Annotated in this window: 59 protein-coding genes and 1 riboswitch (1 of these 60 cut by a window edge); of the genes, 24 read left to right on the top strand and 35 right to left on the bottom strand. The window is 69.4% G+C overall.

Annotation, left to right across the window (positions count from 1 at the left end):
• Together O2L52_RS15460 and O2L52_RS15455 are read right to left on the bottom strand one after the other, a co-directional pair.
• Positions 1–195: the 5' end (the start) of a phosphotransferase family protein gene (locus O2L52_RS15460; RefSeq protein WP_270116581.1), read on the bottom strand. The gene continues 729 nt to the left of window position 1, outside the view; 195 of the gene's 924 nt are visible here — the first part of the coding sequence; the start codon lies at positions 193–195; its stop codon lies beyond the left edge, outside the window.
• Between the two features lie 56 nt (positions 196–251).
• Complete coding sequence (locus O2L52_RS15455; protein WP_270116580.1) at positions 252–851, bottom strand: TetR/AcrR family transcriptional regulator; 600 nt, start codon at positions 849–851, stop codon at positions 252–254.
• A gap of 108 nt (positions 852–959) precedes the next feature.
• On the opposite strand from O2L52_RS15455, the gene O2L52_RS15450 reads away from it, so the two are divergent.
• Together O2L52_RS15450 and O2L52_RS15445 are read left to right on the top strand one after the other, a co-directional pair.
• Positions 960–1,355, top strand: a complete 396-nt coding sequence (locus O2L52_RS15450; protein ID WP_270116578.1) for a hypothetical protein — start codon at positions 960–962, stop codon at positions 1,353–1,355.
• Positions 1,352–2,266: an NAD-dependent epimerase/dehydratase family protein gene (locus O2L52_RS15445; RefSeq protein WP_270116577.1), complete on the top strand. Its 915-nt coding sequence runs from the start codon at positions 1,352–1,354 to the stop codon at positions 2,264–2,266. Before O2L52_RS15450 ends, O2L52_RS15445 begins: the two co-directional genes overlap by 4 nt.
• Before the next feature lie 22 nt (positions 2,267–2,288).
• On the opposite strand, the gene O2L52_RS15440 is transcribed toward O2L52_RS15445, so the two are convergent.
• Positions 2,289–2,795: a hypothetical protein gene (locus O2L52_RS15440; protein ID WP_270116575.1), complete on the bottom strand. Its 507-nt coding sequence runs from the start codon at positions 2,793–2,795 to the stop codon at positions 2,289–2,291.
• Between the two features lie 154 nt (positions 2,796–2,949).
• On the opposite strand from O2L52_RS15440, the gene O2L52_RS15435 reads away from it, so the two are divergent.
• The gene (locus O2L52_RS15435; protein WP_270116573.1) at positions 2,950–3,105 is read left to right on the top strand and encodes a hypothetical protein; all 156 of its coding nucleotides are present in this window, start codon (positions 2,950–2,952) and stop codon (positions 3,103–3,105) included.
• 171 nt (positions 3,106–3,276) lie between these two features.
• Positions 3,277–4,128 carry a phosphotransferase family protein gene (locus O2L52_RS15430; RefSeq protein WP_270116571.1) on the top strand — a complete coding sequence of 284 codons (852 nt, stop codon included), beginning with the start codon at positions 3,277–3,279 and terminating at the stop codon, positions 4,126–4,128.
• A 543-nt stretch (positions 4,129–4,671) separates the two neighbouring features.
• Here the strand turns inward: O2L52_RS15430 and O2L52_RS15425 are convergent.
• From O2L52_RS15425 to O2L52_RS15400, 6 genes are all read right to left on the bottom strand, one after another.
• A complete protein-coding gene (locus O2L52_RS15425) occupies positions 4,672–5,031 on the bottom strand; it encodes a hypothetical protein (protein WP_270116570.1) in 360 nt (119 codons plus the stop codon).
• A 268-nt stretch (positions 5,032–5,299) separates the two neighbouring features.
• Positions 5,300–5,953 carry a response regulator gene (locus O2L52_RS15420; protein WP_270116568.1) on the bottom strand — a complete coding sequence of 218 codons (654 nt, stop codon included), beginning with the start codon at positions 5,951–5,953 and terminating at the stop codon, positions 5,300–5,302.
• A complete protein-coding gene (locus O2L52_RS15415) occupies positions 5,950–6,936 on the bottom strand; it encodes a sensor histidine kinase (RefSeq protein WP_270116567.1) in 987 nt (328 codons plus the stop codon). The genes O2L52_RS15420 and O2L52_RS15415 overlap by 4 nt, the downstream gene beginning before the upstream one ends.
• Positions 6,933–8,396: a serine hydrolase domain-containing protein gene (locus O2L52_RS15410; protein WP_270116566.1), complete on the bottom strand. Its 1,464-nt coding sequence runs from the start codon at positions 8,394–8,396 to the stop codon at positions 6,933–6,935. The genes O2L52_RS15415 and O2L52_RS15410 overlap by 4 nt, the downstream gene beginning before the upstream one ends.
• Positions 8,397–8,474: 78 nt before the next feature.
• Positions 8,475–9,422 (bottom strand): phosphotransferase, encoded by a 948-nt coding sequence (locus O2L52_RS15405; RefSeq protein ID WP_270116564.1) that lies wholly within the window; start codon positions 9,420–9,422, stop codon positions 8,475–8,477.
• Positions 9,423–9,669: 247 nt separating this feature from the next.
• Positions 9,670–10,248, bottom strand: a complete 579-nt coding sequence (locus tag O2L52_RS15400; protein ID WP_270116562.1) for a mycothiol transferase — start codon at positions 10,246–10,248, stop codon at positions 9,670–9,672.
• A 213-nt stretch (positions 10,249–10,461) separates the two neighbouring features.
• Between O2L52_RS15400 and O2L52_RS15395 the strand changes: the two genes are divergently transcribed.
• Positions 10,462–11,601, top strand: a complete 1,140-nt coding sequence (locus O2L52_RS15395; RefSeq protein ID WP_270116561.1) for a Cmx/CmrA family chloramphenicol efflux MFS transporter — start codon at positions 10,462–10,464, stop codon at positions 11,599–11,601.
• Here O2L52_RS15395 and O2L52_RS15390 read toward each other — a convergent pair.
• The gene (locus O2L52_RS15390; RefSeq protein ID WP_270116559.1) at positions 11,594–12,184 is read right to left on the bottom strand and encodes a TetR/AcrR family transcriptional regulator; all 591 of its coding nucleotides are present in this window, start codon (positions 12,182–12,184) and stop codon (positions 11,594–11,596) included. The genes O2L52_RS15395 and O2L52_RS15390 overlap by 8 nt on opposite strands.
• A gap of 59 nt (positions 12,185–12,243) precedes the next feature.
• Here O2L52_RS15390 and O2L52_RS15385 point away from each other — a divergent pair, with 59 nt between their 5' ends.
• Positions 12,244–12,654 (top strand): DUF6463 family protein, encoded by a 411-nt coding sequence (locus tag O2L52_RS15385; RefSeq protein ID WP_270116558.1) that lies wholly within the window; start codon positions 12,244–12,246, stop codon positions 12,652–12,654.
• Here the strand turns inward: O2L52_RS15385 and tsaD are convergent.
• From tsaD to metE, 7 genes are all read right to left on the bottom strand, one after another.
• Positions 12,651–13,709 (bottom strand): tRNA (adenosine(37)-N6)-threonylcarbamoyltransferase complex transferase subunit TsaD, encoded by a 1,059-nt coding sequence (tsaD, locus tag O2L52_RS15380; RefSeq protein ID WP_270116557.1) that lies wholly within the window; start codon positions 13,707–13,709, stop codon positions 12,651–12,653. The genes O2L52_RS15385 and tsaD overlap by 4 nt on opposite strands.
• A complete protein-coding gene (gene rimI, locus O2L52_RS15375) occupies positions 13,706–14,149 on the bottom strand; it encodes a ribosomal protein S18-alanine N-acetyltransferase (protein ID WP_270116556.1) in 444 nt (147 codons plus the stop codon). The genes tsaD and rimI overlap by 4 nt, the downstream gene beginning before the upstream one ends.
• A gap of 27 nt (positions 14,150–14,176) precedes the next feature.
• The gene (tsaB, locus tag O2L52_RS15370; RefSeq protein WP_270116554.1) at positions 14,177–14,827 is read right to left on the bottom strand and encodes a tRNA (adenosine(37)-N6)-threonylcarbamoyltransferase complex dimerization subunit type 1 TsaB; all 651 of its coding nucleotides are present in this window, start codon (positions 14,825–14,827) and stop codon (positions 14,177–14,179) included.
• Positions 14,824–15,333 carry a tRNA (adenosine(37)-N6)-threonylcarbamoyltransferase complex ATPase subunit type 1 TsaE gene (tsaE, locus tag O2L52_RS15365; RefSeq protein WP_270116552.1) on the bottom strand — a complete coding sequence of 170 codons (510 nt, stop codon included), beginning with the start codon at positions 15,331–15,333 and terminating at the stop codon, positions 14,824–14,826. The genes tsaB and tsaE overlap by 4 nt, the downstream gene beginning before the upstream one ends.
• A gap of 73 nt (positions 15,334–15,406) precedes the next feature.
• Positions 15,407–16,609, bottom strand: a complete 1,203-nt coding sequence (locus O2L52_RS15360) for an alpha/beta fold hydrolase (RefSeq protein WP_270116551.1) — start codon at positions 16,607–16,609, stop codon at positions 15,407–15,409.
• Between the two features lie 170 nt (positions 16,610–16,779).
• Entirely contained in the window at positions 16,780–17,967 is a 1,188-nt protein-coding gene (alr, locus tag O2L52_RS15355; protein ID WP_270116549.1) for an alanine racemase, read from the bottom strand.
• A gap of 196 nt (positions 17,968–18,163) precedes the next feature.
• Entirely contained in the window at positions 18,164–20,407 is a 2,244-nt protein-coding gene (metE, locus tag O2L52_RS15350; RefSeq protein WP_270116547.1) for a 5-methyltetrahydropteroyltriglutamate--homocysteine S-methyltransferase, read from the bottom strand.
• Positions 20,408–20,448: 41 nt separating this feature from the next.
• Positions 20,449–20,649, bottom strand: a riboswitch (cobalamin riboswitch).
• Positions 20,650–20,740: 91 nt separating this feature from the next.
• Here metE and O2L52_RS15345 point away from each other — a divergent pair.
• Positions 20,741–21,496 (top strand): SDR family NAD(P)-dependent oxidoreductase, encoded by a 756-nt coding sequence (locus O2L52_RS15345; RefSeq protein ID WP_270116545.1) that lies wholly within the window; start codon positions 20,741–20,743, stop codon positions 21,494–21,496.
• Between the two features lie 110 nt (positions 21,497–21,606).
• On the opposite strand, the gene O2L52_RS15340 is transcribed toward O2L52_RS15345, so the two are convergent.
• From O2L52_RS15340 to O2L52_RS15330, 3 genes are all read right to left on the bottom strand, one after another.
• Entirely contained in the window at positions 21,607–22,131 is a 525-nt protein-coding gene (locus tag O2L52_RS15340; protein ID WP_270116543.1) for a hypothetical protein, read from the bottom strand.
• Positions 22,132–22,210: 79 nt separating this feature from the next.
• Positions 22,211–23,164 (bottom strand): hypothetical protein, encoded by a 954-nt coding sequence (locus O2L52_RS15335; protein ID WP_270116542.1) that lies wholly within the window; start codon positions 23,162–23,164, stop codon positions 22,211–22,213.
• 34 nt (positions 23,165–23,198) lie between these two features.
• Positions 23,199–23,774 (bottom strand): hypothetical protein, encoded by a 576-nt coding sequence (locus O2L52_RS15330; RefSeq protein WP_270116540.1) that lies wholly within the window; start codon positions 23,772–23,774, stop codon positions 23,199–23,201.
• Between the two features lie 405 nt (positions 23,775–24,179).
• On the opposite strand from O2L52_RS15330, the gene O2L52_RS15325 reads away from it, so the two are divergent.
• From O2L52_RS15325 to O2L52_RS15315, 3 genes are all read left to right on the top strand, one after another.
• Positions 24,180–24,554: a hypothetical protein gene (locus O2L52_RS15325; protein ID WP_270116539.1), complete on the top strand. Its 375-nt coding sequence runs from the start codon at positions 24,180–24,182 to the stop codon at positions 24,552–24,554.
• Between the two features lie 9 nt (positions 24,555–24,563).
• Positions 24,564–26,408 carry an alpha/beta hydrolase gene (locus O2L52_RS15320; protein ID WP_270116537.1) on the top strand — a complete coding sequence of 615 codons (1,845 nt, stop codon included), beginning with the start codon at positions 24,564–24,566 and terminating at the stop codon, positions 26,406–26,408.
• Between the two features lie 112 nt (positions 26,409–26,520).
• On the top strand, positions 26,521–27,135 hold the full coding sequence (locus O2L52_RS15315) for a hypothetical protein (protein WP_270116536.1): 615 nt from the start codon (positions 26,521–26,523) through the stop codon (positions 27,133–27,135).
• A gap of 193 nt (positions 27,136–27,328) precedes the next feature.
• On the opposite strand, the gene O2L52_RS15310 is transcribed toward O2L52_RS15315, so the two are convergent.
• From O2L52_RS15310 to O2L52_RS15295, 4 genes are all read right to left on the bottom strand, one after another.
• Entirely contained in the window at positions 27,329–27,799 is a 471-nt protein-coding gene (locus O2L52_RS15310) for a lamin tail domain-containing protein (protein WP_344471717.1), read from the bottom strand.
• An 834-nt stretch (positions 27,800–28,633) separates the two neighbouring features.
• Positions 28,634–31,168 (bottom strand): S8 family serine peptidase, encoded by a 2,535-nt coding sequence (locus O2L52_RS15305; RefSeq protein WP_270116533.1) that lies wholly within the window; start codon positions 31,166–31,168, stop codon positions 28,634–28,636.
• Positions 31,169–31,714: 546 nt separating this feature from the next.
• A complete protein-coding gene (locus tag O2L52_RS15300) occupies positions 31,715–32,077 on the bottom strand; it encodes a fluoride efflux transporter FluC (protein ID WP_270116532.1) in 363 nt (120 codons plus the stop codon).
• Between the two features lie 163 nt (positions 32,078–32,240).
• Positions 32,241–32,687, bottom strand: a complete 447-nt coding sequence (locus tag O2L52_RS15295; protein WP_270116531.1) for a fluoride efflux transporter FluC — start codon at positions 32,685–32,687, stop codon at positions 32,241–32,243.
• A 463-nt stretch (positions 32,688–33,150) separates the two neighbouring features.
• Here O2L52_RS15295 and O2L52_RS15290 point away from each other — a divergent pair, with 463 nt between their 5' ends.
• On the top strand, positions 33,151–34,518 hold the full coding sequence (locus tag O2L52_RS15290) for a dicarboxylate/amino acid:cation symporter (protein WP_270116530.1): 1,368 nt from the start codon (positions 33,151–33,153) through the stop codon (positions 34,516–34,518).
• Positions 34,519–34,691: 173 nt separating this feature from the next.
• Here the strand turns inward: O2L52_RS15290 and O2L52_RS15285 are convergent, their stop codons facing one another.
• Positions 34,692–35,381, bottom strand: coding sequence for a TetR/AcrR family transcriptional regulator (locus O2L52_RS15285; RefSeq protein ID WP_270116529.1), 690 nt, complete (start codon positions 35,379–35,381; stop codon positions 34,692–34,694).
• A gap of 144 nt (positions 35,382–35,525) precedes the next feature.
• Here O2L52_RS15285 and O2L52_RS15280 point away from each other — a divergent pair, with 144 nt between their 5' ends.
• Positions 35,526–36,299 carry a DUF2306 domain-containing protein gene (locus O2L52_RS15280; RefSeq protein WP_270116528.1) on the top strand — a complete coding sequence of 258 codons (774 nt, stop codon included), beginning with the start codon at positions 35,526–35,528 and terminating at the stop codon, positions 36,297–36,299.
• Positions 36,300–36,410: 111 nt separating this feature from the next.
• On the top strand, positions 36,411–37,574 hold the full coding sequence (locus O2L52_RS15275) for a DUF418 domain-containing protein (RefSeq protein ID WP_270116527.1): 1,164 nt from the start codon (positions 36,411–36,413) through the stop codon (positions 37,572–37,574).
• A 65-nt stretch (positions 37,575–37,639) separates the two neighbouring features.
• Here the strand turns inward: O2L52_RS15275 and O2L52_RS15270 are convergent, their stop codons facing one another.
• The 3 genes from O2L52_RS15270 to O2L52_RS15260 are packed head-to-tail and all read right to left on the bottom strand — an operon-like array spanning position 37,640 to position 40,767.
• Positions 37,640–39,148, bottom strand: a complete 1,509-nt coding sequence (locus tag O2L52_RS15270) for a tripartite tricarboxylate transporter permease (protein WP_270116526.1) — start codon at positions 39,146–39,148, stop codon at positions 37,640–37,642.
• Between the two features lie 9 nt (positions 39,149–39,157).
• Complete coding sequence (locus O2L52_RS15265) at positions 39,158–39,772, bottom strand: tripartite tricarboxylate transporter TctB family protein (RefSeq protein ID WP_270116525.1); 615 nt, start codon at positions 39,770–39,772, stop codon at positions 39,158–39,160.
• Positions 39,769–40,767 carry a Bug family tripartite tricarboxylate transporter substrate binding protein gene (locus O2L52_RS15260; RefSeq protein WP_344471600.1) on the bottom strand — a complete coding sequence of 333 codons (999 nt, stop codon included), beginning with the start codon at positions 40,765–40,767 and terminating at the stop codon, positions 39,769–39,771. The genes O2L52_RS15265 and O2L52_RS15260 overlap by 4 nt, the downstream gene beginning before the upstream one ends.
• Before the next feature lie 97 nt (positions 40,768–40,864).
• Here O2L52_RS15260 and O2L52_RS15255 point away from each other — a divergent pair, with 97 nt between their 5' ends.
• Positions 40,865–42,517 carry a sensor histidine kinase gene (locus O2L52_RS15255; RefSeq protein WP_373897036.1) on the top strand — a complete coding sequence of 551 codons (1,653 nt, stop codon included), beginning with the start codon at positions 40,865–40,867 and terminating at the stop codon, positions 42,515–42,517.
• 11 nt (positions 42,518–42,528) lie between these two features.
• Positions 42,529–43,218, top strand: coding sequence for a response regulator (locus O2L52_RS15250; RefSeq protein WP_270116521.1), 690 nt, complete (start codon positions 42,529–42,531; stop codon positions 43,216–43,218).
• Here O2L52_RS15250 and O2L52_RS15245 read toward each other — a convergent pair.
• Positions 43,215–43,760, bottom strand: a complete 546-nt coding sequence (locus tag O2L52_RS15245; protein ID WP_270116520.1) for a COG4315 family predicted lipoprotein — start codon at positions 43,758–43,760, stop codon at positions 43,215–43,217. The genes O2L52_RS15250 and O2L52_RS15245 overlap by 4 nt on opposite strands.
• Positions 43,761–43,879: 119 nt before the next feature.
• On the opposite strand from O2L52_RS15245, the gene O2L52_RS15240 reads away from it, so the two are divergent.
• Both O2L52_RS15240 and O2L52_RS15235 read left to right on the top strand, forming a co-directional pair.
• On the top strand, positions 43,880–44,509 hold the full coding sequence (locus O2L52_RS15240; protein WP_270116519.1) for a ClpP family protease: 630 nt from the start codon (positions 43,880–43,882) through the stop codon (positions 44,507–44,509).
• Positions 44,506–45,093, top strand: coding sequence for a ClpP family protease (locus O2L52_RS15235; protein WP_270116518.1), 588 nt, complete (start codon positions 44,506–44,508; stop codon positions 45,091–45,093). The genes O2L52_RS15240 and O2L52_RS15235 overlap by 4 nt, the downstream gene beginning before the upstream one ends.
• Here the strand turns inward: O2L52_RS15235 and O2L52_RS15230 are convergent.
• Entirely contained in the window at positions 45,090–45,437 is a 348-nt protein-coding gene (locus tag O2L52_RS15230; protein ID WP_270116517.1) for a helix-turn-helix domain-containing protein, read from the bottom strand. The two genes, O2L52_RS15235 and O2L52_RS15230, sit on opposite strands and share 4 nt — an antisense overlap.
• A 109-nt stretch (positions 45,438–45,546) precedes the next feature.
• Here O2L52_RS15230 and O2L52_RS15225 point away from each other — a divergent pair, with 109 nt between their 5' ends.
• Both O2L52_RS15225 and O2L52_RS15220 read left to right on the top strand, forming a co-directional pair.
• Entirely contained in the window at positions 45,547–45,882 is a 336-nt protein-coding gene (locus tag O2L52_RS15225; protein ID WP_270116516.1) for an ArsR/SmtB family transcription factor, read from the top strand.
• Entirely contained in the window at positions 45,879–46,364 is a 486-nt protein-coding gene (locus O2L52_RS15220; RefSeq protein ID WP_270116514.1) for an SRPBCC domain-containing protein, read from the top strand. Before O2L52_RS15225 ends, O2L52_RS15220 begins: the two co-directional genes overlap by 4 nt.
• Here the strand turns inward: O2L52_RS15220 and O2L52_RS15215 are convergent.
• Positions 46,361–46,684 carry a DMT family transporter gene (locus O2L52_RS15215; RefSeq protein ID WP_270116513.1) on the bottom strand — a complete coding sequence of 108 codons (324 nt, stop codon included), beginning with the start codon at positions 46,682–46,684 and terminating at the stop codon, positions 46,361–46,363. The genes O2L52_RS15220 and O2L52_RS15215 overlap by 4 nt on opposite strands.
• Positions 46,681–47,037: a DMT family transporter gene (locus O2L52_RS15210; RefSeq protein WP_270116511.1), complete on the bottom strand. Its 357-nt coding sequence runs from the start codon at positions 47,035–47,037 to the stop codon at positions 46,681–46,683. Before O2L52_RS15210 ends, O2L52_RS15215 begins: the two co-directional genes overlap by 4 nt.
• 116 nt (positions 47,038–47,153) lie before the next feature.
• Here O2L52_RS15210 and O2L52_RS15205 point away from each other — a divergent pair, with 116 nt between their 5' ends.
• Positions 47,154–47,765 carry a TetR/AcrR family transcriptional regulator gene (locus O2L52_RS15205; RefSeq protein WP_270116510.1) on the top strand — a complete coding sequence of 204 codons (612 nt, stop codon included), beginning with the start codon at positions 47,154–47,156 and terminating at the stop codon, positions 47,763–47,765.
• A gap of 49 nt (positions 47,766–47,814) precedes the next feature.
• On the opposite strand, the gene O2L52_RS15200 is transcribed toward O2L52_RS15205, so the two are convergent.
• Positions 47,815–48,549, bottom strand: coding sequence for a TetR/AcrR family transcriptional regulator (locus O2L52_RS15200; protein ID WP_270116509.1), 735 nt, complete (start codon positions 48,547–48,549; stop codon positions 47,815–47,817).
• 105 nt (positions 48,550–48,654) lie between these two features.
• On the opposite strand from O2L52_RS15200, the gene O2L52_RS15195 reads away from it, so the two are divergent.
• Both O2L52_RS15195 and O2L52_RS15190 read left to right on the top strand, forming a co-directional pair.
• On the top strand, positions 48,655–49,779 hold the full coding sequence (locus O2L52_RS15195) for an NADH:flavin oxidoreductase (protein WP_270116507.1): 1,125 nt from the start codon (positions 48,655–48,657) through the stop codon (positions 49,777–49,779).
• A gap of 86 nt (positions 49,780–49,865) precedes the next feature.
• Positions 49,866–50,432: a dihydrofolate reductase family protein gene (locus O2L52_RS15190; RefSeq protein ID WP_270116506.1), complete on the top strand. Its 567-nt coding sequence runs from the start codon at positions 49,866–49,868 to the stop codon at positions 50,430–50,432.
• On the opposite strand, the gene O2L52_RS15185 is transcribed toward O2L52_RS15190, so the two are convergent.
• Positions 50,425–51,021, bottom strand: coding sequence for a TetR/AcrR family transcriptional regulator (locus O2L52_RS15185; protein ID WP_270116505.1), 597 nt, complete (start codon positions 51,019–51,021; stop codon positions 50,425–50,427). The genes O2L52_RS15190 and O2L52_RS15185 overlap by 8 nt on opposite strands.
• Positions 51,022–51,154: 133 nt before the next feature.
• On the opposite strand from O2L52_RS15185, the gene O2L52_RS15180 reads away from it, so the two are divergent.
• On the top strand, positions 51,155–51,970 hold the full coding sequence (locus O2L52_RS15180; RefSeq protein ID WP_270116503.1) for an oxidoreductase: 816 nt from the start codon (positions 51,155–51,157) through the stop codon (positions 51,968–51,970).
• A 3-nt stretch (positions 51,971–51,973) separates the two neighbouring features.
• Here the strand turns inward: O2L52_RS15180 and O2L52_RS15175 are convergent, their stop codons facing one another.
• Complete coding sequence (locus O2L52_RS15175; RefSeq protein ID WP_270116502.1) at positions 51,974–52,789, bottom strand: oxidoreductase; 816 nt, start codon at positions 52,787–52,789, stop codon at positions 51,974–51,976.
• Between the two features lie 367 nt (positions 52,790–53,156).
• Here O2L52_RS15175 and O2L52_RS15170 point away from each other — a divergent pair, with 367 nt between their 5' ends.
• Complete coding sequence (locus O2L52_RS15170; protein WP_270116501.1) at positions 53,157–53,390, top strand: hypothetical protein; 234 nt, start codon at positions 53,157–53,159, stop codon at positions 53,388–53,390.
• Positions 53,391–53,505: the final 115 nt, after the last annotated feature.

Here is a 53,505-nt window from a genome sequence, read left to right as displayed (position 1 = left end):
TCCGCCCGCCCACGCGTCCAGGTCGAAGCCCTCGCGGCGGAGGTTCACGCGGACGACCAGCTCACGGCCGCCGGCGGTGACGCCGTAAGCCTGCGAGTTCTCGCCCTCGGTGATGGCCTCCCACGCCGTGACCGGACCGATCAGGGCGGCCACCTGCTCCCGCACGAGCGCGGCTTCGATCTTCGGTTTCCACATCACCGCAGGCTATGACCGCGTCCCCTCCCAGGGCAACCGGATTGCGGTACCGCGGATCAGGCGCGGCTGCGCAATCCGTGCAGCGCCAGGTCGACGCAGTTCTCGAGGAAGGCCGCGTCGATCGGTTTCGGGGTGACGAGCAGGCGCAGGTAGATCTGGCCGTAGATGAGCTCGGCGGCGCGGAACGGGTCGGCGCCGCCCGCGATCTCGCCGTTCGCCTGCGCGCGTTCGATCCTGGCCTGCACGGGCAGGCTGGAGGGCCCGATGAGCCGCTCCCAGAGCCGCTCGCCCAGGTCCGGGTCGTGCTGGGCCTCGCCGATGAGCGAGGCGAGCAGCGGGAGCGAGTCGCTGACCATGTCCCAGGTCTCCCCGAGCACGCGCACGAGGTCCTCGCGCAGCTCCCCGTCCTGGGCCTCGCCCGCGCTCATATAGGGCCGGTCCTGGAGCCGGGCGGCGTAGGCGTCGAGGACGACCGCGCCCTTCGAGGGCCACCAGCGGTAGATCGTCCGCTTGCCGACGCCGGCCTGCGCGGCGATGCCCTCGATGCTGACCTTGGACCAGCCCTGGTCGCGGGCGAGCGTGAGCGCGGCTTCGAGGATCGCCTTGGTCGACTCCGGATTGCGCCGGTTCGGATCGGGGGTTCGCTGTGCGGGCATGGGCGCCAGCCTATCCCACGGGGAGACGAACCGGTTCGTGTTGACGGATCGGAATTCCCGGCGTAAGTTGATGACACGATACGGTTCGTCTCCCTAAGGAGGAAGACCATGAGCACCCGACTCGCCATCAACACCGCCGTGGTAATCGCCGCACTGTCCATGCTGGCCACCGGCGTCTGGGCCTGGTTCGACCCGGCGGGCTTCGCCGCATGGGCGAACTGGCCCAACCACATCCACTTCCTGCACGACGCGGGCACGTTCCAGATGGGCATCGGCCTGATGATGCTCTGGACGCTGCTGTGGCGCGACGCCGTCGCCGTCGTGCTGGCGGGCTTCGTCTTCACCAACACCTTCCACGCCCTCAACCACGCCATCGACCTGCACATGGGCGGCAACGCCTCGGACCCGTGGATGCTGTTGGCGCTCTCGGCGGTCGGCGCGGTCGGCCTCGTGATCAGGCTCCGCGCACTGCGGCGCCGCCCGGCCGCCAAGGCCGCGAAATGAAGGTCCTCGTCGCCGGAGCGACCGGCGCCATCGGCACCGCCCTCGTGACGCAACTCCACGCGGCCGGGCACGACGTGCTCGGCCTGACCCGCTCAACCGCCGGAGCGGAACGACTGGCCGCCAACGGCATACAGCCCGTCCTCGCCGACCTTATGGACGCGGACGCCCTGCTCCGCGCCCTCGACGGCGTACGCACCGACGCAGTGGTCCACCAGGCCACCGCGATCACCGGCACGCCGCTCTTCCACCGGTCCCTGTACGCCACCGACGACCTGCGCGAGCACGGCACCGCGAATCTGCTGCGCGCCGCCGCCGAGACCGGGGCGCGGCGCGTCGTCACCCAGTCGTTCTTCCTCGGCTACGGCTACCGCGACCACGGCGCCGAACCGGTCACCGAAGACCGGCCCTTCGCTGAACCCACCGGGCACCGCGGCATCGACCGGCACATGCGGGCGATGCGCGCCAACGAGGAACAGGTCCTCGGCCGCGGCGGCATCGCCCTGCGGTACGGCATGTTCTACGGGCCCGAACCCGCGACCCGCAAGCTGTTCGCGCTGGCCCGCCGGCGCCGACTGCCGGCGATCCGCGGCGCGGGCACCATCGCGCCGATCCACCTCCACGACGCCGCCTCAGCGGTCGTCGCCGCACTCGAACGCGGCCGCGCGGGACAGGCGTACAACATCGCCGACGACGAACCGGTCGACTTCGACGACTACCTCCGCACCATCGCGCGGGTCGCCGGCGCACCGACCCCGCGCACCCTTCCCACCGCCGCGCTCAGGGCCCTGCCGTACCTCCACTCGCTGATGGTCGACACCCGCATCCGGCTCTCCAACGCCAAGGCCAAACGCGAGCTCGCCTGGGCGCCCGCGATCCCCTCGATCCGGGAGGGACTGCCTGCGAGCCTATGAAGACCGGACCCGTACCGACCGGTCAGCCGATGCCCATCTGCGCGAGCCAAGCCTGAAACCGATCGTCGTCCGGCTTCACCGCGGCGCGGAGCGCTTCGCGGTCCACCGGGGGCCGCAGGCCGTAGGTCTGCTCCAGCCAGGCGACGTACTCCTCGTGGGCCTCGCTGTGCCGCTCGACGAACTCCGGTTCCAGCGCCTCGTCGTCGATCGCGAGGAGCTGGAACAACTCCAGTAGATTCCGCGCGACGATGTAGAGGTCGCCCTCGTCGCCGATGAACGCGATCGGCAGCCCGGACAGGTCGGATCGGTCGTCGCACCGCCAGAACGCGTAGTTCGAGCCGGAGCCGTTGGCATTCGCGAACGGGACGAGCCGGCCCAGGAACTCGGGCTCCTCCGACCAGGTCTCGAGGCCCGCGTCCGCCCCGTACTCGCGCAGCTCGAACCCGTCCGAGTACCAGACCGGACCGAGCCGGTCGGCGAACGCCTTGAGCAGATTCAGTTCCGGCACAGGCGAATAGGCGTCGCTCACAGGTCCTCCTTGCAGGGGGTCGACCGGCTTCGCGAGGCCTCCCGCGATCCCGGCGATGCTAGCAGCGCAGTGCGACCTCGGTCCGCGCCGCGGATTTCACCAGGTGACGCGCTCGATCTCCTCGAGGTTCGCCGCTCGGCCGCTAGACGTTGCATTGCAGATAATCGACCCGAACCCGAACCCGAACCCGAACCCGAACCCGAACCCGAACCCGAACCCGAACCCGAACCCGAACCCGAACCCGAACCCGAACCCGAACCCGAACCCGAACCCGAACCCGAAGGCGACCGTAGCGACCGCATCGACGTAGGCGGCGCGGCCGCAAGACGGCGGCCGCCGCTCGGACTCAACGCTCGCACGCTCCGCCGAACATCGACCAGGTTGCGGCGGCCCGTGCGCCCCAAGCAATCCGCGACACTCACGAACCCACCGCAGCGACCATGGCGCCTCCCAGGCCTGCGCAAGCCTTAAGCTCGCATCGATGATCGACCCACTCGACGCCCTCGACCAGCGCCAGCGCGAACTCCTCGGAACCTGGCTCCCCGACTTCGCCGTCGAGTCCGACATGAGCTGGGACCTGGTCGCCACCACGGTCCTGCGGGCCAAGGCGGAGGGACGGCTCGTAGTGGTTAAGGCGGGCGGGCCAGGCGACCACCACATTGAGCGGGAGATCCGCGCCCACCGCGAATGGACCGGCCCGTGGACCCGGATCGGCAGGGCCGCAAGGATGCTCCACGCCGATGCCGACGCGAGACTCCTCGTCACCGAGTACCTCCCCGGCACCCTGGTCCGGGACACCCCGGCGGCAGCGGACCTCGACCTATACGTGCAGGCGGGCGAACTGTTGCGCGCCTTCCACTCCCAGTCGGCCGTCGAGGACACCGACTACGAGGCGCGCATGAACACGAAGGCGCTGGCGTGGCTCGACGGCCCGAACCGGGTCGAACCGGCGACCGCCGACCGGCTGCGGGCCCTCGTCCGGTTCTGGCCGGCGCCAACGGTCGTCCGGGTGCCGACGCACGGCGACTGGCAGACGCGGAACTGGCTGCAGGACGACGGCGTGCTGCGGGTGATCGACTTCGGCCGCGCGGAACTGCGCCCGGCGGCCGAGGACTTCGAGCGACTGGCGGTGCAGGAGTTCGTGTGGCATCCCGGCTCGGAGGCGGCGTTCCTGTCCGGTTATGGAGCGGACCCGCGCGAACCCGACGCCTGGTTCCGCCAGCGCGTCCGAGCGGCGATCGCCACGGCCTGCTGGGCGCACGTGGTCGGCGCGGAAGACTATGAGGCGCAGGGCCACCGCATGATCGCGAACGTCCTCGCCGAGGCGGGCTAGCCTGCCGTTGCGCCGTTGCGCCGTTGCGCCGTTGCGCCGTTGCGCCGTTGCGCCGTTGCGCCGTTGCGCCGTTGCGCCCCAGCAACCCCGCGCCGCAGCGCCCCTACGCCGCAGCGTCCCTACGCCGTTGCGCTGCTCGCCCCAGCGCCCCGGATCCCGGCGCCGCAGCGCCCCTGCGCTCCAGCGTTCCAGCGCCGCTTCGCCCTGCACGCCGCTCACCCCAGCGCTCCAGCATCCCCGCACCCCAGCGCCCCCAGCAACCCCGCGCGCCACAGCGCCCCTGCGCCGTTGCGCTGCTCACCCCCGCGCCCCCGCATCCCCGCGCTCCAGCAACCCCGCGCTCCAGCAACCCCGCACCCGCACCCCAGCGCCCCAGCGCCCCAGCATCCGGGCGCCGCAGCGCCCCCGCGCCGTTGCGCAGCTCCGCCCCTGCTCCGCTCCGCCCCAGCACCCCCGCGCCCCCGCATCCCCGCGCCCGCCGTTCTCGAACCGCCTGCCGACGCTGATGCGAACGCCCTCAGCCCCGGCGATGCCGGTCGGCCCCTAGGAGGGCGCCGCCTGGGCCAGGAATCCGCTGAAGATGTACATGACCTGGTCCACGAACTCGATTCCGGTCGGCGAGTACAGATCGGAAATCTCATCGCCGCACATGACCATGCCGTGCGAGGTGTCCGGAAGCTCGGTGGTGGAGATGTTCCAGGCCACCAGGGCGAACACGCCGCAGAGCACTGGGATGCCGATCCAGAGAGGGAGCTTGCGCGGCCCGGACGGCAGCGCCATCAGAAAAGCCGTGGTGACCAGCAGCGTCCCCGACACGATCTTGCCGCCGCCGAGCAGAATGACGCCGCACACTCCGATGAGGACGATTCCGGTCCACATCGCGATCCTCTTGAACTTGTCCATCAGGTCTCATCCTTTACTGCGGCCGATAGGGATTCGGCCCGACAAGGACAGTTCACCGCGTCGCCCGTTGCGGCGGCGTAAACCGATGCGGCAACGCCGCAGCAACATCGGCGGATTTCAGTGCATTCGTCCGCATCATCGCAGAGCGCGTTTCGCTCGCACCGCCTCAGTTGCGAACAGCACCATCCGAAGGCATCAGCGTCCCGACAAGCGTCTCCGTCCGCACCGCCCGCGGCTCGAACGGACCTGAAGACGTTCGGGCCCTCCCCTAGTCGTCGACCAGGCCCGCCTCGTATGCCGTGATCGCCGCTTGGACCCGGTTCTTGACGCCGAGGCGGGTGAGGATCGTGCTCACATGGTTTTTCACAGTGCCGCTGGACAGGTGCAGCTGCTTGGCGATGTCGTGATTGGACTCCCCCTTTCCGATGAGCGTCAGCACATCCCGCTCCCTCGGCGTGAGTGCGTCGATGCGCTCCCTCGCCGGGGCGGCGCGTTCGAGGCTGCCGCTGTTCAGCCTCGCGATCACCCGCTGGGCGATCCTCGGCGAGAGGTAGGCCGCGCCGTCCGCGACGGCCTTCACACCGATGATGAGTTCGCGCGGATCGGCGGCCTTCAGCATGAACCCGCTCGCCCCCTGCGAGAGCGCTTGGGCCACATACGCGTCCTCGTCGAAGGTGGTGAGCATGACGACCGCGACCTCCGGCATGGTCCTGCGGAGTTCGGCGGCGGCGGCCAGGCCGTCCAGTTTCGGCATGCGGATGTCCAGCAGCGCCACGTCGGGGCGGTGGGCGCGGGCGAGCTCCACCGCCTCGGCGCCGTCGCCCGCTTCGGCCACGATCTCGACGCCCGGATCGGTGGCGAGGATGGCCGCGACTCCGGCCCGGATCATCGCCTCGTCGTCGGCGAGCAGTACGCGGATCATCGGTTCCCCTGCCATGTCACATCGATCTTGGTCTGGTCCAGCGGCACCTCGGCGCGCACTTCGAAGCCGCCGTCCACCGGCCCTGCACTGAAGGCCCCGCCCAGGAGTCGGACCCGCTGCTCCAGCCCGACCAGTCCGCTGCCTTTCCCCGAGGGGATCTCGGCGTGCCTGCCGCTGTTGCGCACTGACACGGTGGCGACCGCATCGGCCACAGCGACGGCGACGGTCACCTCCGCGCCAGGCGCGTACCTCGCGGCGTTCGTCAGCGCTTCCTGCACCACCCGGTGCACGGTCTTCGCCGCCAGCGGCGGCAGCGGGGCCGCGTCGGACTCCAAGGTGATGCGCATGCCGGCTTCGGCCGCGCGTTCGACCAGGGCTTCGAGCGATTCGTCGAGCGGGGCCTCCGGGGCCGGTCCGTCGCGGAGGATCCCGATGGTCTGTCGGAGCCGGTCGGTGGCGTCGACCGCGTTGCGCCGCAAGGCCGCCGCCGCTTCGCGGTTCTCTTCGGAGAGGTCCGGAGTGAGTTCCAAGGCGCCCGCGCGGAGTGCGATGAGTGCGAGTTCGTGGCCGAGTGAGTCGTGCATGTCGGTCGCGATCCGGGCCCGCTCCTGGGCGCGGGCGCGGCCCGCGACGAGTTCGCGTTCGCGTTCGAGCCGGGTGAGCCGATCCGCCGTGGCGGCGATCAGGTCCGCCTGCTGGCGCCGGAAGCGCCCGATCAGCCAAGGCAGCACCACGAAGGAGCCGAAGGTGAGCAGGATCGTGAACGGGTCCCGGTCGGTGGCGATCCCGAGCAGGGCTCCCAGGGCCGCGACCGACCCCAAGATCCACCAGCCGTAGCGCACGGTCAACCGCCAGCCGTGGAGGTACGCCGCGGCGGCCACCAGGACCAGGAGCGCCTGCCGCGACATCGGCACCGCGAACGTCGCCACCCCGTCGACCAGTCCGGCCAGCGCGATGACCGCCAGCAGTGCCCCGTTTCTCATGCGGCCGAGCCTACCGATCGGATCCGGAGCAGCCGCGCGATCGCCGTCGCCGTGCCGGCCGCGCCCGCGACGAGCAGCGCGAGCGTGAGCGGCAGCGCGAAGTAGAAGACCGAGGGCCAGGTGACCGTGCGGCCGTTCGAGATGAGCGAGACCAGGGCCGGGTAGGAGAGGAACAGCACCGCGGGCAGGAGGACCGGGATGAAGCGGAGCCCGATGCGCCAGGCCGGGCGGCCCCGGCGCTTCTCGGCCCAGCGGCGGGACCGGACGACGCCGATGACGCCGAGGGCGATCGCGGCCAGGGTGACGGCGGCGAGGGCGATCTGCGCAAGCGTGTCGCCCTTCGGTTCGTCGGGCGTCTCGCCGTTCGCCATGGCGGCCAGGGCTTCCATCGCCGTGTAGGTCACATCGGCCATCCCGGCGCCGTTGGTGAGGACCGCGATGCCGTAGCCGCTCTCAGGGTCGATCCATTCGACCGAGTTGAAGGTCATGAGGTTCCCGGAGTGCACGAACGTGCCGTCGGGTTCGACGCCCCAGCCCATGCCGTAGTCCTGGACCGGCGAGGGCGTGTGCATCTCGGCGAGGCCCGCCGCGGAGACCAGTTGGGGTCCTTGGCCCTGCTGGGTGATGAGCCACCGGCCCATGTCGGCGGCGCTGGTGATGATCCCGCCCGAGCCGGAGTCGTCGAGCATCCCGTCGACGCCCGCGCCGCGGGGCATCCAGAGGCCGAAGAGGTTGTTGTAGCCGAGCCCCGGGTCGATGGTCTCGTCGCGGGTGGCGCTGTGCTCCATGCCCAGCGGCGCGAACACGCGCTCCTCCATGAACGCCTCGAAGGTCTGCCCGCTGGCGACCTCGACGAGGCGGGCGGCGACGTTGAAGTTCGGGTTGGCGTACTCCCAGTCGGTGCCGGGGTCGGTAGCGAGCGCGTCGTCGGCGAGGCGGGCGACGTAGTCCTCCAGGGAGGTCGCGTCCTGGAGTTCGACGACGTCGATCGTGGTGTCGGAGAAGCCGGAGGTCTGGTTGAGGAGGTGGCGGACGGTGATCTCGTCCGCCCGCTCGTCGGCCATGGTGAAGCCGGGGAGCTGGTCGGCGACGGGCTCGTCAAGGGCGATCGCGCCCTCCTCGGCGAGGATCATGACGGCCATGGCGGTGAAGGACTTCGAGACGGAGGCGACGCGGAACGGGCTGTCCGCGGTGATCGCGTCGCCGTCCGAGTCGTGGCCGTACCCGGCGGCGTGGACGATCTCGTCGTCGTGGGTCACGACGACCGAGAGGCCGGGCACGCCGGAGGCCTCGTGGAGGTCCGTCATGTACGCGTCGATCGCCTCGGGGGTGAGCTCGGCCGCGGGGGCGGCGGAGGCCGCCGGGGCCGTGAGCGTCAAGGCGGCCAAGGCGATCGCGGAGGCGGCGACGCCTTTGGCGAGGCGGGATCTGGTTCGGTGTCTCGGTTCGATCGGGTGCATATATCGAGGCTATGGATTTTCGAGAGCGCTGCCCGCTGCCGAAAGTCCGGAACCACCCCTGCCGAAAGTCACGGGTGCTCAGCGCAGTGCGTCCCGGTTGGCGAGGTACCCGAGCCAGCTGTGACACTCCTCGACATGCTCGACCCCCAGGTGAGGGGCCGCCCACATGATGAATCCGGCCGCGTCGCACATCCCCGCGAGATCGAGGGCGACCGGGAGGAGCTCCAGTTCGGTCGGAGTGAGGGGCCGGACGTTCTGGTAGCCCTCGAGCGCGGCCTCCGCGATGGCGGCCGGGAGCCGCCGGTCCGGCTGCTCCAGCGCCGCGTACTGCAGGACCCTCGCGAGATCGATGATCAAGGGCCCGTGATTGAGCTCGTCGAAGTCGAGCACGGCGGTGACCTGGCCGTCTTCGACTAGGAGGTTCTGACGGTGGAGGTCGTGGTGAAGCGGTCCCGCCGGCTGCTCGCCGAGGAGCGCCAGGGCATCGGCGTGCCGGTCGAGGAAGTCGCGGACCGCACCGCGCCACTGGTCGGCCCCAGTGAGCTCGACATCGCTTGCAGCCGCGGTCTCGAGCAGGCCGACGCGGTCGGTGACGGGAATGCGGACGTCAACCCAACCCGTTGTGGCCGTGTGCATCCGGGCCAGCAGAGCCCCGGGCTGCTCGGCCAGGTCCGGTGTCATCGCGGGCGGGACCTCCCCGGAGGCGAAGGGGAACACCGCGATCGGCTTCCCCGCGACCAGCGCGAACGATTCGCCGTTGTCGGCGGTGTACGGTGCGGGCGTCGGGAATCCGCCGCCCGCAAGGTGCGCGACGAGCGCGAGTTCGGCCCGGACCTTCGCCGGTTCGGAGCGCACGTACTCGCGCACGACCACGTCGCCGCGGTCGGTGGCGACCCGCGCGTTGATGTTGTCCTCGCCGCCCAGCAGCGGCTCGGCCGCACCACGGGCTTCGAGGCCGAAGCGGGCGAGGAAGACCGGCAGGTCGAGCCGGAGCTCGCCGTTCGGCCAGGAAGGGTTGCCGCTCATGCCGTCAGCATTCCCGAGGGGACAGTAGTGGGCAAGGGATTAAGCGGCCGGTTCGGCGGATCACGGAACTGGACGAGCGAACTGTGGGCGCGCCGATCGGTCGGTCCCTCATTCGCATTGCGAAGGGCGGCGAAGCTCCCGGCCGGCTGAACCCGAGAGCCGCCCAGGCGTCAGGTCGCCGGTGCGCCCACTACGGGCTGCCGGGTCCCGTTCGCGCAAGGCGAAGGGCCGTAAGGTTCTCGGGCGGTCAGGCGCCGCCCGTTCCGCTCACCGGGCGCCAGCCCGCCGGCGGGTCCTCGCCCACGCGGCCGTCCACGGCCTCCCGCAGCAGATCGGCGTGGCCGGTGTGGCGGCCGTACTCCTCCACCATGTCGAACACGACGCGGCGCACGCTCAGGTGCCCCACCCCCGGCCACTCCAGATGCGCGGGCTGATCGAGACCGCCCTCCGCGAGGATCGATGCGAGTCGCTCGCGCGAGCGCGCCACCGCCCGGTCCCACAGGTCGTAGAGGAACTCCGGCGAGTCCTCGGCTGCCGACGTGAACTCCCACTGGTCGGATTCGTCGATCAGGCTCTCGTCCCAGTCCGGGCCCGGCGCACGCCCCCGCAGCTTCCAGTTGAACGTCACGTCCTCAGCGCGCGCAAGGTGCTTCAGCAGCCCGCCCAGCGTGAGCGCCGACGCGCCGACCCGCGCGTTCAGTCCCGCCGCGTCCAGGTCGTCGGCCTTCCAGCGGAACGTGGCCCGCAGTCGGTCCAGCGCCCCCAGGAGGTGCGCCTCCTCGGTGCCCGCCAGCGGCGGCTCCCACCAGCATTCGTCTTCACTCATCCCGCCACCGTAGACCGCACGTCCGACATCCGGGCGAAATGCGTTGCGTCCGTGCCGTCCGCCCGCATAGGGTCGCGCACATGGTGAATCCGGAATCGGACACGGCAGGGGCTGCCGGTCACCCGCCAGCCCCCTAGCACCCGCGCGACCCGGGGCCGCTGGCCGCGGTGACGAGACGTCCACACAGACCGCTCGACACCACGGAGCCTTCCGATGCCGCTTCCCGTATACCTGCTCGCCTTGGCCGTCTTCGCCATGGGCACGTCCGAATTCATGCTCGCCGGCCTTCTGCCGGACCTCGCCGCCGATCTCGGCGTCACCGTCGCCACCGCGGGCCTCCTCACCACCGCTTTCGCCGCCGGCATGGCCGTAGGCGCCCCGCTCACCGCCGCCCTCGCCCGACGCCGGCCCCCGCGCGCGACCCTCCTCGCGTTCCTCGGCCTGTTCTCGGCCGCGCACGTCGTCGGCGCGGTCACGGACCAGTTCGCGGTTCTGCTCGCCACCCGCGTCGTCGCGGCGTTCGCGAACGCCGGGTTCCTCGCCGTCGCCCTCACCGCGACCGCTGCGCTCGCTGCACCCGACCGGAAGGGCCGGGCCCTCGCCGTTCTCTTGGGCGGCATCACCATCGCCACCATCGCGGGCGTCCCCGGCGGCGCGCTCCTCGGCACGCTTCTCGGCTGGCGCGCGACCTTCTGGGCGGTCGCGTTCCTCTGCCTGCCCGCCGCCCTCGGTCTCATTCGGGGACTCCCCGACACCCGCGAGGGGGACGGTCCGCGCCTGCGCACCGAGCTGGCCGCACTGCGCGGGCCCCGGCTGCTCCTCGTCATGGGTCTGGGCGCGCTCGTGAACGCGGCGACGTTCGGCGCGTTCACGTACATCGCGCCGGTCGTCACCGGGACCGCCGGACTCGACGCACTGTGGGTCCCCGTCGTGCTGGTGCTCTTCGGCGCCGGATCGTTCACCGGCGTCACGGTCGCCGGGCGTCTCTCGGACCGTCGGCCCGGCCGGGTCATCGCCGTCGCGGGCCCGCTCCTGCTCATCGGCTGGTGCGCGCTCGGCCTCCTGGCCGCGCACCCCGCGGCGCTGCTCCTGCTCGCGTTCACGCAGGGCGCGTTGGCGTTCGCGGTGGGCAGCACCCTCATCGCCCGCGTCCTCCACGAAGCGGCGGACGCGCCGACTATGGCGGGCTCCTACGCCACCGCCGCGCTCAACGTCGGCGCCGCGAGCGGGCCCGTCATCGCCGCGCTCGCGCTGGGCGCCGGTCCGGCCGGGCCGTTGTGGGCCGCCGCGGTCCTCGTCGCCGCGGCGCTGCTCATCGCGGTACCTGGACGGCGCGTGTTCGCACTCAGGTAGCGGTCAGTGTGTCGGCGACCGCGCCGACCGCGGTTCGCACCAGTTCGGGCAGGGAGCCGCGGTCGCCGATGAGGATGAGCAGCCAGTAGAAGATCGGGCCGAGCAGCAGGGCGTGGACGATCGCGGCGTCCGGCATCGCGGCCAGTTCGCCGCGCTCGACCGCGCGCGCGAGGACTGTGTCGATCACGAACCGCTCGCGCTCGATGAACGTCCCCGTGAAGCGGGCCCCGAGGGTCTTGTCGCCGTGGATGTCGGCCAGGAGTCCGTGCAGCACATCGGGAGGCGCAGTTGAGAGCTGCGCGGCGATGACCTCGCCGATGGCCTGCAGGTCGCCGCGCAGCGAGCCCGAGTCGGGCGGCGGCTGCTCCTCCATGTCGTGCACGGTGGCCGCGAAGATCATCTCCTGCTTGGTCGCGAACCGCCGGTAGATCGCGGCCTTGCCGATCCCGGCCCGGGACGCGACCGCGTCCACGGTGAGCTTCGCGTACCCGCGTTCGGCCAGCAGTGCCCTTGTCGCGGTGGTGATGGCGTGATCGATCTGGCTGTCGCGGGGGCGGCCCACGGGTTGCTTCGGTTCCGGCATGGACCTAGGATACGGAACCAAGAGTATTGAAACTAGTAGTTCCGTATTTAGGAGTCGTCATGATCAGATCGGCCGGATGGATCTTCGCCGTCCTCGGCACCGCGCACACGGTTCTCGGCCTCGCGCTGACCGCCGTCAAACGCGCCCCCGCCTGGTTCGGCGCCGAACTCTGGCGCCCCGAAGGGGGATTCCTCGAGATGAACCCGACCATGGGCGCGTACTGGTTCACCTTCGCCAGCTTCGGGGTGCCGCTGCTGGTGCTCGGCCTCGCGATCCTCTGGATCGACCGGCGCGGCCTGGTGCCGCCCGCGTTCCTCGGCTGGATCCTGCTCGCCTGGGCGCTGGTGAACATGGTGATCCTGCTGCCGTCGCCGTGGATCGCGGGCGTGGTCGGCGCGGTCCTCTACCTCGCCGGCGTCCGCCGCGCGAGCCGGACCGCGGCCGAACCCGCAGTCGCCCAAGCGGTCTAGATCCGGTTGGCGAGGCTCACGATCTCGATATCCATCGACGAGTTCGCGGGGAAGTCGATCACGGACGGCGCGACGCCGGCCGAGACGAGGTGCGAGCCGAGGGCGGCGACCATGGCGCCGTTGTCGGTGCACAGCTTCGGCCTCGGGTAGCGCAGCGTGATCCCGGCGTCCTCGGCGCGTTCGACCGCGAGGGTGCGCAGCCGCGAGTTCGCGGCGACGCCGCCGCCGAGGAGGATCGTCCCGACGCCGTGCTCCTTCGCCGCGAGGATCGCCTTCTGGGTGAGCACGTCGCAGACGGCCTCCTGGAAGGCCGCGGCCACGTCGTTCACCGGCACGTTGTTGCCTTCGGCCCGTTGGGCTTCGATCCAGCGGGCCACGGCGGTCTTCAGCCCGGAGAACGAGAAGTCGTAGCGGTGGCGCTCCATGTCCTTCGCGGCGGTGAGGCCGCGCGGGAAGCGCACGAACGCCCGGTCGCCTTCCTTGGCGGCCTTGTCGATGTAGGGCCCGCCGGGGAACGGCAGGCCGAGCAGGCGCGCGACCTTGTCGAACGCCTCACCGGCGGCGTCGTCGATGCTCGCGCCCAGCTGCGTGACCTTCCCGGCGAGGTCCTCGACCATCATGATCGACGAGTGGCCGCCCGAGACGAGCAGGCCGATCGCCGGCTCCGGGATCGGGCCGTTCTCGAGGGTGTCGACCGCGATGTGCGCGCTCAAGTGGTTGACGCCGTAGAGCGGAACGCCGGTGGCGAGCGAGTAGGCCTTCGCCGCGCCGACACCGACCATGAGCGCCCCGGCGAGGCCGGGACCGGCGGTGACGGCGATGCCGTCGAGGTCGGCGAGGGTGAGCCCGGCGTCGTCCAGGGCCCGCTGCACCGTGGGCACCATCGCCTCGAGGTGCGCGCGGCTGGCGACCTCGGGCACGACCCCGCCGAAGCGGGCGTGCTCGTCGACCGAAGAGGCCACGGCGTCGGCCAGCAGCTCGTGGCCGCGCACGATCCCGACACCGGTCTCGTCGCACGAGGTCTCGATGCCCATCACCACAGGGTTGTTCTTCACAGGTCCATCCTCATCACCGCGGCATCCGTGCCGGTGTGCTGGTAGTAGTTCTTGCGCAACCCGATGCCGTAGAAACCGTACCCGTCGTACAGGCGCTGGGCCGGGACGTTGTCGACGGCGACCTCCAGGTACACCGACTTCACACCGTGCCCCCGGCCTCTGGCGATCAAATCGTCCATGAGCATCCGCGCGACACCGCGGCGGCGGGCCTCGGCGCTCACGGCGATGTTGTTGAGCCACAGCTCATCGCCGTTGAGCGCGGTCCCCGCGTAGCCGAGGATGCGCTCGCCGTCGAACACCGCGCGGTAGTCGTTCCCGGCGGAGAGCTCGGTCCAGAGCAGGCCCTCGCTCCAGGCCTCGGGCCCGAAGATCGCGGTCTCCATCTCGGCGACGGCGGGCAGGTGCCACCAGCGCAGCCGGTCGATCCGCAAGTCGTTCATCGCATCAAGCTGTACCACGCGGAGCGGTCAGGCCGACGGCGCGGGCTTGGACGGTTGCGCGTCCGGGCGGCGCAGGTACAGCGGGGTGAGCTGCTCGCTCGGGGCGCCCGCGAGCAGGCGCGGCGAGGCGAGTTCGACGAGTTTCACCAGGTCAGGGTAGATCGCGGTGGCCTCGGCGTCCATCGGGAGCTCGTCGGCGTACTTGCTCGCGCCTTCGCCGATCGCGTAGTCGGCGCGGGTGTCCGGCAGCTCGCTCGGCTTGCAGACCTGCGGTTCGCCCTCGCGCACGCCGTCTTCGTAGACGGCCCAGTAGATCTCCTTGCGGCGCGCGTCCGTGGCCGCGAGCGCGCGGCCCCTCGTGTTGGCGCCGATGCCGTCGAGCGAGCAGACGCCGTAGACGGGGATGCCCGCGCCGTCGGCGAACGCGGCGGCGGTGACCATGCCGACGCGCAGGCCGGTGAACGGCCCGGGGCCGACCCCGGAGACGACCGCGTCGACGTCCTTGACGGTGCGACCGGCATCCGCCAGGCAGCCTTCGATGAACGGGGCGAGCTTCTCCACATGCCCGCGCGCGTCGATCTCGCGGCGGAACGAGGTCAGGAACAACTCGTCGTCATCGAGGTCGACGAGCGCGGCCTGCACTGCGGCAGTGGACGTGTCGAGTGCGAGGACCCTCATGCGACGGCGCCCACGGGCGACGCGGCACCGATCGACGGCTCGCGAGCATCGCCGAGACCCGACGCCAGGCGCTCGGCCCAGTCGCCGCCGCGGCCATGGAGCACGACCTCGCGGACCTCGTCGGCCCGGCGTTCGATCGCGATCTCCAGGTGCGACTCGGCGAGGCGCTCGGCCAGGCCCGCGCCCCACTCCACGACCGTGACGGCCGTGTCCACGTCAGTGTCGAGGTCGAGGTCGTCGAGCTCGTCGAGGGTCTCCAGCCGGTACGCGTCGACGTGCACCAGCGGCACGCCCGCGGTGCCCGCGCGGTGCGAGCGCGCGATCACGAAGGTGGGGCTGGTGATCCGCCCCTCAACGCCGAGACCGGCGCCGATGCCCTGGGTGAGAGCCGTCTTCCCGGCGCCCAGCGGGCCGGTGAGGATCACGAGGTCGCCCGCGCGAAGGACCGCGGCCAGGCGCACCCCGAACTCGTGGGTGTCGTCGGCCGTCTGGAGCTGGAGCCTCACGTTTCACTCCTCCAAGTGCATGTCGATGGGCCGCGTCGTGTCGGCGCGGCGCTGTCTTGCCTCCCGAACCGCGTCACGGTTCGAGACGGTGCCCGTGGTGACGGGAGAACGGCGACCACCTGCGGTGCCGCCCCGGATCGCGCTCGAACGGCGTCGCCTCCGGTGCGGCGGACACGGCGGAACCCCTGCCGATCTCAGCCACGACTTTGTCGATCATCTCCAACAAGAGTTGTGAGATCTCACCAGGATACTCCAGCTGCGGTGAGTGAGCCGCCTCGGCTATGAGCACGAATCGCGACCCTCCGAGCGCCTCCGCCAGCCTTCGCGAATGCTCCGGCGGTGTCAGCAGGTCCTCGTCACCGACCACGACCAGCGCCGGAAGCCCCTTGAAGAGCGGCAGCGTCGCCGTCTCGTCGTGATCGAGGATAGCGCGCGCGTAGCCCACGATGCTCTGCATCGAAGTCCGCCGGTTCATCTGCTCGACCAGCGTGACCAGGGACGCGGGCGGGTCGATGTGCCCGAAGGCGGCCTTGCGGGTGAGCAGCCACCCGAGGTCGCCGGCGAGGAGCCGGGACCGGTCGATCAGGTCCGGCGTCCAGCCCGCGACCTGCTGCAGCATCGGCAGCACGGTGCGCCGCAGCCGCCGCAGCGCGCGCATCGGCTTCGTCTCCACGGTGTCGAGGCCGGCCGCGCTGCTGGAGAGGAACGCGACGCCCTTCGCGCGCTCGCGAAAGTCAGCTTCATAGAGGCGCGCGTACACCTGGATCGTCATGCCGCCCATGGAATGCCCGACCAGCACCAGCGGCCCGCGCGGGGCCACGGCCGCCAGCACGTCGTGCAGCACCTCGGCCAGGTCCTCGATCCCGTACTCCGTACGGGGAAGCGGGCCGGACCGCCCGTGGCCGGGCTGGTCGTACAGGACCGCCCGCAGGGACACGTCGCTCCGGTTCAACTCCGCGATCGCCTTGCGCTGGAAGTAGAACGTGGCCATGTCCTGCATGTAGCCGTGCACGAAGACCACCGTGAGGTCGGCGTCCTCGGGGCCCGCGGTCTCCACGTGGATCGGCACGCCGGCGCGCGACTCCACCGTGAACACCGAACGCTGCGGCGGCAGCTCGAACGGCTCGTGCGCGTACGGGTCGATCGACGACGCCCGCGTGCGCCGCGCCAGGTACCGGGGGATGCCCCAAGCCAGGGCGGCGCCGAACGCCACACCGCCGGTCACGCCTCCGGCGACCGCCAGACCGCGCCTCCGGCGGGACTGCTTCTCACTCATGCGGCCTCGCAATGCCTTCGAACACCAAGCCCTCCGAACACCAGCTCTCCGAACACCGAGTCCCGTCCAACGAGTCCCGTCCACCACTGGGTCCCGTCCAACGAGCCCCGCCCACCGAGTCCCGTCCACCGCCGGGACCGCCGCAGTGCAGCAGACGCGGCGTTCCGTACTCAGGCGCCCCCGAGGGGCGCCAGGCCCCGGTTCCACAACCGCGGCACCCGCGACCCGAGCCCCGTCAGCACGTCGTTCGGGATCGTCCCGGCCCATGCCGACCAGTCGTCCGCGTCGGGGTGCTGCGCGCCCGCGCCGATGAGCACCACCGGCTCACCGGGTTTCACCGCGTCGTCGCCGCAGTCGACCATGAACTGGTCCATGCAGATCCGGCCCAGCACCCGGCGGCGCCTGCCCGCCAGGTACACCTCAGCTTTCCCCGAAGCGGCCCTCGGCACACCATCGGCGTACCCGAGCGGCACGAGCGCCACGTTCGTGTCCCGCTCCAGATGCACGGTGTGGCCGTAGGAGATGCCGGTGCCCTCCGGAATCCGCTTCACCGACATCACGACCGACCGCACCTCGATCACCGGCTGCAGGTCGACCGCGAACTGCGGCACCGGGTTGTAGCCGTACAGGGCGATGCCGGGTCGCACCATGTCATAGCGGGTCTGCGGGTCGGCGATGAGCGCCGCCGAGTTCGCGAGATGCCGCACTTCAGGCTCCAGTCCCGACGCGGCCACGGTCTCCAGGAACCGCTCGAACGCCGCCTTCTGCTCGGCGTTCGCCGGGTGGCCGATCTCGTCGGCGCACGCCATGTGGCTCCACGCGCCCACGACGACCAGTGAACCGGCCGCCTGGTGCTTCGCCGCGGCTTCGGCGACGAACGCCCATTCGTGCTCGGCGACGCCGCCGCGCGACATGCCGGTGTCGCCCTTGAGGTGGATGCGGGCGGGACGCCCGGCCCGGTCGGCCGCCGCGGCGACCGCGTCGAGCTGCGCCAGCGAGGAGACCCCGAGTTCGATCCCCGCGCCCACGACCTCGGTCAGGCCGGGCTGGTCGGGGGCGAAGAAGAAGGCCATCACGGTCGTGTCCGCGAGGTCGGGCAGGCGCTTGAGCTGCCATGCCTCCCTGAGGGTCACGACCCCGAGGCTCGCGGCCCCGGCTTCGATCGCGACCCGCCCGGTCGGGACCATGCCGTGCCCGTACCCGTCGGCCTTCACCATCGCCATCATCGGCACCCTGGCGACGGCCGCCAGCGCCTCGACGTTGTGCGCCAAGCGCCGCCAGTCGGCACTGGCCTTCGCCAGGCCGGACATGGTCCCGAACTCGGGCTCGGTCAGGACGCGGAAGTTGTCGATCGCCACATATGCAAGGGTACGTGCCCGCCGCCGAGGGCCCGGACAGCAGCGCTCCGGCCAAAATCCTGCAGGATATATCCTATAGGATCCATCGCCAACTCCCGGATCTTGCAGGATATATCCTATAGGATTCGCTGCCCCGCCCCCAGATCCTGCAGGATATATCCTATAGGATGTGCGATCCGGGGGCGGGGCAGCGGCCTTACGCGAGCTGTTCGCGCACCGTGCGGGCCGCTGCGACGAGGCCTTCCAGCGACGGCCGGACCTCCTCGTAGCGGCGGGTCTTCAGGCCGCAGTCCGGGTTCGCCCACACCCGCTCCGGGCCGAGCGCGGCCACCGCGAGGCGCAGCGCTTCGGCCATGTCGTCGGCGGCGGGGACGCGCGGCGAGTGGATGTCCCACACGCCCGGGCCGACCGCGCTGCGGTAGTTCGCGCGGTCGAGGTCGGCGAGGACCTCCATCTTCGAGCGCGAGGCCTCGATCGAGGTCACGTCTGCGTCCAGCGCGGCGATCGCGTCGATGACCTCACCGAACTCCGAGTAGCAGAGGTGAGTGTGGATCGAGGTTTCCGGCCGCACGCCCGCGGTGGCGATCCGGAACGAGCGCGTCGCCCAGTCCCGGTAAGCCGCACGGGAAGCGGCCCGCACCGGCAGCAGCTCGCGCAGCGCGGGCTCGTCGACCTGGATGATCGCCGTCCCGGCGGCCTCGAGGTCGGCCACCTCGTCGCGCAGCGCGAGCGCGACCTGGTCGGCCGTCTCCGCCAGCGGCTGGTCGTCGCGCACGAACGACCAGGCCAGGATCGTCACCGGCCCGGTGAGCATGCCCTTCACGGGCTTCTCGGTGAGCGACTGCGCGTACGAGGTCCACTCGACGGTCATGGGCGCCGTCCGCGCGACGTCCCCGTAGAGCACGGGCGGGCGGACGCAGCGTGAACCGTAGGACTGGACCCAGCCCGCGGCGGTGGTCGCGAAACCGGTGAGCTGCTCCGCGAAGTACTGCACCATGTCGTTGCGTTCCGGCTCGCCGTGGACGAGCACGTCCAGTCCGAGCTTCTCCTGCTCGGCGATGACGATGGCGACCTCGGCCTTCATGCGGGCCTTGTAATCGGCGTCGATCATGAGGCCGCGGCGGTGCGCGGCGCGGGCGTTGCGCAGCTCCGCGGTCTGCGGGAACGAGCCGATGGTCGTGGTCGGCAGCAACGGCAGCGGCACGCGTTCGGCTTGGGCCGCTTGGCGTTCGGCGTAAGGAATGCGCCGGTCGGCATCGGCGCCCAGTTCGGCGAGCCGCGAGCGCACGGCCTCGTCGCGCCAGGCGTCAGGAGCGTCCGGACGCGCCGCCCGCGAACCCTCCGGGTCGGCGAGGGCGGTGATCTCGCGGAGCTTCTGTCGCGCGAACGCGAGCCGTTCGATCAGCGCGTCGGGCAGCTCGTGCTCAGCATCCAGATCGACGGGCACGTGCAGCAGCGACGAGGACGAGGAGACCGCGACGCGATCGCTGATGCGTTGCAGCCGTGAGATATCGGCGCCAGCCTGAGCGAGGTCGGTGCGCCAGATGTTGCGGCCGTCGACCACACCCGCGAGCAAAAGTGTTTCACGTGAAACATTCAGTGCCTCAAGTGCTTCCAGGTCACTGCGGCCACGCACGAGATCCAGTGCGACACCTTCGACCCCAGCCTCCAAGAGCACCGGCAGTGCCTCGCCGAAGGGCCCGTATCCGCCTGCGACGACGATCGCAGAGCGGGCGACCAGCTGGCGGTACGTCGCGGCGACAGCCGCGAGCTCAACCTCGGACCGGTCCGCGCAGAGCGCGGGTTCGTCGATCTGGACGAGCTCCGCCCCCGCGTCACGCAGGGCCGCAAGCAGCTCCACGTACACCTCGACAAGGTCGTCGAGCCGGTCGAACGGCGCGAAATCGGCGGGCGCGTCCTCGCTCGGCTTGGCGAGCAAAAGTAGCGAGACCGGTCCGAGCAGCACAGGCCGCGCGTCCAGGCCGCGCGCCTTCGCCTCCAGGAACTCGGCGACCGCCTTGCCAGGCTTGGCCGCGAACACCGTCTCAGGCCCGATCTCCGGAACCAGATAGTGGTAGTTCGTGTCGAACCACTTCGTCATCTCGAGCGGCACGGCCTCCTCATCACCCCGCGCAGCCGCGAAGTAGGAGGCGAGCTCGCCCTCGCGGCGGTGCCGGGGCGCCAGCGCATCGACGGCCACGATGGTGTCGAGCACGTGGTCGTAGAGCGAGAACGTCCCGGTGGGGACCGTGTCGAGCACGGCGAGATCGTCGAGCATCCCGGAGCGGACGGAAGCGGCGGCGGCTTCGAGTCCGGCGGCGTCGAGCCGGCCGGACCAGTGGGCCTCGAGCGCGCGCTTGAGCTCGCGGTTCGGGCCGATGCGCGGGTAGCCGAGTGCGGTGGCCTGCGTGTTTGCGGGCACGCTGGTAGGTGCGTTCATGTGTCAGTTCCCTCGAACTTGCGACAACGGGACCGCGCGCGGTCGCGCGCGGTACGCGGGCAGGTATTCGGACTCGAGGGCTCTGGTTTTCCTACTCCCCACCGCTTCCCAGGTTCCGGGCCCAGTGCTCATGGCGGGTTTCGTTCCCTCTCACCGCTGCGGGGCAGTCCTGGATTCGCACCAGATTCCCTCTTAGCCGGGGCGGTGTGCACCGCTCCGGAACCAGCGTCGGAACCGATGGTACGGCCGCACACCGATTTGCGCCTCGAACAAGGCCGCACTGTGGGACGAGCGCGGTTCGATCCCTTCGGCGCATGGGTAGGCTCGGGGCTCATGAGCACCAGACCTGTAGCAGTAGTCACTGGAGCGAGCAGCGGGATCGGGGCCGCCGCCGCGAGATCCCTCGCCAAGGCCGGGTTCGACGTGGTCCTGGGCGCCCGCCGCGTCGACCGGCTCGCCGAAGTCGCAGCAGCTATTGAAAAGGCCGGGGGCGGCGGCCGCGCCATCGCGCTCGACGTCACCGACGCCGCCTCGGTCGAAGCCTTCGCAGGCCAGATCGACCGGTGCGACCTCCTGGTCAACAACGCGGGCGGCGCCCTCGGCCTCGAATCGATCGCCGACGCCGACCTCGACCTGTGGCAGCGGATGTACGACGTGAACGTCCTCGGCACCATCCGCGTCACCAAGGCGCTCTTGCCGAAGCTCATCGAATCCGGCAACGGCCAGGTCGTCGTCATCGGCTCCATCGCGGCCCACCAGCCGTACCCCAACGGCGGCGGCTACAACGCGGCCAAGCACGCGGAAGCGGCCGTCACCCGCGTCCTGCGCCTTGAACTCCTCGGCCAACCCGTCCGCGTCTGCGAGATCGACCCTGGCATGGTCGAGACCGAGTTCAGCCTCGTCCGCTTCGAAGGCGACCAAGCCCGCGCCGACGCCGTCTACGCCGGCATGACCCCCCTCACCGCCGACGACATCGCCGAAACCATCACCTGGGTCGCCACCCGCCCCGCCCACGTGAACGTCGACCAGATCACGATCACACCCCGCGACCAGGCCGGGGCCCAACAAGTCCACCGCCGCAACCAGTAGCAGCCCCCCCCCGCCCCCCCCCCCTCATCCCAGACCTGGGGTGGGGTGCGCCGGGGGGGGGGGGGGGCCCCCACCCCCCACGCCCAGCTTTCAGCTCGCTGTGCAGAGTCTCACCGCGCGAGTTGTTCCCGGACAAAGGCACCGACCTCGACGAGGTAGTCCTCCACCGTGATGCCGGAATCGCCGACCTCGTCATTGCCGCCTGTCGCCACGATCCCCACTTGCAGGTTGCCGGCGGCCCCGCGGCAGACGAACTGCGATGTGCCGCCGATGCTCGAAGAGCAGTACCCGGAGTCGAACCCCGCGATCGATTCTGCGTCGATCTGTTCGAAGTCACTGGAACGTATCGTCTCGATCAGACCTGAATAGTCTTCGAATTCATCGTCGGCGAGGACCTTGACTTCGAGGCTGATGGATTGATGTTCAGCGCTGCCGCCTCCGGGATTCCACGTCCAACTGCACTCGTACCAGGGATCATCAAGGAACCGTCCGTGATCGATCCTGGCCTGCGAGAACGCAGCAGGCGAGAAAACATCGCTAATGACTGCAGGGTCCCCGAGGCAGTCGTCCCCCCATGCCGCAGGAAGCTGATTCCGGTAAGGGAGCGGTCGCGCCAAGATGATGACAACCGCCACAACCGCAATTGCCGCCGATATCGATATCAGCAAGATCAGTCGATTTCGACTGCGTCTATTCAACCGCGTTCGGTTCTGACTAGTAGGCGGATTCATGGTAGAAACTGTCTCCTGAGATCTCATCGCCACCGGGCGGGGCCGGAATTGCAATCTGACCGATATTCCATTGGGCGCAAATGGTTTCGAGATCATCGAAGATCTCTTGGTCGGCTGTGCTGACAGTCTCTTCAAGGCGGCGAAGATTATCCGAAATGCTCGAAAGCAATTCTTCTCGATTCTTCCCTTCGATTTGCCCGTACGCCTGCTCGAACCCGTAGACGCTCGAAATCAGGGATCCGACTGCGCCTGCCCCGGTACCAGTGACCGCCAACGCCGCCGTGGCACCTGTCGCCGCGACGGCGGCGAATCCAGCCGCCGCGATGGTGACCACTGCTGCGACGAGGCCGACTGTGAGCGCCTTCAACGTTTCCTTGTATGTTTCGATCATCTCATCGGCGAGTTTGATCGACGATTCGAGCAAGCTCTTGACAGCTATTTTCGAATCCCCTACGAGCGCCGTCAGCGAGATGCATGCGTTGATCTCAGCGGCGAGCAATGCCGCCTGCCGTGACTGCGCCGGTTCGTATCCGGTGAAGTAGGTTTCGAAGGCTTCAGCAGCCGTCCCATTCCAGCTACCGATATTGCTCAGCACGTTTCCCGGCGCGCCCTGGAGATCGACCATGCCGTAAGCGACCGACTCGAAATGCTCCTTCGCGCCCTCGAACTGAAGGGGGTCGATACCGACGATACGGCGACAGCGGTCGGGGAGCGAGCCCAGCAACTCGGAGTCCGCGCTTATGACGCGTGCTTCGTTCTGCGCCTGGATCGCGCTGTACAGCTGCCAGAACGCTGTACCCGCGATCGGGATCGCCTGGACGGCCGCCGCAGCCCAGAACTGGTCGACGGTCTGCTCGAGATTGTCGATCTCGTTCATCTTGAGTGCAAGCGTGTACAGGTCACTGTCCAGGGCTTGCAGTGAGTAGTCCTCAGGCATGGCCGTTCTCCTCTACTTGCAGTGGCACGGGGGTTCAGGCCTGCGGCCGGACCTGGTTTCGACTGTCGGGATAGACCGGGGCCTTCGGCGGCGCCATCATCGGGCCTGCGAGCTCGTTGTCTGCGAGGTAGGCGTCGAAGTCCGACTGAGTCTCCTCGTCCACTGCGGCGTAGGTGTTCGCGACCTCGATGAGGGTCACAGCTGCTGATTCGACGTTCTCGCAGCTCCTTGCGAAGGCGAACTGGATGTCGTCCCGGAGGGAGGTCAATGCCCGTCCGGACTGGAGCGCGCTCTGGCCGCGGCTCACCGCACCACCCGTGGGCGGCTGGTCGAGGTCGTACTGGGTTGCCTCCTCGATTTTGGAAGAGAACCGGCTGTATTCATTGGAGAGGGGCCGAAGCCCTTTGGTGGCGACCTCGTATAGCTCGCCGAGATCGGCGGCGAACTGACTGCCTTCGCCGTATGAATCGGGCATGAGGATAGTGCTCCGTCGTCTTTGGTGGGGTTTGCGAGGCGCTGCGCTGGTGACGAGGTTACTACGGATCCAGTCGATCCGCGGTTCACGGAGCCGCGATCGTTCTCGGATCGCCGCCCCGGTCAGGGTGTTCACCCGTCGCGTTCGTTGCTGGTCTCGACCCAGGTGCGCCGGCGTGGCGGACGATCGACTCGTGATGGTCGACGTCCCATTCGACACTTAGCGGTGCCGAGACCCGAAGGCCCGCTTTACCGGTGTTGAGGCGGCGCACCAGGATCGGTATGCGCAGCTTGGCGATCGGGCCCGGGTTGGTTTGCGCGCGTTCCGCGGGAGTCAGCGGCGCACCCCTGCGCAAGGCATCTAGAAGCCTCCTGCTTCCCCTGAGTTTCATGTACCCCACGTAATCGCCTCCGCGGCTAGAGTAATCACTGCTCCCGACTCACCTCCAATCCCCACGGAGACGACAATTGGTTACACATCTCCTGTCCCTCCCATCCTCGCGTTCAAACCCTTTCCGATGCAGGGCACCGGAGGCCGCTCATGGCTGGCGCCGACGTCTTCACGATGGAGCCCGAAGAGGTCCACAAGTCGGTGGAGATCCTCTTCGATGTCGAAGCCGAGGTCGATGCGCAAACCGTGACGCTGATCGACAGCACCACCGAACTCGCGCAGCAACTCAAGGACTCTGACACCGCCCTTGGCCCGGCGCTGGCTGAGGCTGCGGAGTGGTGGCAGCTCTTCCGTGCGGGAGGATTCTCGCGACTGTGCGGCAACACTGGCGAGTACCTCGCGGTCTGCGCCGAGGAAGCCGTCGAAGTCGACGAGTTCAATGCCGGCGACTTCGCCTCCCTCGCCGACCATGACCGCTACCCCGGCCGGGCCAACGAGAGCGCCTCGGCCCGCCCCGACTGGTAGGACGCAGCCATGAGTGAGATGTCTTGGAAGGACCTCCGCGACCTTGACTGCGGCGCGATTCAGACCATCGGAGTGCACTGGAGCGGCTACGTGCCAAAGATGACCGAGCAGACGGAGCGTTTGCGAAACGACGTCATCGCAGGCCATCTGAGCACCGAGAATTTTGAGTCCGAAACCGCTGACCTCGTTCGTGACCAGATAGACCTGTTCACCGGTCGGTTCGAAGACGACCTCAACGACTACGCACATGTGCGGGTCTCCACGGCGCTGCTCGAAGCCGCCGAAGCGCTGAAGGCCGAACAGGATGAGCTTCTGGAAGTAACCGGGCTCATCGAGGATCGCTGGTACGAGATCGAGGGGGACAAGAGCAACTACGAGGTGAATCCGAGCGGGAAGTTGCACCGCTCGATCTACCTGCACCTTGACCCACCCCAGTGGCTCTGCGAACGCGTGGGCATCGAGAAGCCCTCGGCCTGGTACGACCTCCTCAGCGAATCCGAGGTGATGGTCAATCTCGACAAGTTCCACGAATCGGCGAAGGAACTCGGCGAGCAGTACCAGGACTGGTTGCGTTCCATCATGTCTCGTGCGCACGATGCCGACGACGATGCAGCTGCCGCTCTTGCAGCCATGCGAGAGAACCCTCCCGAACTGCCTCCCGAGCTGGGTGCGACCTACGACGACTTGATCGACGACTACAAGACCGAGCTGAGCGAGGAGATCGCCGCCGAGATGGAGGCGATCGCCAACGGCGAGTCCGGCATGTCGCCGGAACAGGTCAACCGGTGGTGGGAGGGCCTGAGCGACGCCGAGCAAGAAGCCCTGGTATCCGAACACCCCGAATGGGTCGGTCCTACGGACGGTATCCCTACAGATGTCAGGGATACCGCCAACCGGACTGCTCTCGACAACGAGATCGAAGGCATGGATGACAGGATCGCTGCGATCGAGTCCCAGATGGCGCATATGGAGGCGTATGGATCCGGGGACGGGGCCTACGGCGGCAAGTCCTACACAGAGCTTCAAGCCGAACTCGTTGAGCTTCGGGAAGACCGCGGACTTCTTGGGGACCTCCGGAATCAAGTCACCGACGACGGGAAACCAGCGATCTACGGAGAGACAGGTCAGCCTTACTATCTGCTCGGGTTCGATTCGGAGGGTGAGGGGCAGGCGATCGTCTCGATCGGCAACCCTGACACCGCCGCCTATGTCAACGCCTATGTTCCGGGGACTGGGGCAAATCTCGGCGAGGTAGACGGCGGCCTCATGAATCGTACCGAGACCATGGCCTATGACGCTTACCGCAAGGATCCGGAGCATCAAACGGCGACGGTTCTGTGGATGGGGTATGACGCACCGGACAACGCCATGCCGTTCCAGAACGGTGCCGGCCTGGACGTCGAAGCTATGCATTCAAGTCAGGCAGAGGACGCCGCCGAAGACCTTTCATCGTTCACGCAGGGAATCAGGGCCACCGCAGAGAACGAGCCGGCAGAGTTGACGCTTACCGGGCATTCATATGGCACTACCGTCATCGGCACCGCCGCTGCTACCGAAGGTGTCGACGCGGACAACCTGATTCTGGTGGCATCACCGGGAACAAGCGTCGACACGGCGGATGCGCTCGGCGTTGGTGCAGAGAACGTCTGGGCCACTACGAACTCTGAGGACATGATCCAGTACACCGCCGTTCACGGGACCGATCCGACCTCAGAGGCATTCGGCGCGAATGTCTTCTACAGTGAGCCTGTCGGCTGGAATCCCATTTCCAATCACAGCGTCTACTGGGGCGACGCCAACGAAGAAGAGGGCCGAAGCACTATGGGGCTCATCGTGACCGGTCAGAAGGGCTAACGGGATGAACGAACGACTCGCACCTGATCCGCCATCACGACGCGAGGTCGTGCTACTGATTGCTGTTGCCGCGGCTTTCGCTGCCACCAGCTGTACCACCCTAGGAGATGCCATGGACAGCCCGCCCGAGTCTGAATACACCCAAGCTGAGGCGTACGCGCCGATGGAAGCCGCGGTCGCCGACGCGATCGACGTCCTGCCCGAGTTTCCCGGCTTCGAACGACGTCTCTGGCGTGAATTGGTTTGCAGCCACAATGGCGTTGATGATCCGGATTACACCAATATTGAGATCGTCTACGAGTTTTCCCCCCAGAACTCGGAATCGGACCTCGTCCGGAAGCAGTACGTAGATGTGCTCCGTGAGCACTGGACTGCGCTCGGCTATGAGATCACCCTCGACAAGAGTGATGAACTGTCGAACGGCCGAGTCGATCGGGATCTCAGTGCGGATCGTGAAGACGGGATCCACCTGTGGTATTCCGTTTGGGGCCTTGCCGCTTTGACCGTTCAGTCCGGCTGTGTTCCCGTTAGCGACAGCAGCGATATCGAGTACATTTCCCCAGCCGGAGGCGTCGAGCCCGGCGGCGAGGGAGATGTCGTCGGCGAATACTTCCCCGACGGCATCCCTACCGACCAGGCCGTTGCCATCGATCCCTTCGTCGGCACGCAAGCCGCCACAGGGCCCATCCACTTCGACTCACCGGATTCCTACGACGGACTGATCTGAGATGACCCGGCTTGAGGTTGATCCCAGCTGCGTCGCCTCGGCCTTCACACTGAGATCGACCGACGATTCCGCCCTCGACTTGCAGGCCAAGAACCTCTCCGTCGCTGGTCGCTCAACGAACACGGCAGGGGTTAGGACGTCTAACCTTCGTCGATGAACTTGAAACTAGTTCTGAGCACTGCGCGCTGCAGAGTCAGTGGAAGGTGACGTAGCCGTTGCCGTCGGCGTCATCGCGCGCCGGTTTGTAGGAGTGGGAGTCCGCGCCCGCGCCCGACGGCTTGTAGAGATAGATGGAGTCGCCGGTGTTGTTCCAGATGAAGTTGCAGTTGTCCCGGTAGACGACGTTGTTCCCGTCCGAATCGTTGCCGTTGCCGCCGCGAAGCCGGACGTAGTCGCCGGGCTGGAGGTGGTGGTCGGCGGTGAACTTGAAGCTGTTGCCGACAGCGTCCTTCACCAGGTAGCCCCGGAGGTTGACCGTCGCAGTCTTGGAGTAGTTCTTGATGGTCAGGTACTCCTGGGAGGTGTTCCCTCCCACGCAGCGGTTGTCGTCGGAGCCGGGCGCGTTGTACTGGACTCCTTGGATTTTGAGGGCCGACGAGTACTCCGTGGCGGAGGCCGGTGTCGCGGTGGCAACGAGGGTGGCGACGGCCAGGCCGACGACCATAAGCGTTTTCTTAAGCACCAGAATGTCCTCATTGTTCTGAAATCAAGGGTGGGCTCGAATCGCATCTCGTGTGCATGGTCGAGCGACTGAGGATAAATGTTAGCGCCTCTCGGAATTGCTGTGGGGACGCGTGCCTGCACCTGTCGCCGTCTGTAGCGCCTCCATTCCCGCAGGTTGCCTATCGGCTGGATTCGAATGAGCGACAGACGCAGCGCCCTCTCCATCAGCCGAGGGCTGCGATGGCCTGGAGGATCAGGGCCCGCACCTCGGCACCGTAGACGGTGGTCTGCCGCCGTCCCTCGAATGCCTTCGCTGTTGCACCAAGAGCTTCTTCCATGCCATGCAACGGAACTCGCCCAAGTTGAGAAAGGTTCGGTGAGGTCTGGCCTCCTTGCTATCGTGCAAGCGAAGCCCGCGCTCGGCCGAGCCCCGGAGCTCAGCATCCGGCGAGTCGAGCTGATCCGCCAGCACCTGCACCGCCTTGTCCGATCGCGCTTCGCCAATCAACTCCGACAGCCAGCACCGCAGCCCGAGGTCCTCGCGCTCGGACTGAAGCTCCTCGACGAGCGCATCGACATTCTCTCCCCGCCACCGGCAGCAACATGTGAAGGCCGTCTACTTGGCTCTGAGGGTCGTAGCTCCGCGTCAGCCGCAACGCATCGCGAAACACTCGCTTCATGCGAGCCAGGGTATCGACCGCTTGGCTTCGTTCTCCCGCCGAGCCACAGGACCTAAGCGCACAGGAAAACTCGAAACCAGTTCTTAGGCTGCGAGCGTGGAAGAGGCCGGGTCCATACGGACCCGGCCTCTCGCGTAAGTGCTTCTTCGGTGGCGCTACTCGGTGAGTGTGAAGGCAGGCGAGGTCCACTGTTCCCAGTGGGCCGAATTCGCCTTGTCGCCTAGGGCTTTCAGGACCTTTACTTCGAGGGTCCATTGGCCGGGTTGCAGGGCGTTGGGGCGGAAATCAGTGAGGTCCTCCAGGTGGATGCTCATGGCGTCGTCGGGGCCAGGGGAGCGTGGGAGGTATTGCTCGGGCTCCCAGGTGACGACTTCGCCGGTGGTCGTGTTGACGGCGCTGACCTCCATGGCGGAGACCTGGTGGCCCAGGTAGATGAGGGCGGCGAGGTCGGGGCCTTCGGCGAGGCTGAAGGTCTCGGACTCTTCCAGGTCGCGGTAGTCGAATTGGTGGGTTTCCGGGTCTTGGCCGACGATTGCCGCGAGGCGCGGGAACTCCGGGTGGTCGAGGACGGGAATGGCGAGGTAGTCGCCCTGGTAGCCCGAGTAGGCGGCGGTCAGTGATTCGCCGGAGTCCGGGCGGGCGGTGATGCGGCCTCCGAAGACGGAGCCCGCAGGCAGGTCCGCACTGGGTTCGACCGTGACCTCGACCGTGGCCGTCTGGCCCGGGTAGAGGTCGAGGGTCTTCGGTTCGAAGGTCACGTTCGGGTCGGCTGCAACGAAGCCCGGCGCCCGGGTGTCCCCGGTGGTGGCGATCGTGGAGCGGTGGGTGAGTTCGTAGGTGCGGGTTTTCGTGTCGTGCGAGGTGAGCTGGAGCTCGAAGGTGCGCGGGCCCGTGCCGTCGCCGGTGTTGATGCCCGTGGGGTAGAGGCAGGCCTCGGCGTCGAGGGCGTCGATCACGTCGATGACGCCGGTCCCTTGCCGGTGGGCCGCTTCGAGTTCGCCGATGTCCGGGTTCTCGCCCCAGGTGACGGGCTTGGCGGAGTTGGCAAGGCGGGTGCGCACGTCTCGCGGCTTCAGACTCGAGTCGTCGTCGAGCAGCAGCGCGGCGGCGCCGGCTACGTGCGGGGAGGACATCGAGGTGCCCGAGAGGGACGCGTAGGAGCCGTCTTCCACCGGGATCGTGGACCAGATGCCGCCGCCGGGGGCGGTCAGGTCGGGTTTGAACGAGAGGTCCGGCGAGGGACCGTAAGCGGTGAACGAAGATGCGAAGCCGCCGCGCGGAAGGTCGACCAGCACCGTCTCGTCTGCGGGGAACTCCAGGACCGGGGCCTTGCCGATCGTCGCAAGGTCGTGCAGGTCCGCGCCATCGGTGTCCGTGATGGCAAGGGCCGGAACGGGACCGTCCCCGATGCCGCCGCCGCCGAAGGGACCCGAACGGTCGTTGTAGATGACGACGCTCGTAGCGCCCTCGGCGACCGCGCGCTCGTACTTCTGGGCGAACGTGCAGGTGCCGCGCACGATGAGCGCGGCCTTGCCTGCCACGTCCCCTTCGGAGGCGTCCTCGGGGCAGGCGCGGCCGAGCCACACGAGCGGGTCCGTGGGTGCGCTGGGTTCGGGGGTGTCGTCGATCTGGCGGTAGCCGATGTTGCGGTCCAGGGCCGGAACGTAGGCGGCGTCCATGCGCTGCTTCGGGTTGTCCGTGGAGGCCACCGCGATCACGTCGGAGCCGAGGCTCGGCGATGAGCCGGAGTAGATGCCCGCTTCACCGTCGTTGCCCATGGAGGCGACGACCGAGACGCCCTCCTCGACGAGCTTGTCCGCGGCTTCCGCGGTCGGGTAGCCGGGCCACTGGAAGGACTGGCCGAGCGAGAGGTTCACGACGTCCATGCCGTCGACGAGCGCCGCTTCGAGCGCTTGCATGATGACCTCGGAGCTGGTGGAACCGTCGCAGCCGAACACCCTGTAGGCCCCGAACTCGACGTCGGGGGCGACGCCGGTGACCTTGCCGTTCGCGCCCACGATGCCCGCCACGTGCGTGCCGTGGCCGCCGCAGTCGGCCGGGTCGGCGTCGGGCACGGGCTCGGCGTTCGCGGGGTCGTCGGAGTCGAAGTCGTCGCCGACGAAGTCGGCGCCGTAGGCGACCCGGCAGTCGTCGCCGAAGCAGCCGCCGAGGTCGGGGTGGGTGTAGTCGATGCCGGTGTCGATGATGCCGACCTTGACGCCGCTGCCGGTGATGCCGCGGTCGTGCGCGTCCGCCGCGCGGGTCGTCTGGATCGCTTGGGCCAGTTCGGGTTGCGCCTCCTCGGGCGCGGCCTGGTCGTCGACGCGGCCGGGGCCCATGAGGAGGACGTCCGACCAGACCCGCTCGACGAGGTCGAGTTGTTGGAGTTGGTGAGCAGTGGCCGGGTCGGTCTCGACGGAGACGCCGTTCCAGACGCGCGAGAAGTCGTGGCGGACCTTGTAGTCCAGGTCGTGAGCAGCCGCGTCGAGGGCCGATGCGCCCGCGCCGGGGGCCAGTTCGACCAGCCAGACCCGGGGCGCGCCTACTTCAGGGTTCGCCTGGGCCGCAATGGATGAGGAGGCCAGCAGCGGCAGCGAGAGGGCTGCGGCGACCACGGCGGTCGTGCGAATGCGGAACGCGGTCGGTCGACCTGCGAAGCGGTGGAAGGCAGTGCGGCGCGAGCCCGGCATCAGGGGTCCCTTTCGAGTCGTGCCGGCCGGGGCGCACCGAACGTCCGGGGCCCCGACCGGCAGCTATGGCAGGACCTCGATCGTGGGGCATGGCGGCGCCCGAACCGCGCATTTGCCGCAACAGCGTGTCGGGATCGGGGGCGAGTCAGGCGTCAGCCTGCAAGATGGTTGAGGGTCGGGGTCGGGGTCGGGGTCGGGGTCGGGGTCGGGGTCGGGGTCGGGTTGGAGTTTGGGAGGCGCGGGGCCGTCCTCTCGGAGTGGGGAAATTCGGTCCGCGCTCGGGACAGTCCGGGCGGCACGTAGGGCGTGCCCCTTCCCACCCGCATCCGCCTCCGACCAACCGAAAAGGATCACACTCCCATATGGGTCCGACATTTGGGCGTCGTCGCAGTTCACGGGCATGATGTCACTCGGGGGCTCGGGGGCTCGGGGGCTCGGGGGCTCGGGGGCTCGGGGGCTCGGGGGCTCGGGGGCTCGGGGGCTCGGGGGCTCGGGGGCTCGGGGGCTCGGGGGCTCCCGGTTGCGGGGTCCCGGTACGGGGTTCGGTCAGCCGGTGACGAGGTGCGCGAGCGCGAAGCCGAGGAGGCCTGCGCCGAGGCCGCCCGCGAGGTTTGCGGACACGTTCCAGAGCGCGTGGCGCCAGCGTCCGGTCTCGACGAGCATCAGGGTCTCGTACGAGAGTGTCGAGTAGGTGGTGAGTGCGCCGCAGAAGCCGGTGACGAGCAGTGCCGTCCAGTCGGCGTTGGTCACGGTGACGACGAGGAACACGGCAAGGCCGGAGCCGACGACGTTGACGATCAGCGTGCCCCACGGCAGGTAGCGGCCCGCGTAGTGGGCGACGACGAGATCGGTGAGGAAGCGGGCGGGCGCGCCGATCGCGGCGCCGGCGGCTACGAGGAGGAGCGTCATGCGCGCCGCCGGAGCCGGCGCTTCGTGGACGTGTGCCTGGGAGTCGCGGCGAGGCGCGCGGCGGGTCTCGTCATACAGACATACTTGGCTGTCGGCGCTGTCGGCGCTGTCGGCGCTGCGGGCGCTGCGAGCGCTGCCGGCGTTGCGGTAGTGAAGGAGGGCGTCATGCGCGGCGCCGGACGAGAAGCCTGCGGGTCGCGTACATGGCGACCGCGGCGGCGAGGAGTGCCGCGGCGATCGTCGTGAAGGCGTAGACGACCGCGAGCGCGGTCGCCCCGGCGCTCGCGGTGCGGCCGATGTCGAGGATGTAGGTGGAGAAGGTGGTGAAGCCGCCGAGGATGCCGACGCCGACGAAGGGGCGGATGCGGCCGAGGCCCGGAGCGACCTCGGTGACGGTGATCATGAGCGCGCCGATGAGCAGGCCGCCCACGGTGTTCGCGGTGAACGTGGCCACCGGGAACGCGCCCGGGGCAGCGGGGAAGGCGACGGTCAGGCCGTACCTGGCGAGCGCGCCGATCGCGCCGCCGGCGGCGACTGCGGCCAGGGCAGGAACTGAGACGGAGCGCAGCGCTTGGCGCAGGGGCGGGCGGCCCTGAGATTCGCGATCCAATGGCGGGCGGGGCTGGGGTTTCTGGTCCAGATCCGGATGGTGCTGGGGTTCGCGGCGCTTCGGTCGACGGTTCGTCGGCGGGCGTCGCTGTGGCCTGCGGCGCTGGGGCTCGCGGTCCATCGGTGGGCGGCTCGTGTCGGGCACGCCACGAATCTAGCCGCCGCGGATATTCCCGCGAGCCGGGCCGTATGCGGTCTCTCACTGCCCCTTGCGCCCGATATGCGAGTGCCGCTAACGTTGGTACGCGATGCGCTACACGATCACGAACCAGCACCTGACACGCAGGCGTCACCTCGACTTCTGCCGCGTGTCCACCGTGCTCTGTCGTTAGCACCGAACCTCTTCACCGGCGGGCTCGCCGAAGACTCCCCTTTTCACGCTGGCCTTGAGCCACCCCAGCGTTCCCCAGAAAACCGCAGCCGGGCCGTGCCCTGCTGTCTGCCCAGAATCCAAGAGGTTCACCATGTCCGCAACCGCGGCAGCAAACGACTCCAAGCAGCGCAAGCGCTTCAAGATCCCGTTCGCGTGGCAGCTCCTGATCGGCCTCGCGCTCGGCCTCGTCCTCGGCTACGTCGCCCGCGAATGGTCCGTCGCGTGGCTCGGCACCACCCTCGAGACGATCGGGACGCTGTTCGTGCAGCTCCTGTTCCTCATCGTCCCGTTCCTGGTGTTCACCGCGATCGTCGCCTCGATCGCCAACCTGCGCAACCTCGCGAACGCGGGCCGCCTGGTCGCCAAGACCCTCGGCTGGTTCGCGCTGACCTCGGCCATCGCCGTCGCGATCGGCCTCGCCATCGGCCTGACCACGAACCCCGGCGAGGGCGTGACCCTCACTAGTCCCGCCGCGGCGCCGGAGACCACCGGTTCCTGGACGGACTTCCTGACCGGGATCATCCCCACCAACGTGGTCGACGCGTTCGTGAACGTGAACGTGCTGCAGATCGTGTTCATCGCGATCATTGTGGGCGCGGCCGCCGCGAAGCTCGGCGCCAAAGCCGAGCCGTTCCTGAAGTTCAACGAGTCGGCGCTGGCGCTGATCCAGAAGGCCCTGTGGTGGGTGATCCGCTTGGCGCCCATCGGCACCGCGGCGCTCATCGGCAACTCGGTGTTCGCGTACGGCTGGGACCTGCTGGAGCCGCTCGCGGTGTTCAGCATCGACATCTACGTGGGCGCGCTCATCGTGATGCTCGTGGTCTACCCGGTGCTGCTGCGGCTGGTCGCGAAGGTCTCGCCGGTGCAGTTCTTCCGCAAGGCATGGCCGGCGATCCAGTTCGCGTTCGTGTCGCGCTCGTCGGTGGGCACGCTGCCGCTGGCGCAGCGGATCGTGACCGAGCGGCTCGGCGTGGCGCGCGACTACGCGTCGTTCGCGTCGCCGTTCGGGGCGACGACGAAGATGGACGGTTGCGCCGCGATCTACCCGGCGATCGCCGCGATCTTCGTGGCGCAGGTGTACGACGTGCCGCTGGGCATCCAGGACTACCTGCTCATCGCGTTCGTCTCGGTGATCGGCTCGGCGGCGACCGCGGGCCTGACCGGCGCGACGGTGATGCTGACCCTGACGCTCTCGACGCTCGGCCTGCCGCTTGAAGGTGTGGGCCTGCTGCTCGCGATCGACCCGATCATGGACATGATCCGCACGGCCACCAACGTGACCGGGCAGATGGTGGTGCCGGTGATCGTGGCGAAGTCGGAGAAGATCCTCGACCGCGAGGTGTACGACTCGGCTCCGGTGCCGCTGGACGCCGAGGCGGCGTTCGGTGGTGACGCTGAGGAGGCGGACGACGTTGACGAGGCGCCCCGTAAGGGCGAGCCCGCGCTGCAACCCGCTTAACGCCATAGGATATATCCTATAGGATTCCGCGCGACCCGATAGGATATATCCTATAGGATCTGGCCCGAGCATATAGGATATATCCTATAGGATTTTTGAGGCTTTGTTCTCTCCTGAAAGATCGGGGACCGGTCCGCACTGGGCCGGTCCCCGTTTCTGTGCTCTCGGTGTTGCTATGCGCTGGTTTCGATGTGGCGTTCGAGGCCGTCGAGGACGCGTTCGAGGCCGAACTCGAAGTGGTCCCCCATGGCGACGTCGGTGGCGGCACCGGGTTGGGTGAGGAGTGCGAGGTTGGGGAACCGCGCGCGCATTGCCGGGTCGGCGAGGAACTGGAAGAACTCGGCTTCGCCGCTGTCGCCGGCCAGTTCGGGGCGGACGGCGCCCATGACGAAGCAGTCGACGGTGAGCACTGAGATGAGGGCGAGCTCAATGGGCATGCCGACGGCCGTGAGTCGCCCGATTACGGCGTCCACCCAGGTCGCCTCTCCCGGCCCCATCGACCGCTCGGACGTCGCCACGCTCAGCGCCCACGGATGCGTATTGAAGAGCCCCCGCACGCCTTGCCCCCAGCCGCGCAAAATCTCGCGCCAGTGGTCGGCCTCCGGGATCGGGGGCGGCCCGGTCATGAGCGAGTCGTACATGAGGAGGACGAGCTCGTCCTTGCCCGGCACATGCCGGTAGAGGGACATGACCCCGCTGCCGAGCCTCTCCGCCAGGTGCTTCATGGAGACCTTCTGCAGCCCTTCGGCATCGGCGATGGCCCTAGCTTCGGCGACGATGCGTTCCCGGCTGAGTCCCGCAGGCCGTCCCCGGCTGGGACGGGACACCTCGCCCCAGAGCAGTTCGTAGTCGCCTGTGCCCACTGGTGCGCCCCTTCCGCTCTCGCCTCGTGCACCGCAGCCTACGTCGCGGCCGGATGCAGCGGCACGCATCGGTCGTGCGTATGAGATACGCTAATTAGCGTATCGCATACGCATCGCAGTTCAGGCCGCGTGATCGGAGACCCCATGGCCGAGCCCACCCTCCTCGCCGAAGCACCCGAGACCCCCGGATCCCCACCCGCCAAGGCGAGACCGAAGTGGTACCGCCGCCCCTGGATCCTCCCGCTGTTCCTCATCGTGGGCCTGTTCGTGGCCGCGCGGCTCCCCAGCTACCTCACCTTCGACACCGGCGACTCGCTCGTCGAGCTCCAAGGGGCCTTCCCTGAGACGCACTATCTGATGCTCAGCGGGCACATCCTGTTCGGCTCGATCGCGATCATCACCTGCTCCATGCAGGTCTGGCCGTGGCTGCGCCAGCACCACCCGCGGGTCCACCGGATCTCGGGTCGCCTCTACGTGTTCGCGGGGGTCGTGCCCGCAGGCTTGTTCGCTTTGGTCGTGAGCATCGTGTCCGTGATCGGCCCGGCCGGGAAGATCGGGAACGTGATCCTCTCGATCCTGTGGTTCGGCGTCACCTTCGCCGGGCTCATCGCGGCCCGGCGCCGCCGCTTCCAGGAGCACCGCCGCTGGATGATCCGCAGTTTCGCGCTGTGCACATCCATTGTGGTCAACCGGATTTGGCTAGTGCTGTTCCTGGTGTGCCTCATGCCGTTCCTGGACGGGTACTACAGCGGCGACATGGACGCGCTCATCGAGGACGCGGCCGTCGCCTCGATCTGGACGAGCTGGATCGTCAACCTCATGATCGCCCAGTGGTGGCTCGACCGGAAGCCCAAGCGCCCCCGGAAACCGGGCGCCGGACCCACCGCGTCTGCCACCAAAGTCGCAGTCGGCGCCTGAGCTTGCGACTTTCGGGGCGGCCGGACCTGCACCCCCGGTCGCCCCGTCCACGCGTGAAAGTCCATGCCCGGGAAGGATTCTTTCCGCTCCGCGGCGCGCGAACCTGAGTACATGCACACCTCCACCGCGACGGCCGACGCCGTCGAGACCGCGCCCACGGCGAAGCGGCTGCCGCTGCTCGACGTGCTGCGCGGCGTCGCGATCCTCGGCACACTCGGCACGAACATCTGGATCTTCGCCTCAGCCGGCGGCGAGGCGGGACCGCTGATCGGCAGCGCCGGGGCCACCACCGACGACTCGTTCATCGGCGGCCTCTTCGAACTGCTCACCAACGGCAAGTTCCTGTCGATGCTCACCGTCCTCTTCGGTGTCGGACTCGCGATCCAGTTCCGCTCCAGCGAGAAGCGCGGTCGCCGCTGGCCCGGCCGCTACCACTGGCGGGCGCTGTTCCTCTTCGCCGAAGGCACGATCCACTTCGTGCTCGTCTTCGCGTGGGACGTGCTCATGGGATACGCCGTCACCGCGATCGTCGTGGCCTGGATGCTCAAGCGCTCGCAGCGGGCGCAGAACGCCGTGATGTGGACCGCGCTCGGCCTGCACCTGGCCTTCATCGGCCTCATCACCGCGTCGCTGTCCGCCGGCACCGGCACCGGCGTCGACCAGCGCGACCTCGCGAAGGTCGAAGCGCTGTACGCCACCGGCTCCTGGTGGGAGCAGGTGCAGTTCCGGCTCGACAACGCCCTCGCCTTCCGCATCGAGCCGATCGTCACCTTCCCGCTCCTGGTGTTCCTGTTCATGCTGGGCGTCAAGCTGTTCCGTGCCGGGGCCTTCGGTGCCGACGCCGCGGGCGGCCGCATCCGGCGCCGCCTCCTCGTGTGGGGCCTCGGGATCGGGCTGCCGCTGAACCTCGCGCTGATGGCCGGGCCCGAGCAGCTGTTCTTCATGGAGCGGTACGTGGCCGCGCCGGTGGTCATGCTCGGTTACATCGGCATGGTCGGTCTGATCGTCGAGAAGATGCGCCGCGGGATCGTCATGGGCGCCTTCGAGAGCCTGGGCCGCACCGCCTTGAGCGGCTACATCTTGCAGAACCTGCTGGCCTCGGTGATCTGCTACGGCTGGGGCCTCGGTCTTGCCGCGCGGTTCGACTCGAACCCCTGGTTCGTGCTCGTGCTCTGGGCCTCGATCAGCGCGATCCTGCTCATCGGTTCCCGCCTCTGGTTGCGCCGCTTCAGCACCGGCCCCGCCGAGATGCTGCAGAAAGCCGTACTCCGTTAAGAGCCCTGCTGGGAAACAGAAACAGGTGCGGGCCGGTTGCCACCGGCCCGCACCTCCCCCTCCAACTAAGCTGCGACGGCCTCGCGGCCCTTCGCCGCCCGGCGGCGGGCCAGCGACACCAGCGGCCACAGGGCGATCACGGCCACCACCGCGTACACGGTCCATGCCACCGGACCGCCGATCAGGCCCGAGAGGTCACCGCCCGAGAGCTGCAGCGACATGCGCGCCTGCCGCTCGGCCATCGGGCCGAGGATCACGCCCACGATCATCGGCAGCATTGGAATCCCGAAGCGCCGCATGGCGAGTCCGATCAGACCGAGCGCCAGCAGGATGTACAGCTCGAACGCCTGGCCGCTCGTCGCATACGCGCCCATCGACGCGAAGAACAGGATGCCCGCGAACAGGTACGGCTTCGGGATGCGCAGCAGCTTCACCCACATCGGGATGAGCGGCATGTTCAGCACCAGCAGCATCGCGTTGCCCACGAACAGGCCCGCGATGAGCGTCCACACCAGCGCCGACTCCTTCTCGAACAGGAGCGGCCCCGGCTGGATGCCGTAGGTCTGGAACGCGGCCAGCATGACCGCTGCGGTCGCGTTGCACGGCAGGCCGAGTGCGAGCATCGGCACGAGCGTGCCCGCCGCGGAGGCGTTGTTGGCGGCCTCCGGGCCCGCGACGCCTTCGATCGCGCCGTTCCCGAACTCGTCCTTGTGCTTTGAGAGCCGTCGTTCCGTCACATAGGACAGGAACGTGGGCACCTCGGCGCCACCGGCGGGGACGGCGCCGAACGGGAAGCCCAGCGCTGAGCCGCGCAGCCACGGGCCCCAGGAGCGCCGCCAGTCGCTGCGGCCCATCCAGACCCGGCCGACCGGGACGATCTCGTCCTTGCCGTTGCGGCGGCGGGCCGCCGTCCACAGTGCTTCGCCGACCGCGAACGCGCCGACCGCGACCACGACGATGTCGATGCCGTTCGCCAGTTCCGGGACGCCGTACGTGAGGCGCTGCTGGCCGGTCACCGCGTCGATGCCGATGGTGCCGATGACCAGGCCCATCAGGAGCGAAGCGAAGCCGCGGATGCGCGAGGAGCCGAGCACGGAGGCCGTCGCGATGAGCGCGAGCATCATGATCGCGAAGTACTCGGGTGCACCGAGGCCGATCGCGAACTCCACGGTGATCGGCGTGACGAACACGAGCGCGATCGTGGCGATCGTGCCGGCCACGAACGAGCCGATGGCCGCGGTCGCGAGGGCCTGGCCGCCGCGTCCGTTGCGGGCCATCTTGTAGCCCTCGAGCACGGTGACCACTGAGGACGATTGGCCGGGCGTGTTCAGCAGGATCGCGGTGGTCGAGCCGCCGTACATGCCGCCATAGAAGATCCCGCCGAACATGATGAACGCCTGGGTCGGCTCCATGCCGTACGTGATCGGCAGCAGCAGCGCGATCGCCATCGCGGTGCCGAGGCCCGGCAGCATCCCCACGGCCGTGCCGATGGTGACGCCGATGAGGGCGATGAGCAGGTTCCCCGGCGTCAGGATCGCGCCGAAGCCGTCGATGAGGGCGTTGAGGTTCTCCATGCCCGCCCCCTACAGAATGCCCTGGAGCACGCCGGCCGGCAGGCCGAGGCCCAGGCCGATCGCGAACCCGTAGAACGTGGCCAGGCCGAGCACGACCGCCGCGGCCAGCGTCAGGAAGTACCGGCGCGAGCCCAGCACGATCGCGCAGCCCCAGAACAGGAGCGACCCGGAGATCACCCAGCCGAGCCAGTCGATGAGCAGCACGTTCGCGATGAACACGGCGCAGAGCAGGCCGATCGTCTTCCAGTCGTACCGGTCGCCCGCGTTCGCGCCCTCGTCCTCGCCGTGCCCGCCGCGCACGGCGTCGAGCGCGTAGAAGACCGCGACGGCGACGAGCAGCACGCCGAGGATGATCGGCACCGGCTTGGGGCCGATCGGGTCGTTCGACGCGGAGAACCCGCCGAGGCGGGCGGCGTCGACGACCACGAGGACGCCGAGCACTGCGAGGAACCCGCACACCCACAGCTGCGCGAGGTCGCGCTTCGGCGCGGGAGCCTCGGACTCCGCCGGCTCGGCTGTGCTCGCAAGGCTGCCCTCGAGGCCGCTCTCGAGAACGCTGTCAACGCCGCTGTCACGGTCGGAGTCGACGCTGGTGTGACTGCCGGTGTCGTTGCCGGGGGTCATGCCAGGCCCAGTTCCTGGAGCGTCGCCGCCACCGTCGCGTCCTGCTCGGTGAGGAAGGCGCCGAAGTCGTCGCCGGTGATGAACGCGTCGGTCCAGCCCTGCTTCTCGAGCTCCTCCTGCCAGGCGGCGGAGTCGTGCATGGCGGTGAGCGCGTCGATCCACTTGTCGCGGTCGGCGTCCGCGATCCCGGGCGGGGCCACCCAGCCGCGCCAGTTCGTGAACTCGAGGTCGATGCCGGACTCGGCGAACGAGGGCGCGTCGGGCACGAGCGCCACCCGCTCGGCGCCGGAGACCGCGAGGACCCGCAGCTGGCCGGCCTCGATCTGGTCGATGAACTCGCCCACGCCGCTCGCGCCGAAGCTGATCTTCTCGCCCAGCAGCGCGGGCAGGAGCTCCCCGCCGCCGTCGTACGAGACGTAGTTGACCTGCGTCGGGTCGATGCCGACGGCCTTCGCGAGCTGCATCGGCAGCAGGTGGTCGGGCCCGCCGGGGGAGGAGCCGCCGCCCGCGGTGACGCCCTTGAGGTCGGCCGACCAGGCCGCCACCAGGTCGTCGATGGTCTGGAACGGCGAGTTGACGGGCACGACGATGGCGCCGGACTCCTCGACGATCTTCGCGATCGGAGTGGTGCCGGTCAGCTTCGCCTCGGAGTTCTGGGTGTACGAGGCGCCCACGACGCCCAGGCCCATCTGCATGGCGAGCTCGCCGTTGCCCTCCTCGCCCACGACCCGCTGGAGGCCCACCGTGCCGCCCGCGCCCTCGAGGTTGAACACCTCGACGGCCTTGGCGATCTCCTCGTCCTCCATGATCCTGGCGATGGAGCGGGCGGTCGTGTCGTAGCCGCCGCCGGGGCTGTTGGGCACCATGATCCGCAGACCGGTGAGGGGTCCCCCGTCGCTCCCGCCGTCTTCGGCGGTCATGCCGCAAGCCGAAGCCGTGGCAGCGAGGGGGACGGCCGCCGCGGCGCTGAGGAAGGCCCTCCGGTGAAATTTCATCGTCGTTGCTCTTTCATTTCGAGGGTGGTGTGAGAGACGATGGTCACCCCGACGCGGCCCCGGCGTCAGCCTTGTGTCCGTAACGATCATTGAGTTCATTGTGTTCAGGAAGCGCCCAACGCTCGCCGGCCAGCTGCTCGCCTCCCAGCTGACGGTGATCCTCCTCGTGCTCGCGGCCGTCGCCGGCGTCTCGCTCGCGCAGTCGCAGGCGGTGTTCGCGATCGAGCAGGGCCGCCGGGTCACGCAGCTCGCCGAGAGCCTCGCCTCCTCCGACCTGGTGCGCAGCCGGCTCCCCGCGCCGGCGCCCGCGCAGACCCTCGCGCCGGAGATCCAGTCGAGCCTCGAGCGGTGGCTGGTGTCCTCGGTGACGATCGCCGACGCGGCCGGTGAGGTCGTGGCGTCCACGAACCCGCTGCTCATCGGCACCGAACTGCCGCTCGGTCCGGGCGTGCTCGACGGGCGCGGCTGGCGGGGCGAGATCGAGATCGGCGGCCGCACCGAGCTCGTCGGCCAGGCCCCCGTGCTCGGCCCCGCGGACGGGGACGACGGCCCGATCGTGCAGCTCGGCGTCGCCGTCGTCGGCCAGGAGGTCCCCTCCCCGGCCGCGCTGCTCGCCGGAGACAGCCCCGACCTGCTGCTCTACCTCGGGATCGCCTCCGCACTGGGCATCGCCGGGTCCTGGCTACTCGCCCGCCGCATCAAGCGCCAGACGTTCGGCATGGAGCCGCGCGAGATCGCAGGGCTAGCCGAGCACCGCGAAGCGATGCTCTACGGCATCGCCGAAGGGGTCGTCGCCCTCGACCCGCAGCACCGGGTCACGCTCGTCAACGACGTGGCCCGCCGCCTCCTCGACCTGCCCGAGACCGCCGTCGGCGCCCTCGTCGACGAGCTCGGCCTCACCGCGCGGCTGCGGGACGTGCTCACCGGCACCGCCGCGGGCGCCGACCAGGTCGTCCTGCAGGGCAACCGCGTGCTCGTCGTCAACCGCATGCCCGTCGCCAAGGACGGCCGCTCCCTCGGCTCGGTCGCCACCCTGCGCGACCGCACCGAGCTCGCCCAGCTCGAACGCGACCTCGGCTCGTTCCGGTCCACCGCCGAGGCCCTGCGCGCGCAGGCCCACGAGTTCGACAACAAGCTCCACACCATCTCCGGGCTCATCCAGATCGGCGAGCAGGACGAGGTCGTGGCCTACATCGACGCCCTCAACCGGCACCGCCAGTCCCTCGAACTGCACATCGCCGAACCTATCCGCGACAAGGCGATCGCCGCGCTCCTCATGGCCAAGTCCGCGCAGGCGGCCGAGCGGCGGGTGCGGCTCGACATCGTCGCCGAGAGCGCGCTCGCGCCGCTCGATCCCGAGGACTCCGCCGACGTCGGCACCGTCCTGGGCAACCTCGTCGACAACGCCGTCGAGGCCGCCGCCGGGCACGCCCGCGACGCGCCGCTGCCCCGCCGCAGCGACACCGATGCCTGGGTGGCGGTCGCCATCGTCGAGAGTGATGGGGCCGTGCGGATCTCCGTGCACGACTCCGGCCCCGGCGTCCCGCCCGAGACCGCCGGGGAGGTCTTCGAGCACGGCTATACGACCAAAGCCGCAGCTGGCGAGCACGGCATCGGACTTGCGCTCACGAAGCTCGTGTGCGAGCATCACGGCGGCTCGGTGGCCCTGGAGCACACCGAGCAGGGCGCCCGCTTCACCGCGGTCCTGCCGCTCCTCCACGAACCCGCTCCGACCCCGTCCGCCCGCTGAAGGAACCCGACATGATCGATGTGCTGGTCGTCGACGACGACTTCCGGCTGGTCAACATCCACCGGGGCTTCGTCGAGCGCACCCCCGGCTTCCGCGCCGTCGCCAGCGCCCGCAGCGGCGAGGAGGCCCTCGCGGCGATCAGTGAGCACCGCCCCGACCTGGTGCTCCTGGACCTGTACCTGCCGGACGTGTTCGGGCTCGACCTGCTGCCGCGCATGCGCGCGGAAGGCCACGAGTGCGATGTCATGGTGATCTCGGCGGCCCGCGAGGCGGAGGCGGTGCGCGCGGCCGTGCGCCTCGGGGTGGTCTCCTACCTGCTCAAGCCCTTCAGTTACGACGACTTCGCCGAGCGCCTCGAGCAGTACGCGAACCGGCGGGCGGGGCTGGCCGCTGCGGCGGTGCACGACCAGGCCGATGTCGACCGGGCGTTCGACCGACCCGCGACGGGGCCGATCGCGTTGCTGCCCAAGGGGTTCAGCAGCGAGACCGCGAAGCTGGTGGAGGGGGCGCTGCGGGAGGCGGCGAGTTCGCTTTCGGCGGCCGAGTGCGCCGAGCGGATCGGGGTGTCGCGGGTGAGCGCCCGCCGCTACCTGGAGCAGCTGGCCGAGACCGGCCGGGCGGAGGTCGCGTTGAAGTACGCGGGGCGGGGCCGCCCGGAGCGCCGCTACCGCTGGCGCCGCGCGGACGGCCCGCAGCCCTAGTTGTCGGTGGTGTTGGCGTCGCCGTTGGGCGCCACCAGGTACCAGACGCTCTGCACGCCTTGGCCTTCCGTCTCGCCAGGCTCGTCGTCCTCGGTGTAGTAGTAGAGCGGCCAGCCGTTGTAGGTGACTTGCATGGTGCCGTCGGTGCGCTCGGCGGTGCCGATGAGCGCGGCGTCCACCGCGCCGCCCGCGGTCACGTCGGCGGTGTCGGTGAGCAGCGGCGGCCAGGCGGTCGCGCACGTGTCGTAGCAGGTCGGCGTGTCGGGCGTGTCCGTGGTGAACAGGTAGAGGGCGAAGCCGTCGTTGTCGACGAGGAACTCGCCGTGGTCGTCGTCGGTGGCGGTGGCGAGCGAGGCGGTGTCCGCGGCGGAGGGCGCCTCCGAAGGCGAGGCCGACTCGGAGCTGTCCGCAGTGGTCGGGTCGGTGCCGTAGCCCGAGTTTGAGTCGCCGCCGTCGGAGTCGCCGCACGCGGCGGCCCCGAGCAGGGCGAACGCGGCCGCGGCGGCGGCGCACGCGCGCTGGTGTCGTATCCATCTGGTCATGCGTGGAGCCTAGGCAGCGCGGTGCCCGGCCCGCGGGATTTCGGCCGCGCTGCTCAGAGCAGATCCGCCGGGGGCAGATTCGGTTGCGGCCCAGGCGCGGGCGCACGCATCGTGGAGTCATGAGTGAAAACGGGAAACCGCCGCTGTTCGACGACCGGGCCAGGCGCGAGCTGTACCAGCAGCGCGTGCTCGTCCTCGACGGCGCGCTGGACGACGACAACGGGACCCTGCTGGCCACGCAGATGCTCTCCCTCGCAGGCGAGAACGCCAACGCCGACATCGCATTGTGGATCCACTCCCCGGGCGGGTCGGTGCCGTCGATGCTGGCGATCCGGGACGTCATGCGGCTCATCCCCTGTGATGTGTCCACATTGGCGCTGGGCTTGGCGTGCAGCGCGGGCCAGTTCCTGCTCTCCTCGGGCACGAAGGGCAAGCGCCGGGCGCTGCCGCACGCGCGCGTCCTGATGCACCAGGGCTCGGCCGGGATCGCCGGCGCCGCCGTCGACATCGAACTGCAGGCCAACGACCTGCGCCACACCCGCGACACCGTGCTCGGCCTCATCGCCGAGGACACGGGCCAGAGCGTCGAGCGGATCTTCGAGGACTCGCTCCACGACCGCTGGTACACGGCGCCCGAGGCGCTCGACTACGGGTTCATCGACGCCGTCGTGACCGCGTTCGACGAGATCGCCCCGCACGCCCGCCGCGGCATCGGCCTCGGCATCAACCGCGAAGGAGCCTCCGCATGAGCACGTACTCGATCCCCAATGTGATCACGAAGAACGACCGCGGCGAGCGGATCATGGACGTCTACTCGTACCTCTTGTCCGAGCGGATCATCTACCTGGGCACCGGCATCGACGCGGGGGTGGCGAACGCGCTCGTCGCGCAGCTCCTCCACCTCGACGCGGAGAACTCCGAGCGCACCATCAACCTGTTCATCAACTGCGAGGGCGGCGACCCGAGCGCGATGCTCGCCATCTACGACACGATGCGGTACATCAAGGCGAAGGTCGCGACCACGTGCGTCGGCCAGGCCGTCGCGGTCGGCGCGGTGCTGCTCGCGGCCGGTGCCGAGGGGATGCGGGCGGCGCTGCCGCACGCGCGCGTCGTGCTCCACCAGCCCGCCGCGCAGGGGCGCGGGACGATCCCGGACCTCATCCTGGCCGCGGACGAGATCGTGCGGGTGCGGGCGGACATCGAGGCGATCCTCTCGCGCCACACCGGGCAGAGCGCCGAGGCGCTGCGCGCGGACACCGACCGGGACCGGGTCTTCACGGCCGGGGCCGCGAAGGACTACGGCCTGATCGACCACGTGATGGAGGAGCGCTAGGCGGCCAGGGCGTACGCGGAGTCGTGCACGTAGGCGGCGACGGACGCGGAGAACTGGACGGCCTGCAGGCGCTCGGCGACGGCCACCGTCAGGTCGGTGAGCGTGAGTTCGAGGGCCCCGGCGACGGCGGCGATCATCTCGCTCGAGGGGTCCTTCATGCCGCGTTCGATCTCGGAGAGGTACTGGGGTGAGATGCCGGCGCGGCCGGCGGTGTCGGTGAGCTTCTCGCCGCGGTCGTGGCGCAGGGCGCGGAGACTCTCGCCGAGGGCGTCGCGCCACAGCGGTTCGCCGTCCGGGGTCGGGGCGGGCTGGTTCGCGGGATCCGGTGCAGCAGTCTCGGCCATGCCTCATCGTAAGTCCGCGGGGCCCGCCGGGCCAGGACGTTTCGCCCTGAGCAGAACGGGAGACACTTAGCCCTTGCGCTAAGTGTTTTTCCGCGTCATACTTAGCCATATGGCACAGTATTCGGAGGAGCTCGACGGACTCTTCGTCGCCCTCGCCGACCCCACCCGGCGCGAGGTCGTGCGACGCCTCGGCCGCGGGCCCCAGAGCGTCGGCGACCTCGCCAGCGCCTTCCCGATCACCCTTCCGTCGTTCATGAAGCACGTGCGCACACTCGAGGCCAACGGCCTCATCCGCACCACCAAGTCCGGTCGGGTGCGCACCTGCGCGCTCCGGCGCGAGCGGCTCGCCCTCGTGGACGGCTGGCTCGCCGAGCAGCGCCGGATCTGGGAAGACCGCACCGACAGGCTCGAACGCCTCGTCGCCGAACCGGAGGAGCAGCAATGAATCCCGAACTCGATCCCACCTTGGACCTGGGCCTCGAACGCGTCATCCGCGCCCCGCGCGACCGGGTCTGGCGCGCCTGGACCGACCCGGACCGCTTCGCGCAGTGGTGGATCCCGGCGCCGCTCCAATGCCGCGTCGACCGCCTCGAGGCCCGGCCCGGCGGCGCGCTCGTCACCCGCATGAGCGGGGACGGCGAGGTCTTCACACCGCACCTCGACGGCTGCTTCCTCGTCGTCGAGGACCGGTCGCGGCTCGTCTTCACCAACGGGCTCGACAGCGACTGGCGCCCTTCGAATCCCGCGCCCGTGGCGATGACGGCCGAGGTCGTGTTCGCCGACGCGCCCGAAGGCACCGACTACCGCATCCGCGTACGCCACGGCGACAAGGCCGCGCGCGACCTGCACGAGCAGCTCGGCTTCGCCGACGGCTGGGGCACCGTCACCTCCCAGCTCGCCGCTTTGGCCGAGGCCGAACCGCGCTAGTGCGCGGCGCCCAGTTCGATGAGGAGCACGCCCACGGCGATGAGCGCGATGCCCGCGCCCATGCGCTTGGTGAGGCCGTCCTTGAAGAACACGCGGGCGCCGATCGCGGTGAGGGCGACGCCGCACGCGGCCCAGATGCCGTACGCGATCCCGATCGGCATTCCTTGCGCCAGTGTGAGGGTGAGCAGTCCGAACGCGGCGCCGTAGCCGCCGACGACCGCGGGGATCCACCGCTTGCGCTGCATGCCTTCTGAGGCGCGCAGCGAGAGGGTCGCGATGACCTCGGTGATGATCGCTCCGGCGAGCAGTAGCCAGGTCATCGCGCCGCCTCCGCCACTGCCGGCTCGGACCGCTCGCTGTGGCCGCCGGTCTCGACCAGCACCACACCGGCGATCACGAAGGCGATGCCGATCCCGATGAGCAGTGTGAACGGCTCGCCGAAGAGCACCGTGCCGAACACCGCGGTCAGGGCGACGCCCGCGGCGGCCCAGATGCCGTAGACCACGCCGATCGGCGCGCCCATGCGCAGCAGTGCGGCGAGCGCGACGAACGCGCCGAGGTAGCCGGCCACGGCGAGCGCCGCCCACCAGGGTTCGTCGATCGCGGCCCGCAGGGACAGCGCCGCCGCCACCTCCGCCGCGATCGCGACCGCGAGCAGTGTCCATCTCTTCATTCGGTCTCCTCCGTCTCGAACCGCGATGTGCGGCCGGAAACGACGCTACACGAGAGTTGGTCATATGACCAAGTCTCTTGACCAAGTCAATCGCTCAACACTGCTAGCATGGGCGGATGAGCACCGAACCCGCCACCGCGCGCCGCAGCCTCAACGAGCGGCGGCAGCAGCTCCTCGACGCGGCGCTCGAGGTCATGAGCGAACGCGGGGTCGCCGCCACCACGACGAGGGCGATCACCGAGGCCGCCGGGGTGCCGCAGGGCATGTTCCACTACTGCTTCGACTCCAAGCGCGCGCTCCTGCACGACCTGCTCGAACGCGAATGCGAGAGCGCCATGGCCGTGGCGTGGCAGCTCGACCCCGCCGGCGACACCTTCACCGTGGGCCTGGGGAAGGCGGTCCAGGCCCAGCTCGCCCGGGTCCGGGCGGTGCCCGGCCCCTACCTCGTGCTCGCCGAGCTGACCGTGGCCGCCCGCACCGACCCCGACCTGCTCGAGCTCAGCCGATGGGAGCACCGCCAGTACGCCGACCTCGTCATGGAACAGCTGCGGCGCTGGAAGCTCGACCTCCCCGAGGGTGAACTGGAGTCGCTGGCGGTCGTGATCCTCGCGGGCATCGAAGGGCTCACCGACGCCTGGCTCACCACCCGGGACGACGAGGCCAGCATCGCCGCGGCCGAGCTCTTCGCGAGCGGCATCGGCGCGCTCGTCGAATCCCGGCAGGCGTAGACCGTTGGGACGCAGCCGTTTCTAGGATCCCCTTGGGCCGCAACGGCCTTTAGGGTTTCGCGCGCTCGATGCGGGCGGCGATGCCGTCCAGGATCAGTTCGAGACCGGCGTCGAAGTGCGCCTGCGGCTCCTCGGCGCAGCCGGACTCGTAGAGGTGCCGCTCGTACACCGGGAACCGCCCGGTCGCGAGCATCCACTGCAGCTGCGGGCCCAGCGCCTCGCGGACCTCTTCGGGGGTGTGCGCCCCGCTGACCTGGTGCAGCTCGGCCAGGGCGACCTCGTCGCCGACCGTGCCGTGCACGAACGCCGCGACCGTGCGGGTCGCCGTCATCATCGCCTCGATGTCGAGGCCGAGCCCGTCGAGGGAGGCCAGCGCGCGGTCGATCGCCGCGAGCCGGTTGGGGGTGGGGGTCATCGTCACGTGCGGCGGGAGTTCGGCCAGCCAGCGGTGGCGGTGCATCATGTCGCGGGTCTGCACGGCGTACTCGCGCAGGACCTCCCGCCAGGGGCCCTCGGGGATCGCGATTTCGGCGTAGACCTCGTTGACCATGAGCGCGAACAGGTCGTCCTTGCCGTCGACGAACCGGTAGGCGGCCATCGGCGCGGCGTCGAGCTCCGTCGCGAGCGTGCGCATGGTGACGGCGCAGAGGCCCTTCTCATCGGCGATCTGGACCGCCTTCGCGGCGATGCGCGCGCCGGTGAGGCGCTGCCGGGGCGTGCGGGCAGGGCGCTCGAGCCGCTCCCAGAGCGTGACCGGTCCGTCCTCGTTCGCCTTGTCGGCCATGCCCTCGCCTCCTCAATCCGCTTCATACCGTAGCAGTGTTGGTGGACGCCGTATCTTCAGTGTACGTTGTATCTAAGGGATACGCCGTACACAAGGAGATGACCCGTGAACGACAGCCGCACCGCCACCGCGGAACGAGCCGCCCAGCTGCTCGCCCGCCCCTACGCGATCAACGGCCTCGACCTCCGCAACCGCGTGGTCATGGCCCCGATGACCAGGGAGTTCTCGCCCGGCGGGGTACCGACCGCGGACGTCGCGGCCTACTACGCCCGCCGTGCCGCGGGCGGCGTCGGCCTCATCGTCACCGAGGGCACCTACGTCGGCCACGAGTCGACCTGGGCGAGCGACAACGTCCCGCGCTTCCACGGTGACGAGCAGCTCGCCGGCTGGCAGCGGGTCGCCGAGGCCGTCCACGCCGCGGGCGGCACGATCCTCCCGCAGCTGTGGCACGTCGGCGCCGCGCGCGACCCCGGCACCGGTCCCGTCCCCGATGCGGACGTGCTCAGCCCTTCGGGCCTGGGCCTCGACGGCTCGCCGAAGGGCCGGGCCATGACCCAGGACGACATCGACGCGGTGGTCGCGGCCTTCGCCGAGAGCGCCGCCGCCGCCGAGCGGCTCGGCTTCGACGGCGTCGAACTCCACGGCGCCCACGGCTACCTCATCGACGAGTTCCTGTGGGCGAGCACCAACCGCCGCACCGACGCGTACGGCGGCGACCTGGCCTCGCGCACCCGCTTCGCCGCCGAGGTCGTCGCGGCCGTCCGCGCGGCGGTCTCCCCCGACTTCCCGGTGACCTTCCGGTTCTCGCAGTGGAAGGGCGGCGCCTACGACGCCCGCCTCGCCGAGACCCCGGGCGAGCTCGAGCAGGTCCTCGCGCCGCTCGCCGCGGCCGGCGTCGACGCCTTCCACGCCTCCACCCGCCGCTACTGGCTGCCCGAGTTCGACGGCAGCGACCTCAACCTCGCCGGATGGACCAAGAAGCTCACCGGGAAGCCCGTCATCTCCGTCGGCTCGGTCGGCCTCGACAAGGAGTTCATGGGCCCCGAGGGCATGGCGTTCCAGCCCGGCACCACCGGCATCGAGAAGCTCCTCGACCGCATGGAGGACGACGAGTTCGACATGATCGCCGTGGGCCGCAGCCTCATCGCCGACCCCGAGTGGCCCAGCCGGATCACCAAGGGCGAGAAGACCAACCCCTTCAGCGCCGAGCTCCTGGGCGCGCTGCACTAGACCGGTGGTCCGGCGCCCGCGATGAATCCGGGCGCCGGACCTCGTCTCCACGGGGAGAGCCTCCACCGATCCGGAAGCAGGCACCCATGGCACCAGTACAGGCGAACATCTCGATGTCGCTCGACGGCTTCGTCACCGGGCCCGACATCAATACCCACCCCGGGCTCGGCAGGGGCGGCGAGGTCCTGCACGACTGGATCTGGGCCGACGACGCCGCCAAGGCCATGGCCTGGAACCTCTTCGACCCGGCGGGCGCGGTCGTCACCAGCCGGAAGGTCTACGAGGACACGAACGGCTGGGGCGAGACCGGCTTCTACGGCATGCCGGTCTTCGTCGTGACCCACCGCGCCGAAGCCCCTATCGCCAAGGGGGACACCACCTTCACCTTCGTCACCGAAGGTGTCGAAGCGGCCGTCGCGCAGGCGAGGCGCGCGGCCGGGGAGCGGACGGTGCACGTGATGGGCGGTGCGAGCATCATCCAGCAGGGTCTGAACGCGGGCGTGATCGACGAGCTGCACCTGCACGTCGCCCCGGTGATCCTCGGCGACGGCACCTCGCTCTTCGCCCATGTGGGCGGGCCGATCGCCTTGGAGCGCATCGAGACCGTCGACTCCGAACGGGCCGTCCACCTGCGGTACCGGGTCGTCACCTGACCGCGTCGGGCGCGCTTTCCGCGTTCACGAGGGCGAGGGCGTTCGCGATCCCCTGCTCGAGGACCTCGTCGGCGAGTTCGCGGTCGGCGAGGGCGCGGGAGAGCTGCAGCGTGCCGATCATGCCGGCGTAGATGCTGAGGACCTTCGCGTGCGCCGACTGCGGGTCGTCCGGCGCCAGGCGGGCGGCGAACTCCTCGATGAACGCCAGCACGCCCTCGGTGTAGGCCGTCTTGGTGGCGGCCGCGGCGCGGCCGATCTCGTCGAGCAGGGCCGCGGACGGGCAGCCGAGCCCGGGGTTGTCGCGGTGCCCGACCGAGAGGTACTCGCGGATGAGGTGCTCGACGCCGACGCGGCCGGGCGGCAGCTCGCCCAGGGCCTCGCGCTGCGCGCGGAGTTCATGGGCCACGGCCGTGGCGACCAGGTCGTCCTTGGATTCGAAGTGGGCGTAGAACGCGCCGTTGGTCAGGCCCGCGTCCGTCATCAGGGTGGACACCCCCGAGCCGTCGATGCCGTCGGTCTTGAGCCGGCGGCCGGCGGCCTCGATGATCCGCTGCCGCGTCGCCTGCTTGTGCTCCTTGCCGTACCGCATCGCACGCCCCTCTGCCGTTCCACTCCGTACCCATAAAGAGTACGACCATAATATAAATTTCCGAAATCCTTGCGCCCGAGCTCGCCGGAGACTTATGGTAGTACGAACGTAATACAAAATTCGGAGGATTGTGATGACGGCGAATCAGCAGGTCGCGCTCGTGACGGGCGCGTCCTCAGGCATCGGGAAGGCGACCGCGATCGCATTCGCCGCCGCAGGCTTCCAAGTGATCGGCACCGGCCGCAAGACCGCGGGGCTCACCGCGCCCGCCGGAGTGGCGTACCTCGACCTCGACGTGACCGGCGACGAATCGGTCAGCGCGGCGGTCAAGCAGGTCATCGACCGGTACGGGCGCATCGACGTCCTGGTCAACAACGCGGGCGTCGGCACCACCGGCGCGGCCGAGGAGTTCTCGACCGCCCAGTCGCAGGACGTCTTCGACATCAACGTCTTCGGCGTCATGCGGATGACGACCGCGGTCCTGCCGCACATGCGCGCGCAGCGGAGCGGGCGGATCATCAACGTCTCGTCCCTCAGCGGGTTCGTGCCCAGCCCGTTCATGGCGCTCTACGTCGCGACCAAGCACGCGGTCGAGGGCTACTCGCAATCGGTGGACCACGAGGTCCGCCAGTACGGCGTCCGGGTCCTGCTCGTCGAGCCCGGCCCGATCAACACCCCGTTCGGGGACCACAGCGTGCAGGCCGACACGCCGCTGCCGCTCTACGCGGCCGGCCGGGCCAACTACGAGGCGGTGCTCGCGGAGAACACCAGCAGCGGCGACGCCCCCGCCGTCGTGGCCCAGGTGATCGTCGCCGCGGCCACTGACACCAAGCCGAAACTGCGGCGGACCGCCGGGTCGACGGCCGCGCGGATCAACGCGGTGCACCGCGTCGCTCCCGCCCGGACCTTCGACCGCATCATCCGCCGCTTCAACCGGATGCCGGCCTGACCCTCAGGCGGGCAGGCCGTTGAACTTGCGAATGCCCTGGTCGAACGCACTGGCCGGGGCGAAGCGGCGCAGGCGGCTCATCCGCCGGGCCATGGGACCGGCCGTGTAGCGGAGCTTCGGCTTGCGGTCGGTGGCCGCGGCCACGATCGTCGCAGCGACGATCGACGGGTCGTCGCCGCTCGCCAGCCCGGCGGCGAGCAGCTCGTCGTGGGCCGTCCGCTGCTTCGCATAGGTCTCCATCGAGGTCGCGGGCGGGAGCGTGTTCGCCTCGAACGCGGTGTTGGTGAGGGCGGGCTCGATGAGCAGCGCCCGGACCCCGAATCCGCGGATCTCGTGGTCCAGGGACTCGGTGTAGCCCTCGACGGCGTGCTTCGACGCGGCATAGATCGCCTGGTAGGGCGCGGGCGCGAACCCGAGCGCGGACGAGACGTTGATGATGCGCCCGCTGCGCTGGGCGCGCATGTGCGGCAGGACGGCCTTGGTCATGCGCATGACCCCGAAGACGTTGATGTCGAAGACCGCCTGGTCCTCGGCGATCGAACGCTCCTCCGCGGCCCCCGTGGTGCCGACGCCCGCGTTGTTGACCAGGACGTCGATGCGCCCGAAGCGCTCGATGACCTGCTCGACCGCCGCGGCGACCGAGGCGTCGTCGGCAACGTCGAGGGCGAGGAGCGTGAACCCGTCGCGTTCGGTGAGGCCGGAGGCCTTCCGGCTGGTGCCGGCGACCTGGAAGCCCGCGGCGGTGAGGGCCATAGCGGCGTCCCTGCCGATGCCCGAGGAAGCGCCCGTCACGAGCGCCACCGGTTTGGTCTGTGTCATCTTCCTGCTCCTCCAAAATTAGATTACGATCGTCCTACCATAGATCGCCGGAGCGGGCCGGGGCAACGGTTCGGTGCAAATTAAATTATGGTCGTACTCTCATAAATGGCCCTCAGGCGTCCTGCGGGGACGCGAACCGGCCTGCGAGGCGAAAGCGCGGTCCCGAATGGCGGGATCGCCGGGCGGCGAGCGCGGCCGCCTGGCTGCGGGGGCCGATCCGTTCCGTTTCGCCTGCGCCACTGGTGATCTGCGGGCCTGCAGGTTTAATGCGCCGCGCCCGTGGGAAACCCCTGCCCCCTTCCAGGGCCGCCGGATGCGGTACGAGACCGGCGGCCCGTCCATAGCGATACGGGTGAGGTGACCTGACATGAGCGGTAAGGCATTCCGCGGGATGAACGGCGGCCTTGAGTACGAACTGCACTGCGACCGATGCCAGACGGTGTTCCGCTGCAACGACGACTCCTACCTCAGTTGGGACGTCCTCTGCTCGGCGGCCGACGCGGAAGGCTGGCGCGTCGAGTCCTCCTTCCGGGGCCGCCACGAATGCGCCGAATGCGTTCCCCTAGGTGCGGTCCGAGAGCTGGAGCGTATGAGCGCCTGACGCACCGCAACCCGTGCAACGAACAGGGCCGCGGGCCCCCCCCACGGGGGGGGGGGGGGCCCGGGGGGGGGGGGGGGGGGGGGGCGCGGGGGGGGGCGGCCCGGGCCCGGGGGGG

The organism is Glycomyces algeriensis (assembly GCF_027622855.1).
Lineage (GTDB): Bacteria > Actinomycetota > Actinomycetes > Mycobacteriales > Micromonosporaceae > Glycomyces > Glycomyces algeriensis.
The sequence above is the reverse complement of the archived record's forward strand: the minus strand, read 5'-3'. Positions and strand labels throughout refer to the sequence as shown.

What these genes read in the sequence shown, in the direction of transcription:
- O2L52_RS15455 (WP_270116580.1), bottom strand. Translation starts at nt 851, where the DNA reads ATGCCCGCACAGCGAACCCCCGATCCGAACCGGCGCAATCCGGAGTCG.
- O2L52_RS15450 (WP_270116578.1), top strand. Translation starts at nt 960, where the DNA reads ATGAGCACCCGACTCGCCATCAACACCGCCGTGGTAATCGCCGCACTG.
- O2L52_RS15445 (WP_270116577.1), top strand. Translation starts at nt 1,352, where the DNA reads ATGAAGGTCCTCGTCGCCGGAGCGACCGGCGCCATCGGCACCGCCCTC.
- O2L52_RS15430 (WP_270116571.1), top strand. Translation starts at nt 3,277, where the DNA reads ATGATCGACCCACTCGACGCCCTCGACCAGCGCCAGCGCGAACTCCTC.
- O2L52_RS15425 (WP_270116570.1), bottom strand. Translation starts at nt 5,031, where the DNA reads ATGGACAAGTTCAAGAGGATCGCGATGTGGACCGGAATCGTCCTCATC.
- O2L52_RS15420 (WP_270116568.1), bottom strand. Translation starts at nt 5,953, where the DNA reads ATGATCCGCGTACTGCTCGCCGACGACGAGGCGATGATCCGGGCCGGA.
- O2L52_RS15415 (WP_270116567.1), bottom strand. Translation starts at nt 6,936, where the DNA reads ATGAGAAACGGGGCACTGCTGGCGGTCATCGCGCTGGCCGGACTGGTC.
- O2L52_RS15410 (WP_270116566.1), bottom strand. Translation starts at nt 8,396, where the DNA reads ATGCACCCGATCGAACCGAGACACCGAACCAGATCCCGCCTCGCCAAA.
- O2L52_RS15405 (WP_270116564.1), bottom strand. Translation starts at nt 9,422, where the DNA reads ATGAGCGGCAACCCTTCCTGGCCGAACGGCGAGCTCCGGCTCGACCTG.
- O2L52_RS15400 (WP_270116562.1), bottom strand. Translation starts at nt 10,248, where the DNA reads ATGAGTGAAGACGAATGCTGGTGGGAGCCGCCGCTGGCGGGCACCGAG.
- O2L52_RS15395 (WP_270116561.1), top strand. Translation starts at nt 10,462, where the DNA reads ATGCCGCTTCCCGTATACCTGCTCGCCTTGGCCGTCTTCGCCATGGGC.
- O2L52_RS15390 (WP_270116559.1), bottom strand. Translation starts at nt 12,184, where the DNA reads ATGCCGGAACCGAAGCAACCCGTGGGCCGCCCCCGCGACAGCCAGATC.
- O2L52_RS15385 (WP_270116558.1), top strand. Translation starts at nt 12,244, where the DNA reads ATGATCAGATCGGCCGGATGGATCTTCGCCGTCCTCGGCACCGCGCAC.
- rimI (WP_270116556.1), bottom strand. Translation starts at nt 14,149, where the DNA reads ATGAACGACTTGCGGATCGACCGGCTGCGCTGGTGGCACCTGCCCGCC.
- tsaB (WP_270116554.1), bottom strand. Translation starts at nt 14,827, where the DNA reads ATGAGGGTCCTCGCACTCGACACGTCCACTGCCGCAGTGCAGGCCGCG.
- O2L52_RS15360 (WP_270116551.1), bottom strand. Translation starts at nt 16,609, where the DNA reads ATGAGTGAGAAGCAGTCCCGCCGGAGGCGCGGTCTGGCGGTCGCCGGA.
- metE (WP_270116547.1), bottom strand. Translation starts at nt 20,407, where the DNA reads ATGAACGCACCTACCAGCGTGCCCGCAAACACGCAGGCCACCGCACTC.
- O2L52_RS15345 (WP_270116545.1), top strand. Translation starts at nt 20,741, where the DNA reads ATGAGCACCAGACCTGTAGCAGTAGTCACTGGAGCGAGCAGCGGGATC.
- O2L52_RS15335 (WP_270116542.1), bottom strand. Translation starts at nt 23,164, where the DNA reads ATGCCTGAGGACTACTCACTGCAAGCCCTGGACAGTGACCTGTACACG.
- O2L52_RS15325 (WP_270116539.1), top strand. Translation starts at nt 24,180, where the DNA reads ATGGCTGGCGCCGACGTCTTCACGATGGAGCCCGAAGAGGTCCACAAG.
- O2L52_RS15320 (WP_270116537.1), top strand. Translation starts at nt 24,564, where the DNA reads ATGAGTGAGATGTCTTGGAAGGACCTCCGCGACCTTGACTGCGGCGCG.
- O2L52_RS15315 (WP_270116536.1), top strand. Translation starts at nt 26,521, where the DNA reads ATGGACAGCCCGCCCGAGTCTGAATACACCCAAGCTGAGGCGTACGCG.
- O2L52_RS15310 (WP_344471717.1), bottom strand. Translation starts at nt 27,799, where the DNA reads ATGGTCGTCGGCCTGGCCGTCGCCACCCTCGTTGCCACCGCGACACCG.
- O2L52_RS15305 (WP_270116533.1), bottom strand. Translation starts at nt 31,168, where the DNA reads ATGCCGGGCTCGCGCCGCACTGCCTTCCACCGCTTCGCAGGTCGACCG.
- O2L52_RS15300 (WP_270116532.1), bottom strand. Translation starts at nt 32,077, where the DNA reads ATGACGCTCCTCCTCGTAGCCGCCGGCGCCGCGATCGGCGCGCCCGCC.
- O2L52_RS15290 (WP_270116530.1), top strand. Translation starts at nt 33,151, where the DNA reads ATGTCCGCAACCGCGGCAGCAAACGACTCCAAGCAGCGCAAGCGCTTC.
- O2L52_RS15280 (WP_270116528.1), top strand. Translation starts at nt 35,526, where the DNA reads ATGGCCGAGCCCACCCTCCTCGCCGAAGCACCCGAGACCCCCGGATCC.
- O2L52_RS15275 (WP_270116527.1), top strand. Translation starts at nt 36,411, where the DNA reads ATGCACACCTCCACCGCGACGGCCGACGCCGTCGAGACCGCGCCCACG.
- O2L52_RS15270 (WP_270116526.1), bottom strand. Translation starts at nt 39,148, where the DNA reads ATGGAGAACCTCAACGCCCTCATCGACGGCTTCGGCGCGATCCTGACG.
- O2L52_RS15265 (WP_270116525.1), bottom strand. Translation starts at nt 39,772, where the DNA reads ATGACCCCCGGCAACGACACCGGCAGTCACACCAGCGTCGACTCCGAC.
- O2L52_RS15260 (WP_344471600.1), bottom strand. Translation starts at nt 40,767, where the DNA reads ATGAAATTTCACCGGAGGGCCTTCCTCAGCGCCGCGGCGGCCGTCCCC.
- O2L52_RS15250 (WP_270116521.1), top strand. Translation starts at nt 42,529, where the DNA reads ATGATCGATGTGCTGGTCGTCGACGACGACTTCCGGCTGGTCAACATC.
- O2L52_RS15245 (WP_270116520.1), bottom strand. Translation starts at nt 43,760, where the DNA reads ATGACCAGATGGATACGACACCAGCGCGCGTGCGCCGCCGCCGCGGCC.
- O2L52_RS15240 (WP_270116519.1), top strand. Translation starts at nt 43,880, where the DNA reads ATGAGTGAAAACGGGAAACCGCCGCTGTTCGACGACCGGGCCAGGCGC.
- O2L52_RS15235 (WP_270116518.1), top strand. Translation starts at nt 44,506, where the DNA reads ATGAGCACGTACTCGATCCCCAATGTGATCACGAAGAACGACCGCGGC.
- O2L52_RS15230 (WP_270116517.1), bottom strand. Translation starts at nt 45,437, where the DNA reads ATGGCCGAGACTGCTGCACCGGATCCCGCGAACCAGCCCGCCCCGACC.
- O2L52_RS15225 (WP_270116516.1), top strand. Translation starts at nt 45,547, where the DNA reads ATGGCACAGTATTCGGAGGAGCTCGACGGACTCTTCGTCGCCCTCGCC.
- O2L52_RS15220 (WP_270116514.1), top strand. Translation starts at nt 45,879, where the DNA reads ATGAATCCCGAACTCGATCCCACCTTGGACCTGGGCCTCGAACGCGTC.
- O2L52_RS15215 (WP_270116513.1), bottom strand. Translation starts at nt 46,684, where the DNA reads ATGACCTGGCTACTGCTCGCCGGAGCGATCATCACCGAGGTCATCGCG.
- O2L52_RS15210 (WP_270116511.1), bottom strand. Translation starts at nt 47,037, where the DNA reads ATGAAGAGATGGACACTGCTCGCGGTCGCGATCGCGGCGGAGGTGGCG.
- O2L52_RS15205 (WP_270116510.1), top strand. Translation starts at nt 47,154, where the DNA reads ATGAGCACCGAACCCGCCACCGCGCGCCGCAGCCTCAACGAGCGGCGG.
- O2L52_RS15200 (WP_270116509.1), bottom strand. Translation starts at nt 48,549, where the DNA reads ATGGCCGACAAGGCGAACGAGGACGGACCGGTCACGCTCTGGGAGCGG.
- O2L52_RS15190 (WP_270116506.1), top strand. Translation starts at nt 49,866, where the DNA reads ATGGCACCAGTACAGGCGAACATCTCGATGTCGCTCGACGGCTTCGTC.
- O2L52_RS15185 (WP_270116505.1), bottom strand. Translation starts at nt 51,021, where the DNA reads ATGCGGTACGGCAAGGAGCACAAGCAGGCGACGCGGCAGCGGATCATC.
- O2L52_RS15180 (WP_270116503.1), top strand. Translation starts at nt 51,155, where the DNA reads ATGACGGCGAATCAGCAGGTCGCGCTCGTGACGGGCGCGTCCTCAGGC.
- O2L52_RS15175 (WP_270116502.1), bottom strand. Translation starts at nt 52,789, where the DNA reads ATGACACAGACCAAACCGGTGGCGCTCGTGACGGGCGCTTCCTCGGGC.
- O2L52_RS15170 (WP_270116501.1), top strand. Translation starts at nt 53,157, where the DNA reads ATGAGCGGTAAGGCATTCCGCGGGATGAACGGCGGCCTTGAGTACGAA.